This window comes from Ectopseudomonas chengduensis (assembly GCF_900102635.1).
Lineage (GTDB): Bacteria > Pseudomonadota > Gammaproteobacteria > Pseudomonadales > Pseudomonadaceae > Aquipseudomonas > Aquipseudomonas chengduensis.
Window position 1 is genome coordinate 57,672 of record NZ_FMZQ01000007.1, and the last position, 48,799, is coordinate 106,470.

A 48,799-nucleotide genomic window follows, 5' to 3' on the forward strand; every position below is an offset into this window, starting at 1 on the left:
GCACTGCATACCTCGCCCTCCCCATACCTCCCTCGCCTAACGAAGCCCAACATTCATCTTTTCCTTTGATCTGTATCACCCCTTGCAAGCTGTACGTGTATCACCTGTTGCGCGGGAATATTTCCGGCTTAGAATCATGCTCTGTATCACCCCTTGCTTGGTGTAAAAACCGTAGCAAGACTATTAAGGGGTATGTGTTTGGGGTGATACACGCCAAACGCATGCCCCTGGACATCAGCGCTGTATTCAAGCAACCCAAAGCACCTTGGAGCCGCACATGCCACTCGATGATTCAATCAGGTACAGGGCAGAAAACCTGTTGTTGAGGTTTAGAGAAGAGACAGGGGTTGGTTCGGTGGATGCTGATGCTGCCGCTCTGATTGCATGGCTGAACAAGAGGGTTGTAGAGGACAAACTCTCCCCTCTTACAGCGAAGTGCTACAGAAGGTGGATGGCTGCTTACCTGGAGGATATCGAGCACCCGAGTTCCAAGTTCGTACGAAACTGGTTACCACCAGGATCGCGGGAGGCGGCCATCGTTGAAGACGACAAGGAGGCTGGTGATCTGATCCAGCATCTTCAGCTCATGGGCACGGACAACAATTCCATCTATGCCTCGTACATCGATCAGGATGGATTCAAGTCCTTGATGCGTCAGCTTGTAGAAGAAACACCTGCCGGTGCCCAGCGCTATAAGGGTGGGGAAAATATCGTTGCGCTTCTGGTTCTTACTGCTATGACTGGCTTGCGACCTATGGAGTGGCCGCAGGCTCGCCTGCTAGATAGCTACTACTGCCCAAACACAAAACTGACGTTAGGCCCTGTGCTTGAGGTGCATACCCTGAAACAATCTGGCAGGAGGGATGACAATCCTCTTAAACCGAAAAGACATCTCCTGCTTGATGAGTGGCCCAGTGATCAGCTTGATCAGCTGAAGTACTTTATGGGCGAGGTCGTCGGTTCGGGGGATTTCAAGAAGTGGTACAACACCAGTAGGGCTACCTTATCGAGGGCATGGAGGCGGCTGTGCGGGGCCACAGGTGGCGAGCTTGATCACGAGGGCACTGATGTAGACGGCAACCAGGCCGGTTCGTTGAGCGTCACGTTCTATACAGCCAGGCACATATTCGCAGAGGAAGTCAGGCGCAGCCTGAAGTACACCAGGTACGAGTTGGCTGCGATGCTTGGTCATTCGATGCTGACGAACCAGAAGTACTACGGACCGCGAGATAGCACATCTGACAGGGGATTCGCGTTTATCCTTCCAAGGCCTTGGCCTGGGGATGCCGATGAGATCATGACCTGGGATAAGCAGGTGAACCCTGTATCCCATAGGGTTCGCCAGGGTGACTTGTTCTTTAGCGAAAAACCAATGAGTACCGTCCAAGACTCAATTGCTGAGTTTTACATGCGGTAGCCGGTGCTTGCGCCAGACTGATGCGGCAGTGATAATCCAAAGCGTCGACGTGCAACGCGAAGACGCTTATAAAATGGATCGTACGATCCAGTATTGCGAGGGCGAGCGCAGCGAGCCCAACATGTCGTTACCCCTGATCTGTCTTAAACCATTCTTCTCGGCATCGAGAGAAGGTTATCGCTTTCGCCAATTAGTTTCGAGTACGAAACATCGGTCCGAGTGAGGAAGAAGGGCGCGAGGCGAGCGTAGCGAGCCATCATGTCGTCTACTAGGTACTTCTCGGCATCGAAACTATTCGCTTTCGTTCCCGATATAGCCCTTGTCATCCATGCAATGACTCGATAGCGATGGAAATGTCGAGCCGGGGCGAGCGAAGCGAGCCAGCATGTCGTTCACCAGATCAAATCGTCACCGATTTACGATTCGGCAAAGAGATGCAGCCTACGCGCGAGCGATATACGGGGAGCGAAATGCGCTCCCCGCAAAGATAGACGATCCAATCGACCACGGCACGAGATACAGGGAGAGCGAAGCGAGCCGAAATGCACGCCATCAAGGGTGAATCTCGCCAGCCAGATGATTTACATGGTGATCGACAGGTACTTTCGTTGCCGGCCAACACCAAAGGGCATGGACTGCGGCAGACAAGCGAAAGATAGACGATCCAATCGGCCGCGAGCGCGGCATTGTCGGTAGCGATTAGATCGCAGTGCGATCCAGAGTGCATAACCCGCCAACATAGACGAACCAATCGGTCACGAGTGCGCGAAGCGCATGCATGGCGGGGCGAGCGCAGCGAGCCAGCATCTCGACATCCAGGTCAACCTGGCCAGCAGCATTCATCTCGCACACAAGATAGACGAACCAATCGGCACCGATGCTTAGCATCTCGCCAACCATAGCAACGCATGATTGCTGATGCTGGCCGCGCCGGGCCCTATAACCTCGCCAGCGCGCGTGTAAAGGCGATAACGCGCCCTACCCTCGCCCACGACACATAAGCCTCGCTAGCGGCTCACAGGGGCCGCGAGGCGGCCGCTATGGCTCTTGAGGCGAGCGCAGCGAGCCGCCATATCGCCAACGCACGTATGGCGCGAGCTCCAGGCCAAATAGGCAGCGAGCCGCCAACGAGCCATCCCGCCAACCATAGACGAACCAGTCAGCCAGATAACCGAACCAATCGGCAGCGCATAAACCTCGTCAGCGGCACGGCATCAGCGGCTACAAGGATGGAGACGCGCAAACATAAACGAACCAATCGGGCCGGCGATAAGGCCAGCCGCCCAGTACAGGGGGCGCAACACACCAAAGCGGCAGCGAAAGAAACCGAATCACGTTCTCAGGTGATCCAATCGGCAACCATAAACAAACCAGTCGCAAGCACACCCTGATCGCCAACTGATTGATCTATCTCGCCGACTGAATCGACTATCCGCGTCAACGTACTAACGTGCAATGACGTGGACGTACAATCCACATAGCCAACCAATTACCCCTGGCCACCTGGATTCTCGAACGGTTGACCCTATTTGAACTCGGAGTCACGCACCGCCGGGCTTGGTCAATGTTTAGCCGTTTATGTGGTACAGTATTCTTATATCGTGTACTCATTGACTCTATCGATGACGACTACCGTGATCCGGCCAACTGCTGATCTACCTCTCGACATCCCGCAATCCGCTATAAGCGTCGCCGCTGTAGCTGATCTGGATGACGAGGTTCAGCGTGCGTGTCAGTTCGCAGTACGACGCATGTCTGGCTTTGCGAAAAGGCCTGAGCTGCAGCTGGATGATCCACTCTCGGCGTGGATGCAGGCGTGGCATGACGTTGCCACGCTGCACCTGGTAGTAGCAGCATCATCCTTCGACAGATCGCACTGCGATTTGGGTCTGAGCCTGACTGTCGCTGATGCGCGGGCTCTGGTTGAGGAATCACTGGCGTTGAAGCTCGCTGAGCGATATGGCTGCGCTAACGATGAAACAACTGCGGATTCACCGGATCAGATCGCAAGCGCAGGGCGCTGTCTACTGGATGGTGCGGCAGCCGCGCTTCGCGACTGGATGATGACATGGGAAGCCTTGGGCCTCCTCACTACAGTCGTTGAGGCTGCGTGCGGCGTTTCAGCGGGTAGATCGCAATGCGATCTCCCTCATGAAGATTCGTCCGCTGCGCGCGTTTACATGGTTACTCCAGTGATGCTGGGCGGAAAGCCAACATGCATTGCATCAGGAGATGTGTGGCATACCGAAGGCGCATGGCGCTACGCGCATAAGCAGTCTGCTGATGCAGTGATACCAAGACTTCATCCAGACCTGCCAGTGAGCCAGGCTGGAGATGACCTCGAAGAGTCTGATACCGCCCTACCCTTCAGGCTGATGGCCAAAGCCATGGACATAAACGCACCTGAGATGGCGCTTAAGCGGCTGGCCGGAAAGGTCAGCCTTGGACTCTATCTTGATCAGGCGGTTGACTCACTTCCGCCCAGGACGAATCCGGTCTACGACCGATCAGAGGACTGTATCGACGTGCTCGATAGCTTGACCCTCCTCGGTCACTTCGACGATCTGCACCAGTTACCTTCAGGCAGGCGAATGCCAGGAGTTGAGCCAGCAACATGGCTTGTTCATATCGACGCGGCCACAACAGCCAGGCTCATATCGCAGGGCGAGCAGCGGCAGATTGCAGGGCTAGTCCACAGAGAAATAACGCCAGGCCTGTATATGGTCCGTCCATGTGACTCCGTTACAGCCCACGCCAACCTGATGCTCGGTTCTGCGGCATCGACACTTGGGCTACTAACCGAACGGGCGAGCATCATCAATGACCGTGGTGGGAAGCTCGCGCTATTGGCATCCGCTCGCCGATTTGGCGTCGCGTTGCCGCGAGTACCAGGTAGATACACGGCCAGGGCTGGCGCAACGCATGCCTATGTTTCGACCTACCGCATCCCGTTTGGAAGCTACTTGCGGGTAGTTCAACGGGACCAGCGTGGCGGTCTTGGTGGCGCTCTCACTTCAAGAGACATTATCGCCTCGACGATCAGGCTCATGACCAGATCGCACTGCGATCCGATGCGCCAGGTGCAAGAGCTTATCCACGGACTGATCTTCGATTGCCATGCTGGTTCGATAGCCGGGTCACCGTTCCGTTTCCAAATGGTGTTTGTTTACAACGGGATGAATCTCACCCCCCTACCCTTTTGGGAGACGCCGAGATCGCATTGCGATTTAGCCTCGATCTCATTGTTCGGAATCACCTCGAAGGTGCTCGCCACCGAAAAAGAGGCCTTTCTAAGCGATAACAACATTCGTGCGCTGGGTGAAATCTTGGGAATAACCCCTCGCGGACTTTCTCAGTTTTCACGTAGCGCACAAACGGCAATATCCGAAGCTTTGGCTCATTTCGCCTCAAAAAGCTCAAAGCCAATAGCCGAAGAGCTTCACCAACTTTTCCACGAACCTCAGAAAAACGTAGATCGCATTGCGATCTGAAACCACCATGCCTGGAGGCATAACGATGTCTACACAAAAGCCCGAAACCATGGCGCGCCTCAACCGGCTCGAAAACGCGCTCGGCTCCCAAGCCCTGAGCGGTCATGAAATCTCGACCGAGTATGGCAAGAACCTTCTCAGCGAACTGATCGACAGTGCTGGGACCGAAGACTTCGACGGCGAGCAGCTCCGGCAGAAAGTCATTGCCGGCCTGCGTAACTGAAGGGGGGTCACCATGAAAGGACACGCGAACTTCCGCTCAATCCAACTCGACAACCATTTCGGTATCACAGACCAGGCGATCATCCGAGAAGCCGACGCCCTCTTCTCGACCCTGCGAGCAACTGAAGGTTTGCCCAAGGGCGCATTCGACCAAGCGCATCTCAAGTCGATTCACAAGCACCTGCTTGGGGATATGTACCCGTGGGCCGGTGACTTCCGTAAGGACAGCATCCAGGTGGGCGACCACTACGCAGAGTCAGTTGCACCTCCGGCCCTGGTCGAGATGGAAGTCGGTCGTGTACTGAAGGCTCTGGGCAACGAAGACCCCCAGGGCATGACGCTCAGCGAGTTCTCGGCCAAGATGGCCAACTACTATGTGAAGTTGTATGCCATCAGCCCTTTTGCCGACGGCAATGCCCGCGCGATCCGTAGCCTGCTCGATGCCTATTCCGAACAGAATGGCATGCAGATCAAGTGGGGCGAGATGCCGGCCGAGGCGTTCCATGCGGCCACTCGCCAGGCCCTGCAAGGTAACCATGAAGGCATTCGCCAAATGTTCCGGGCGGCGGTCGACTACGAAGACCTTGCAGACAAGTTCGCGATCAGCGCCATCCAGGAAAAGATCGTGCAAATCCGCCAGAAGGTTGGCCTGAACGATCAGCACATGCCGAGCAACATGAGCGCATCGTCTGAGCACGTAAAGCGGTTTGCACACTATGCTGTCCAGGTAGCATCCAAGGACTTGGAGATGTACGCCAAGGGCAGCAAGCAGACGTTGCGGGACTGGGAAAGCACAAGCATCCAGGCTGATGCCGATAACCATCTTAAACGAGGCGCTGATAGTCCGAGCGTGCTCCGCGAGGCTCTGAGCAAGATCGCCCAGGACGAAGCCAAACCTAAACCGAAGTACCCCAGGTTGTAGATATCGTGCACCCCCTTTAGCGCCTTCGGGCGCTTTTTTTTGCCCTCAATAAATCGCACTGCGATCTCAACGACGCCAACCAGATCACATGAGTCCTTTCGCGTCGATGCAGTACGGTGGATCGATGAACCATTCGGCATCAGCAAGACATGGGTGCCGGATTACTCTCATGCTGCCCGTCGCAAAGGACAGAGGCATTCATGTCTCTAGCACAGCACTGTGCTACACCAAGTCTCAAGGTGCTTTTGCTTTTGCTCTTGAACCGAAGGTGAGTAAAGGTTCCCGAGAGGAACTGATTCTTTATTTTCCCTATGACTATGGATGACAGTTTTTCTGGAAAGGTGGTGACAGTAATTTTAAGCCGGCCTGTGGAAAACTGACTTTTTGAGGACGGGTACAATGACTGGCCGCCCTTTAAAGGTTGCTTCAGTGGTCAAATCGCACTGCGATCCACGGATTGGTGCCTAGTGGTACTGGAGTTAGCCCGAAACCACGAATCAAGGGCAGCCGCATTCCCCAGCAGAGCCGGTAAGGACGTTAGGCGTAGAAGGGATGGGGTAGAGTGCTACCCACTTGGTCTTCGTCGCCGAAGCGACAGGGGGAGTGCATCAAGGAAGCGGTTGCCGATTGTCTTTGAGGCTTCGCTTGTTTCGCGTGGCAATGGTTCAGGTGCTGGCGCTGGAGTTATCGCAGGATTCGTTGCAGGTAGATCGCAATGCGATTTACGACCCTTCTGCTGGATCGGCTTAGCACCAGGCTTAACGCCCTTGGTTTTAGCCTGGTCCAGCCCCATGAGCTGCTTCGTCAGCCGCGCCAGCGTTAGAGAAAGATTCAGGTCACGGAACAGCGACAGGCTCAGGAAGAAGCGATGCTTCAGGTCCCTGAACAGGTAGTTCGCCCGCACCAGCGCACCAAGTGCGCGAGTTACAGTGCGATCACACAGCCCAGTTAAGCGAGCTATCTCCGGCACATATAACGTGCGCGTCCGCTTCTTGACCGGGTTCACGTAGACGCACTGGCGGGACCTGATGTCCATTCGCTTGACCAGTATGCTCAACACCTTCGCGCATGACTCACGGAACTGGCTGTGCATCTGATGTGGCTTATGCTTACGTTCACCGAACGGAATATGGCGCAGCGATTTGAATGTCACCCTGCTTGCGCCAGGCTGGCTGAATGGATTGTGTGGTTGCGGTGCATAGAGCGCATGCACAAGCGCCGGCAGGACACGGGGATTCTCCCCGTATCCTGACAGGCGCTCGATTGCGCTATCTATGAATTCGACAACCTTAACCATGCATTCGAGGCTCTGGTTAGGCTGGCCTGATCGGAAGAGGGGAGGGGAAGCGGGGTGGGGGAGGGCCTAAGATCGCAGTGCGATCAAAATAAACGGCAAAACTGCGATCTGAGTCGTTGACTCTAGATCGCAGTCATGGGAGGATTACATCGCACTATGAACCATTGCTAGTTCTAGATAGCGTGGAACCCCCGGTGCGTTTGGATGCAGGCCAGCCGCCTACCTTGCTCACTCTCCCGCCAAGAAGATGATCAGCAAAGGCCAGACGTAACCGGGTTTCTTTTTGAGCCTAACTCCTATAGTGTATTTCCATACAGCCTGTTGTTATGTACAGCTGTTCGGATAGCCAGCAAAAGGCGCACGCCAATGCGCCCCTTTCGATTCAAATGCAGCGACGGTGTGAGAGGTCAACCTCTTCTTGATCACCATCTCGCTTGTAGTCTGCGGGGAGGTTCACCCCGGCTTGCACTATGAACACACGATATAGTGTTATCATACGATAGTGATAACACCTATCCTTTTTCATAGTTACCGAAAAACTGAACCGATGACAAGACTGAAACAAGGTTGGCTGAAGCTGCTCTACGCCGTCTCCGCGAAACTCCCGATGCGCGTCATCCAGCGCTCGACCGGAGATAACGCGAGCGAGCCCTACCTGGAGCAGTACTCACTCCTTCGCTCCAGCAAGCTCAATCTCTCCCTCCAGCGCTATGTCGCTATGGGCACCTGCCCGGACCTGCTCAGCGCCAGCGGATCGGTCAGTCTCGTGTTGGCCGGTCACTTCCATGAACGCCGGATGAACCGCGCCATGCAGATCGTCAACCGCACGGTTCGATTTGCCTGCATCACTTGGGACGGCCGTTGGGGAATGATCGACAACGCTGCTTCGGAGACCTGGGTCCTCCTCGTGCACAAGGTTGACGGGGAACACTTCGGTTTCATCGGCCCGGTGATCGAGGGGCAGGCCAGTTTCAACCCAGCACCAGCAAGCCAGCTCAACTGGCTCAGCTCCAATCAAACGGATCGACCTGAGCGCCTGCCGTTGCGCTTGCTGGTCTAAGCGGTCTGGATCGTACGATCCATCTCGGGGGAGATTGTCATGGTTTCAAAACCTACCCAGCAGGCCTACGCCGAACTGCAAAAGGCGTACGACTTCTTCAACCAAGAACTCTTCGACAACCGGCTGCCGTACTGCCTGATCACGCTTCAGCGCCAGCACGACACCTACGGGTACTTCTCAGCGAATCAGTTCCAGAACCGGACTGACGGCGAGCAAACGCATGAGATTGCGCTCAACCCAAGCTACTTCGCCGTGCGCACCATTCAGGAAACCCTCAGTGTCCTGGTGCGTGAAATGGTCAGCCTCGATCAGCGACTGAACACCAAGCGGGATAAGCTCCCTCGGCGGCGATATCGCAATACCGAGTGGGCCGATATGTGCGAAGCCATAGGCCTCATGCCAACCGATACCGGCCTGCCTGGCGGCAAGCGTGTCGGTGACAACGTGCAGACCTACGTGATCGAGGGTGGTCCGTTCGATCAGGCCTGCTCCAAGCTGGTTGACGATACGTTCACCTTGTCCTGGGTAGACCGGTTCCCGCCAAGGCTTCCGCTGCCAGTTGTGGCCTCTCCGGATATTATCGAAGCTTCGCCGCTTGCCAAGAATCCCCTGTTGGCCAGCGCCAGCGATGACGATGATGTTTCCAGCGCCAGCGATATCGCTCCACTCGCTCGCGTGGCCAACAGCGATGCAGAAGGGGAGGGCGGCACCAGCATGGCCGATCTCGGTATCGAATCCATGCCGGCCGGGAACGAGGCCAATGATGCTGGTGCTGCCCAAGCGCCAGCGCCACAACTGGCTGCCAAACCTGCTGCACCTCCGATGAAGCGCTTCGAGCCGGTGTTGGTCGACACTCTCAAAGAACAGGGTATCGAACCTCGGGACCCAGCAAAGAGCGCCAGCAAGACAACCTTCCAGTGCTCTGTCTGTGGTGCCAAGGCCTGGGGCAAGCCATCGTTGCGGATTGGGTGTTATGGTGCGCCTGACAACCCGCATGAGCCCCAGATGATGGGCGCGCTCCAGAAAGAGCTACCTAAGACAGCATGACCAGCCTGCGTACCGGAATCTACGTCGACAGCGACAACATCTCAATCAATGGCGGCAAGAGAGTCCGCTACGAAACCATCAGGCGCTATTACGAAGCCAGTGGCCTGGTTACCCAGATGCATGCCTACCTGGCATTCGATGAAACGCGAGCTGAAGAAAGCGCTGATTACGCCACCTGGCATAGTCGTCACCTCGCTCGCATCATTGCCGCCGGCTGCAAGGTTCACTGCAAGCCATGCAAGTCATATCGTCAGGATAGCGGCAGTGTCGTGACCAAAGGCAATTGCGATGTCGAACTGACCGTTGACGTGATGCTACACGCCGGCCGCCTTGATCGTGTTGTCCTGGTCACTGGTGATGGCGATTTCGTTCGTCTCGTGCACGCTCTACAAGATCAGGGCATTCGAGTTGAAGTGATGGCGATCTGCAGAATCTCCAGCGAGCTTCGTGAGGCTGCCGATATCTTCGTCCAGGCCATGATCGTTCCCGATATATTGGCTGCTGACGACATTGAGAACTGTAAGCACGTTGTCGAGATAATCCGCGTCAACCGATCAACGATGATGGCCGAGTACCGTTACCTCGACGGCTACCCGACCTCGATATCGGCCGCTGATCCTGCTTGGCGGACCAGCGTGTTCCAACTGTCTGCCGCTATGTTCGAATCCAGGGCATTCGTCCCTGGCTCCCTTGCTGCCTGGAACGGAAAAACCGGTTCAGGCTCAGCCTTCAAGCCACTCACCTGAAAGGAATCACCATGCTGATACTCACCCGTCGCGTTGGCGAAACACTGAACATTGGCGATGACATCATTGTCACCGTGCTTGGCGTCGTGGGCAATCAAGTCCGCATCGGCACAAGCGCGCCGAAGCACGTCGAGGTGCACCGGGAGGAAATCTACCGGCGTATCCAGGATGAGAAGATCGCCCAACAAAAAACCGGCTCTTGAGCCGGTTTTTTTATCAGTCGCCTTAGCGCTGCTGTTTCAGCCTTTCAGTTCCTTCAGGCCAGCAGCCATCTGCTTGCGCAGCCAGGCCACACCGCCAAGCTTCTCCAGGTCAGCCCACTCCTTGCTGGTGAGGTCGATCCCCGAGGCCACAACCTTGCGCAGGAACTTGGTTCCACCCAACTCCATGAACCTGGCGTAGTTCTCATCATCCATGCGAAAGCCGCGTTGCTTGGATGGGCCTGGTCCGATCAGTGGTTTTCCAGCCCCCGGCCGCTTACCGCCATGGCTTGGCAAAGCATCTGCCTTCTTCGAGTCGGCCACCTTGGTCCACTTCTTCCCGTTGGGCCTCATAGCCCATACAGCGCCAGGATCAGACAGCGCCAGCTCCTTCTCCTCGGCATCCTCAGTAGGGCCGCCGTGGGTGTCCAGGTAGTAGCCCTTCACGCCGAGCAGAGTTGCAGCTCTCGATTTGGTAGGAGAGGCCACGATTCGACGTGTGCCATCCCCCTGATTCAGAGCGAATACCTTCAACTCTTTCGCCATGACTTATGTTCCCCTTATGACCAGCGGCTGCGCCACCGGCTTACTTCGGCCAGCGCCAGCACTCATTGCTGGCTTCTGGGCATCGATCTCGGATAGTTCCCGCCGTGTGGCGATTTGCGCAGCAAGATAGCGAGGTTCATGCAATATTGCGAGCCGGCTGTACCTGGCCACCGTCATGCTGCTGCGCACAATGCATGGCGTCCTGCATGCTCTGTAGCCCGGACACCACTTCGCCGGTAGGCAACTCGGCCACCCACTCCGAACCTTGCGCGGCAGCGTGATACACCTGGGCCCCGCTCTCATGCCGGTAACGCCCAGCTCGAACCCGTTGCCACCCAACAATCGCTTTCATCGACACACCTCAAACTTGATTGCCCATGCATCCGGATCAACGTCCCAAGAGAACCCCTTCGCCCCGTGGAGCTGAGTCCAGTCGGCAGAGAACAGGGTCCAATTGGGGTAACCGCAGGCATGGATATCCTCATCGCTGATATCTTCCAGGCGCTGGCGCTCGATCTGCAGCACCAGCACCCGACCCAAGGTAATGACCTTCCCGTACGGGGCAGGCTCTTCAAGCTCGATCACCATGCCAGGCGCTACCGGCGGTTCAGCGCCAGCAGGGGCCGGAACGCGATGCTGGCTCATGCGTCCCGCGCGGAACGCTTCCGCCGCCACGGCGGTCACACGAAACGCCGGCATTACTGCGCCTCTCCAGCCTGGTGCGAGTCATGGGGCAGTGCACCGTTGTGCGCTTTGTCCCAGTCCGTCACCAACTGCTCCAGGGCATGCTCGTTCGGCATGGACTCGCCTTCACCCTGGCCGAGCATGTAATTGCAGAACTCCGTAACTGCATCCAGGCGAGCTTGCTTTTCCCCATCCGCGCCGCGCGCCTCTTGCTGGCGCTGGGGAACTGGGGCCGACTCCACAACCAAGACCTCACGGCCGCCGGCCAGCCAGGGTTCCACGGCGGCATACAGCAGCTTGGCCCATACGCCTGTAGTGGCAGCCTTGAAACCCGGCAGCATTTGCAGGGTTTCGCTGATCTTGCCCTCGATCTGCTGGCGCAGTGGACTGTCCTCATCTGCTGGTGCTGCACCAGCAGCCTGCGCAGGCGTCTCCAGCGCGTTCAGCAATTGGGGCAGGGCATTGATGCCCTCAACGATCAGCGTTGCGTATAGCGCGCCCTCGGCGGTTTCACGCATGCGGCAGACAGGCATGTCGCCCGCCAGGATGCCTGGCTTATCCCCGGCTACCTGGCCGGCGTGTAGCTGGCTGCTCGGAACCTTGCCCAGCAGGGCCTGAAGGTGCGCGGCGAGCGTTGCGATGTCTTTGTGGCTCATGACAGGTCTCCGATCTCTGTTTACAGCGCCAGGCATCCCTGAGCGCCAGCACTCAGGCCAAGCTCGGGAAAGCGGGCTACCACGTCCGGGTACTGCGCCAGCACTTCGGCCGGTGGCAGGGCAGGCTTATTGGCCATGGGCACCGATACGTCGGGCAGGTGAAAGTAGAGCGCGTTGTTCACTGTCGCCCGGTGCACGTCCACGACGGCGGCCTCGGCCGTTGCTTCGTCGGAGAATGCCGAGAAGCGCTCGCCGTAGGTCACCTGCCAGCGGCGGCCGTGATTGGTCAACTTGGTGGCCACCGCAGACGCGACGAACAACTCGGCGGTCAGCAGGTGCGGTTCGGTGAGTGCTTGTGCGTGGATCATCGGGTTTGTCGTCCGTAATGCGTCAGCGGGGCAGGCGGGGCTATTCAGCCTTACGCCGACACCAGCTCGAAGTAGTTGAGCTTGTGGTCATGCAGCTGGTCTTCCAGCTCGCGTACCTTGTTCTTCGCTTCGATCTTCTCGGCCAGCGTCGGGAGGGCCTTCACGTTGTTGCGTGCACGGGTGATGGCACTCTTGAGCCGCGTGGTTTCTTTGGCGTGTTGTTCAGGAGTCATGCTGGCCTCTGCTCGAATGTGTGGGGTTAGGCGCGGGCGGCATGCCAGGCGCGGAAGGCAGTCGCGGTAGAGCAGTCGCCCGCCGGCACCAGGTCAACCTCGAACTTTTCGATATCAACCGGATAATCCGGCTCACCGCTATCGGTGCAGCGGAAAAGGCCGAACTGATTAGGGCCCTGGTGGCGGTCCTGCTGAAGGAAGCAATACAGGCCAGCGGGGCCACGGTAATAAACGCGGGCAAGGCCGTTATCGGTCTTGAGCAGTGCCAGTTGCTTCTTGGGTACAGCAGCCACAACCGTGGCCTGCTGATCCTGGCCGTCAAGCAAGCCAAGCTCCGCCAGAATGGCGTCCTCATCACCAGTTACCACCTCACCTGCCTCTGCAACCGCATAACCTGCGGCGCGAAGCTGGCGAATGGTGTCTTCGGCATGAATGGAGAGAACCTTTCCGGTGCCATCGGTCTTGGCTGCAATCTCGCGCCAGGCGTTCTCACCTGCAGGCGTGTTGGCCAGGAAGGAGGTAAACAACCCCAGGTGGCGATAGGACAGGTCAGCGGTTTCATTGGCGGCGGTCACAGGATCGGCATCCGGGAGCTGCGCAGCGGCTGGAGCCTGTACACCTTTCTGGGCGCGGACAAACTGAAGAACCACACCGGCCAGGGCTTCCTCGACAGCATCCTTCAGCTTCTGAAAGGGAACATCGATGCCCCAGTCGCTGAGCTTCGCGCTAGCGGCATCAACCGCTTCGTCAACGGCTTCACGCTCGGTAACGGTGAGAGCGTCGTAGGCGATGGACATGGTGGGTAACTCCTGGCTGTCATGTATGCTTGATATTGTATATTCGTTATCAAGCAAATGGAAGCGGAGAGTTTGAAGAAATCGCTATTTGAGGTCGGGGGCGTGTATCAGGCTCGCTGGCGCTGTTTCATGCCCCAGCGAGAGAGAAGGGGAGGGCGAGAGTCAGGCAGCGCCTGCCAGGGCAACGGTAGCAAAGCCCGCGATGAGGCCGCCTTGCGCGACCTGTTGGGCGACTGCCTTCTGGTTGAGGTATGGGTAGCGTCCCGTATGGCCAGCGAACAGGCGGTTGCTCTCCACGTCGAGGACTGCCCACCCGCTGTGCAGCACGTGGCCACCCGGCACCAACTCCTTCCAGTTGGTGATCTTGACTGCCTTCAGGTTTGTGATCAGCTCGGGAGCTGGTTGGGCGTTATGCTGCATGGCGATCCTCTCCACGTAATTGGTACAGCGCTGTCAGCGCTTGGCGTCGGGCGTCCAGGGTTCCCATGCACCGTTAATGCCTTCCTGGCGGAACACCTGGCCAACGGTGGCGAGCGCAACCGCCTTGTCCTCATCATTGACCCCGGCATCGTAGGTGCGCATCAGGTAGACGGTAGTGCCGATCAGGTCAGCCGCAGCCTTCAGCGAAGGGGCGGCGACCATGACGTTATGGACACCATCCAGATTGACGGCAAACACCTTCACCTTGGCTTGTAGCGCCTTCTCCCGTTCGCCGGGCTTCTGCGACTCCTTGTAGCGCCGGCCACGTTCGGAGATTTGATCAATCGGGGTCACGGTTACCTTCAGCATGCGCTGAGGGGCTGGAATCTCCCCCTCTACGCTCTGCTCCAGAATGACCAGCGTTTGCACGACACAGCGCTTTTTCGCATGCACTGCCGCCGACTTCGCTCCGGCCGCGATTTTGGCCATGCTCTTCTGAACCTTGCCGTTCTCATCCCTGGCCGGCAGATACAAGCCAAACGCGCCAGGGGCCAACTTGAACAGGTCAGGAATGGAAACTGACTCGAAGGCGATGTACTTACTTGTGGATGGCTTCATGGGCCTGGGCTCACACCGGATTGGGTTTGTAGTCGACGCTACGGGCATCGATCATGCAGTGGCTGACACCGTGGCCGGTATCTACCTCGGCGAAGATCACGCCGTTGCTGAAACGCTCTGCTGGCATGCCCGCCTGGGCCAGCTCGAAGCTATTGCCGCCACGCAACAGGCGCGGCTGGCTGCCGTCGGCCTTCGGGAGGATGACTCCTTTCGACTCCAGGCGTGGAATGGTGATCATCTCGGACATATGGGGCTCCTACCTCGGTAACCCGAGGTTCTGCTGGATGCTGGCGGGGTTCAGCGCGGGAGGCGAACGGACATCTCGTGCGCCTGGTTGAAATTGCCACCGGGTTGGCCGCTTGCATCTACCAGACCGAGCTGGATGGCAACGGCCTTCGAGGCCTCTTTGTCATGAGGCACGTCGCCAAGGCAGCACACACGGAACGTGCGCGGCGGGAAAGCCCGCACACGCACCTTGATACCCGCTTCAGCGAATGCAGCCTTGATCGTGCGAGAGTCCATTGTCATGACCTCCGAGGTCCAGGCGCGGGGTTAGAAAGGGATGTCGAAGGTGAAGTAAAAGCGCTCCAGGTTCGCGCTGTAGCCCTGGCGCTTGTTGGGCATTTTGCGGAACAGGCGAAGGGTAGCCAGCTCGGAGCCGAACACGTAGATCGCGCTGCCGATCTGCTGCGCTTCAACGGGCTCACCTGCAATGCGGGAGTACTCGACCTGGGTGCGCTTGACCAGCTGCTCGATTTGTTCGGTGCTCATCGGGGTGTTCCTCGAAAATACGGCTCTGAATGCTTGATATTGTATATTCGTTATCAAGCATGAGCAACCGTAATTTTCAGCACCCGCAGGGCATAGCAACTGCCTACAGCCCGGTCGGCTCCAGCACCGCCGGCAGAGTCTCCTGAGTCATCCCAGACAGCGGCCCCAACTGCTCCAGGTCCTTGCGGAGCTGCTCGTAACGGGCGTGGTAGTCGCTGGCGCTGACCTCCCATTGGAGGCCGATGAATCCGTATTCTGCGTCGAGGACGTTTGGCTGGAGCCAATGCGTGGCCAGGGGATTGGTCGAAAATACTGTGCCGGGGAATACCGCGTGCGAGAGATGGATGTCGCCCACCTGGCACTGCCGGTATAGGTGGTCAGCTCTGAGCGCCAGCGTAATGAACATCAGACCCTCGTAATCGGGGTCCTCATGCGGCCAGGCACACTGGCAGCTAATCCATACGGATGCCGTGTTGAGCGGGTAGGGCAGTTCCTTGATGCCTGCATAGAAGGTGTTCACGCCAATTTGCTCCGCATGGTTTTCGACCTGACGCGGTATCGGCAGGGTGGACAAGATCGGCGCGGATATCGAATAGGGCTGCTGCATCATGGCTCGTTCATCGAAGGTTGGGGTACGGTCCAGCTCAATGTCGCTGAGCCGATATCGGCGGGCGATGGCTGAGGCCTGGGTGTTGGTCCGCTCTCACTCTCGGCAGCGCGCCACCCTGGACGCGCTCTCGAAAGGCCCCGCATCTGCAGGGCTTGTCGGTGGTTACTGCTGGAGCTGCTGCCTGGCCACGAACTCATCCAGCAACTGCTGGCGCTCACGGTCGGCCTGTTTCTGGTCGATGTCGAAGAAGCCGGCGATCAGGTCGGTGTGCGACTGCATGCAGGGCACATAGAAACGGAGTGCGTTCGGGCCGGCGGTTTCATCAGCCACCGCCAGGTTGATGCCCTGGCCTTCAAGCCAGTCGAGGAAGTTACCGATCACCTGGCTGCCGGCGGCTTTTGCCTCCAGCTCCTTGGCCAGCATCGGGAAACGCGGCTCGCAGGTTTCGTAGTGCGTGACGCCTGCCCAACTCACGGCACTCGCCGGGCAAGGCCCGGCCCCTTGATCTCCGCCCGAGGCCTTTACCACCTCATCAGGCTCGACCGGGCACACGTCGCTACCGTTGTGCTCGTGACGGGTCCACACCATCTCTTCCCGCGCCAGCAGGGTGTAGCGTGCTTGTTTCATACGGGGCTCCTTGGCCTTACCGGGTAGGCTGGCCGGTCAGTTTAAGGGGCGGCCGAAGCCGCCAGGAACAGAATGAGTTAGGCGTCGAACTCTTCACCGAAGCGCCAAGCCAGGTAGCAGCGCATGGCGGCCGGAATGGGCTTACCCATAAATCCGATGTTGCCCCACTGGGGAACCGTGATAGCTGCACCAACACTGTCCATGCTGAGGATGCCGGCACTTGCCATCTCCTCAATCAGCGCCAGCACCGGCTTACCGTCGCCGAACTTCAGCGCCAGCACGGTCGCCTGATCATCGGTCAACTCAGTTACTCGCACACGCTGGGGCTCCTGAGACGGAGTGCTGGCGCTGAAGTAGCTGGGACCATACTCCGTGTTGATAGCGGCCAAGGTGGCAGAGATGATCCGGCGCTCGCTGTCGTGTTGAGTGGTGTCGGCGATGCTGTCGCTCCACTCCACCGCGTCATCCAGGCGGCGGGCGCGTTCGCGCAGCTCGCTGACAGTACCTGCAATGTACTTGCGCTCGAACATCAGGGTTTGCTGTTGAGATTCCATATCCTGCTCCTTGTCCCGTCAGATGGACTTGTAGTTGCCAGCATCATACGCAGCCATAACGGCCGCCTGGGTGAACTGCTCGATCTTCACGCGGCCGGTGATCTGGCGCGAGGTGTCATTGAAGTCGACCACGTACAGGTCAACACCGAAGAGGGTGCACACTTCCACGTCGACCAGTTTCGCCTCGATCTTCTGACCCTCGGCGGTGTACTGACGGCCAGTATTGAAGCTGATTGCGCGCGGGGCTCGGATAACCATAGCCACCTCGCTCAGGTTAATGTGGTCCAGGCTTTCAGCTTGACCGGTCATGTAGCGGCGGCAGGTGTCACGCAAGCGCTTCGGCATCGCCTCTACGCACATAGCCTGGCGCAGGGCGGCCTCGTCGTAGGTCCAGCCTGCGGCAATCTCATCCACGCGCGCAGCAAGCTGCTCCTGGGTGTAAGGCTCGAAGTCGATGCCGGCCAGCAGTCCGCGCAGGCGCTCAGCGGCACCAATGGCGGACATCGGGTGCGGGCCGCAGCCCTTCAGCCCAACAATCGCGACGGTATCGATCACCTGGCGACCTTCAGTCGCTGCTTGATGGTCATAGCCGATATCGACGATGGCACCGCGAGCTTCAGCGCGGCGAATCAGGGCCTTGAGTTCTTCGTTACCAACCATGGGGACAAGCTCCGTTGTGATCTATTTAAGCGACTTGCTTCTCAAGGGTTTCCGCAAGCAACGCATAGCCTGCCGCATCGTTATTTACGCGAACGATGAGATAGCTACTATTGCGCTTGCTGGTTTGGTTCACGCTGCGCCAAAGCTCAACAACCTTGGTGTTCCCGAGCAGGTAAAAAGGCCCACCGTGTGGCAGGTCACTGCACAGAGCCCAATAGGCGTAAGAACGATTTCTTGTGTTGTCCGAAGCCACACCTGAAGAGAACTCGTGGAAAGCGTCCCGAATCTTCTTGTCGTATACCTGCATTTGACTGACCTCAAGCGTTGTCTGGCTTGCCGCTGCGCTGCAACGGGTCGCCTTGATGCTTGATATTGTATATTCGTAATCAAGAAAATGGAAGAGAGATGTTGCGCCAGGATCGAGCGCACCTGGCGCGCCTCCGTGCGAAGCACGCCATTGCCTGCCTGTCCTGCTTCGCTCAGTTACGAGCGATCACGAACGCTGCTTCGGCGTGCCTTGGCCCGCCTTGCCTCTCCAGCTGAATCAGCCTGGTCACGGTACTGGCTTTGATCTGGCCGGCGCGCACCAGCTGCTTGACCGACTCATCGGCTTCAGCGAGCAGTAGCATCTCGCTGACGTGCTCGACGGTGCGCTCTACGCCATCAGCCTTGCTGAAGCGAATGGCGATCTGTTGGTCGGTGAAGTTCTGATTGCTGAGCTTCAGGTAGGTCTCCGCGCGCTCTACCGGGTCGTCGCCGGCTGCTGGTGCTGTGGCCACCTGGTGGTCAAGCGTAAGCGCCAGCTGCTGCTCAGTCGGAGCAGACGTGGTGATAGCTGGGCCCAGCTCTGACAGCCTTGCGATCAAGGCATCGGGGTCGTTGAGGATTTCCCGCAACCCGTGGCGATGGAGCTGATTGCCGATCCTGAGCATATTGTCCCAGGACGAATGCCCGCCCTTCTTGAACGACACCACACCGAAGCGCGCCAGGTAGTGCACCACCTCAGACGGGGCAACGTCGCTATGGGGGCCGTAGTACTCCAGCGCGCGATCCAGCTCGAACTCGTAGAACAGCGCAACGCTCTCTGCGTCGATATCGAACTCATTGGTCTCGTTCACGTGGGTGTAGTAGATACCACCCTTGTTGATCACACTTTCGGCATTGGCGGCCGCAGAGCTGGCGGAGCGCAGGCCCTCGTAGAAGCCGTGGAAGTGCTCATCGACGAAAGGAACCTCTACCTCGCGACGCATGTCGAGGTCGTCGGCAGAGAACTCCTGGTACTGCTCGGGCATGTAGTAGCGCATGCCGCGCTCGAATATCTCGCGGTACTCGTTCAGCGCGGTGAAAGGCCGCTGATAGGCATAGCGCCCCCAGTACAGGTCAATCGTCAGGATTTCCTTCATGCCGAGCAGCTGGAACCGTGGTTCCTCGCCAGCTCGGTGAGCGCGATGGGCCTCATCTGCATCGATGGTCAAGGCGTAGCGCAGCAGCTCCAGGCACAGGTCCGGCGAGTAGGCATTCGCTGCGATCTTGATACGGCCGGTTTCCTCGTTGAAGGACCGCGCAATCCAGTTGCGGCCTTTCGGGTCGTAGTGGCGCGCCTTGAGGTAATTGCGGAAGTCGTTCAGCGGCTTCATCCAGGCATGCTTGCCGGTTTCCTCGGCCAGCATGTTCTCCATGCTCCGGTCTGAAGCCACGCGCAGGCACAACCAGCAACCGTGCCTCGCCCCGCAGCCGGTCTTGCGCTCTACACCGTTGTCCCGAACGAAGGCGTTCACCATGCATTCACCGGCCGCATCGCGGTAAACCTCGGTCAGCGCTTTGAAATCGCTGTAGGTCTTGATCCGGTCATTGGTCACCATGGCCAGGAAGGTGAATATGTCGTCGGTCGTGAAGTCGGCGATGGGACTCAGAACCCAAGCGGGTTTCTTGTTCGGCTTGGCGGTGTTCACCGGCTCGATTGCGCTCTCGCCGCGCGCTTCCATGTTGCGCTCACGAACGGCCGACTCATCTCGGCGGGTGCCGATCAGGACAACCACGTTATCCTCGCTGTAGGCCGCGCCCATCTCTTTCTTCAGAACAGCCTTGATCTGCCGCTTGGTGCGGTCGAGCGGGTCCTTCTTGAGCTGCTGCTGGCACTTGGCGGAGTTGCCCGGTAGGGACGCAATGGTACGGCCGCCGATGATGGATACAAGCCAGTTCTCTGTCAGGTTGGGCGAGCAGACCCAGACGCGAACGGGGAGGCCGTTTTCCAGGGCGAAGGCCTTCAGGGCGCGAATCTCGCCCTGGCTGTACGCTTCCACCACCGGGTTCTCCACGCGGGTATTGCTGGTCATGACGTGGAACTCAGGAACGGCAAAGCCGGATTCCTTGAGCTGTTGCATCGCCATAAGAGTAAGCGCGACCATGACGCTGCTGTCCTTGCCGAAGGACGAGGCCCCGATAAACCGCTTGCCATCCAGGATGTGGCGCTTGATCACCGCGACAGCGTTGGCCACCTTTTCGTCGAAGCTAAGCTCAACGATAGGACCGGATACCGGGGCGGCGTCTTCGAAAAGAGAGGTGGCGATCAGTTGCATCTGGGCAGCTCCGGCCTGCTTCGTATTCTTGATATTGTATATTCATAATCAAGAAAACAAAAGCAGAGAATGAGCCTTTAGGTATGCGCAAGCGCGCCGCGCCCCTCCGTGCGCAGCACGCGCTATGAGCTACGCATGTTTGCCCTGCGCCTCCTGCGCTCGGCGACGCTCCCAGTTATCAAAGTCTGCTTGCGTGGCACCGCAAGAGCCCACGGAACAGCCATGCTCGTGGCATTCCGTGCTATTGCAAATTGCGCGGTAACCGGTCCCACCACAAAAATCGCATCCACCACTAGATTGGCAGTGCGTGCAACGAAATACCTCGCCAACCCGGCCCACTCTGGACCCTCCAGCATCTTGAACGCCTACGTTGAGACGCTGCGAGGCGGGCTTGGCACTGAACTGAGACATAGCGTTCTCCTTGTCGAATGGTTGGGCAGGGGCTTGATAGCGACGCACGCGCAGCGCCTTTATAGCGAAACGCTGGCTTAGTCGAATGGATCGGCAACTGCCAAGCAATCACTTGGGCTTGATCAGATATTTGCGATGGCAATCGACACCGATACCCCATACACCCATGTATCCAGGGTCCTCGACATCCGCTGCCTCTTCTTCGGTCGACGCCCAGTCACCTCCACCGACTACAACCGCCTGGTGCTTGAACGGCTCTTTCACAGCTTTACCGCAGATAGCGCAAGGGGTCTCACCCTCACGCAGCTTCTTCTCGTTCTCGGAGTATCGATCCCCACTGAAAGGGGAAACGGTGTAGCGATTCAGCTCTGCCATGATCCACGTTCCATTGAGATTCAAGTGGGGTGCTAGAGATGGGTGTCCAGGCCGGTTACGCTGGTGAAGATGGCCTGAAGGTTGTCGGCGTAAACCAGCTCTTCGACGGAGTGCTCCTTGTACTGGGGCATCCCCTTGGAACTGAACACCTTGCCGAAGGTTACGGTGTAGGTGTCGCTAGGGGCCAGCTCGATCTTGACGTAGTTGATCCCGTCCTTGGCGAAGCGCGACGGCAGCTTGAGCTGCAGGCCAGTCTCGATGGCGAAAATGTCGCGAGCGCCAGTCATCGTGATGAAGCGATTACCGCCGAGCTGGCGCAGGATGGTGTTGGCGGTCTGCATCTTTTCGTTCTGCTGAGCGGGAGCGGTCATGGGCTTTCTCCTGGGTGGGCGTTCCTGTTGCTTGATATTGTATATTCGTTATCAAGCAAGTGGAAGCCCTTTCTTCTCAGCGACAGTCAAACGGTATCTCTTCCAACCGCATATGCCACGGGTTGAAGAAGTCCTGCTGGGTGCGCGTGTGGTGCACCAGGGCAGCATCAAGCGGGGCCAGGGTCTTCTCGAAGCGGCTGGCACTGGTGCCGTCTACCGAGTGCGCCCCGGCCGCAGCGCACAGCGCGATCCGCTTGGCACTGTTGACCCGACCGACATGCATGTAGCAGTTGCGGCGGCGCGCCAGCTGGCCCCACATATTCACCGTGGCCAGCTTCCATTCCGTGTCGCCACCAACGAACAGGCCAACGGCTGGCGACAGCAGGTCGCGCACGTCGTCCGGCTCCATCCCGTTTTGCACCGCCAGCAGCAACCTGGTGGGAATACCCTCAAGACGCTGCAACCAACGTAGCGAGAACTCCAGCGAGGCCATGCCGCCCGCCACGATGTCAGGTAGGACTATCCAGTCGGCCGACTCACCCAGCAGCTCGACCGCCCGGCCAAACGCCAGCTCGTCAAAGGCTTCACCCTGCTGAAATGCAGTCCATGCGCCGTTATCCAGCGCGTAGCGCATCCCTTCCGTGCGCAGCACGCCCTTGGCTGACACCAGCAAGCGCCAGCCGGCCGCGCGCATAGCTGCCAGGTTACGACGGGTGCCTGTGCGGCTTGCGTAGGAAACCATGGGCAGCGGCATGGGCGGCATGCGCTCCTCGATCTCGGGGTCCACGTCGGCGCTGCCATCAACACCGTAGTAGTCGGCATAGGCCATGACCGCCTGCGCGTATCCGATCCGGCTCCCCGACTGGTAGGGCTTCATCCAGGCAGGCTGCTGATACTGGTCCGCTTGGGGCTGCTGGTGCATGGCGCTCATGCCTGCAGCACGTCGCTGTAGAAGAACGCATACAGCCAGCCTGCCTCCCAGGAAGAGGCGAGCGGCGAAAGAAGAGCGGGGCGGTCTTCCAGCTCATGGCCAGCCTCGTACGCTTCCATGCCAAGCGCATAGGCGTTCACGCGCGCTTCGGCGATGGCTGGCGTATCGCTCTGAAGCTGTGCTTTCTCGAAGTCAACGCGCAGGTTGAGGGATTGGTCAAAGGTGGTCATGGCGTGATCCTCGCGTTAGAAACCGAAAGCCATCTGGTCGCGCTGCATAGCGCCGATCAGTTGCACCGGCACGGCCGGCGTCTTGGCGAACTTCTGCGCCAGCAGTTCGTCATAGCGATCAAGAATGGAATGGTGATCGAGATAGCTGGCGCTGAGGCCAACTGCGCCAGCCACTGTCTGCCGCACGTCAGCAATGATTGCTGCCTCGTCCAGGGTCGGGCGACGGGTCGGCCAGCCTTGCTGGTACTCCAGGCCTTCAGGGATTCGCGCCTCGGCCATCTCGCGAACGCGCGCTGCTTCTTTGGCCAGCGCCAGGCGGTCAGCCAGCTCGCTACCGAGCAGGTGCGGGGCGACATCGCCAAGCCAGTTGTTCGACTGGAAGGCAAAGGTTGAGGTCGCTTCCAACTCAACCATGGTGCGGTAGATATCCTGGTTGTCCGGGCAGGTGGTCGAGGCGATCAGGTCACCGGCTGACGACATGATGCAGAACACGCACGAGACGCGGGTCATCAGGTACTTGGTATACGCCTCGTGCAGCTCGATACCACGGCGCGCGATGGCCGCCTTCACTTCGCCGATGGTCCACTCAATGACCGGGTTCCAGGTGATGCCTGCGGCGTTCTTCTGTGCCAGGCGCGGGTCATCCTTGGCCACGGCAGCCTTCTTGCGACCGGCGCTCTCTTCGCGGCGGATGCCCGTGACGTTGATGATCTCCTGGCCCTTGAAGCGCTTCTTCAGCTCGCTGGCGATCACGGCCGATTTCAGCTCGGACGTGCAGAAACGCATGCTCGGCGTGCTCCAGGGGAGGATCAGCTTCACGCAAGACAGACTCTCGTAGCGCGCGACGTTGTTGTCCCAGCGGGTCTGCCAACGCTCCATCATGCCGCCTGCTTTGCGACGCACGGTTACCAGCTCCAGACCGAGGGTGGCCGCCAGCCCTTCACATTTGCTCTGGCTCTGCCGCCACTCAACCGAGCCCAAGTCAGCATGCACCAGCAGGCGCGGGCCTGTGTGGCCAATGCCTACGGGTTTATAGGCTTTACAAAAAGTTCGTTGTTTATACCTTACCGCCGCTTACGCCGATAGCGACCACGGCATTGCGCGCCAGCATCTCGTCGACCTGGGGAGTGGTGGCTACTTCGGGTTGTTGGCTCATGCTCTGCGTCCTCTATCCTGCGCCAGCGCCGGCAAGCGGCGTTTCGTGTGCTTGATATTGTATATTCGTTATCAAGGCAATGGAAGCGCGCAGGCACAAAAAAGCGCCCCTCAAGGCGCTTGTTTTGCTATCCGGCGGGGCAGGGCGATCAGCTTGCAGCGTCACCCCAGGCCTCGATCTTCAGGTGAGTTACGTCGGTGCTCTTCACCCCCTTGTATTCGTCGTGCTTCTTCACCTTGAAGCGTGCCTTGAACTGCTGGCCGATAGCGCCGGCCTCAGTCACGTAATCCGGGGCGGAGCCGGTTTTCCAGCTCAGCTTGTTACCGTCGGCGTCACGGAAATTCAGGCGAATCTGTGGCCCGAAGCGGCCATTGAAGTGCACCACCCGCTCGACAGTGAACTCGCCGACGATCTTCTCTCCGGGCTTGCCAACGTAGCTCGATGGGATTGCGGCCTGTGCACTCTCGGCCAGGTGACGCAGGTAGGCGGGCACAGCGCCAGCAGCGAACGCCAGGTGCTTGTTATCCATCAGCAGATCATCAGACGACAGCAGGACCTTCACATTGCGGTCAAAGGAGGAACTGCACTCCATGGCGGCATACCACTCCACGATCTTCTCCGCCGTGTCGTGCAGGCGCGAGGCGGCATCGGAATATGCGTCCATCAGTGCTTTGTCGTTGCGCAGCGCGTGAGGCAGGCTGCATGCGAGACGGTAGGTAGGCTCCTCCGACAGGTCGCGCGCTTTCGCGGCCGACATAAAGCCGTAGCGCTCGCTCACGAACAGCACGCGCATGAGGTAGTCGATGGTGCCGTAGGAGGTCGGGCCGCCGCCGTACCCTGCGTCAGGGTCGCTGTAGTCCACCAGTTTGTGGAAGCTGTAGAGCTGGGCCAGGAACAGCGCAGCGGCGGGGTTGATGCCGGTGAAGTCCTCCAGGCAAGTGCTACCGACCTCTTTGTACTCGCCTGTGGCTTCATCCTTGAGGATGTAGCTCAGCTTGCGAGCGCGGCGAGTGTTGCAGTGCTGGCAGGACACACTGCCCGAGCGGTGCTGCTCTGCGTGGTCGTGGTCTTCCTGATCTGTGGATACCACGAACAGCAGATTGTCACCCTGGCGGCTGTGCTTCTCTACCTGGGCTACCACACGCCAGTTGCCGAGCTTGATGATCGGGTAGTCGAGGTCGATGCGAAGCATGCGTACCAGTTGCGGCGCGCGCGTGGGATCGTTCAACTCGCTGGTCTTGGCACGCACCAGCATTGTGACGATAGCCTCGCCGTCGTTGGCTTCCTCGGTCTTGATGGTGTACAGCTCGGCAACTGGCTCGCCCGCAACGATAGGCTCCAGCCCGAACTTCGTGGCCTTGGCGTTGAGCGCGGCCAGGCGCTTCTTGAAGTCCTCGTGCTGATTCAACGGCACCAGTACCTGGGAAGAGTTGCGCTCGGTGTTGGCCATGCTGAGGTCTCCTGTAGGGCATGCCTTGCGATGTTTGATATTGTATATTCGTTATCAAGATATGGCAAGGGCCGTGCGGTTAGCGCTACAGGAGCTTCTCCCGCTCCGCCGCCATGCGGCGCGCCTGAATGCTTGAACTATAGGTTAAATTTACGTTGCTAATGCTTGAAGTATAGAACATACTAAAAGCGTATCTACAGACCCCTCGCTCTTTTACGCGACATAGACGGACGCACCACCATGACCTTTGCAGCATTCGAGATTACCCAGGAAGATGTCGAGAACGTATTGCGCAATCACCTGGAAAATGTCGTTAATCCTGAAGGGGAGCCCCTAGAAGCCGTCGCGAAAGCCTTGTTTGATCAAGGCGCGATTGACTTCGCCCGCGTTGAAAAAGCCGCTCTTGATTCTTCTTGTGACCTTGATGAGCAAACTCAGGGCGCATACGACGAGATCAAAGACATCCTTGTCGAGATCGGCGCACTCGCCTTCTGAACGACTGGCTGAACATCAATCTGAGGAAATTCACCGATGAGCACGAAGCCGGAAATGAAGCTGGCCGACCTTTTCTGGAAGCTGGACGCGCTTGCAGATAGCACTGTACTCAGTGACGAAGCCAGCACAGCTGCTCGTGATGCAGCACGTGCTCTGCGTGAGGTAGCCCGTACGCTGGGCGTCGATACGACACAAGGGGCTGACAGCATTAGCGCCGCTGTTGAAGCGCTTCAAGAGCGTTTCCGCCAGGCCCGTGAACAAGTTACCAGTCGAGGATAAGCAGATCATGGCAAATCACTGGCCCCGTGGTGGGCAAGCGAAGACTTCTGTTGTGGCCAACACAATGGCTGAGTTCGTCAAGAAGCAAGAGCAAGCGAACCGCATTGAAGGTCAGTTCGACGCCCTACGTGATCGTGTCGTCGCTGCCGGCTATGGCAACAAGTACAGCGATGAGGAAGTGGCTGAGATGCGCACCGAAATGGCGGTGCTGTCGAGCCAGTACTTCGACCTTACAGGCCTCACGCTGAAGTAACGAGGAACCCCCACATGGCCAAAGTCACGCTTAACATGGGTAAGAGCAGAAGCCCGCGCCAGCTCAAGAAACTGTGCGCAAAGGCAAAGGGACTACTACTGACGCTGGGCCACAAGAACGGCGAGTTCCAGAAGGATATGGAGCAGTTGACTGTCAAAGGTCGCGAACACCTTGTGATGATCGACTGGCATGTCACCGGCTGTAGCTACACCGGAAACGTCGACGACTGCACAGCGTGGGAGAAGCTGGTTCGCCTCGTGCAGTCGGATACTGCCGACTTTTCCGGCCGGTCAGATAATCCGCTCCGCACAAGCTTGACCAAGACGCACGACATCTGCCGCTTTGCCCGCGCCCTCGTGGCGCAACAGCGCGCACGCGCCCTGGCTGCATAGGCCAATCACGATGAGTCGCCTTGAGTTTTGGGCTTACAAACATGGCTACTGCGGAAAAATCATCCCAAGGTCAGTTCGGAAACTCTGTGCTAAGACGGCACTTCACCGCGCTTGGTTGTCCGGTCGTAACTATTGCAAATGGGGTTGGAAGGAATCATGAAAACCAGCAACTACAAGGGTTTTGAGCTGGATTGGGTAGAGGAAAAGCAGGTGTTCGCCATTTCCTTGGAAGGTGATCATGTTAGCCATGTTCCGACTATCGAAATCGGTGAGAAGTGCATTGACTTCTACCATGAGGCATCCGACGTTTCTTTCAATCTCCATCGCAAGCGTGCTGAGGCTGCTCGGCAAGCAGAGCGCGACAACGCTGGCCCCGAGCCGGAGCTAGCAACGGAAGGCAAACCAAACGTGGCCTGGGTGAAGTGGTATCGGGCAATTAGCGGTTGTGGGCTACGTGAAGCATACGAAGCCGCCGTGCTGCGTATTTCGCAGGCATGATCAAGGTAACCACGAAGGAACCTTCACTTCCATGATTCTCAACAAGAACGAATGCCAGGCCGCCGGCCTTGACCCTGCCGAGGTAGCCAAGATTGCGCGTGGCATATCACGCTACGCCAAGCAGGCACAGGCGCTTGGGGTGCAAGTTTTCGGCGGCGGCACGGGCGGGCAGTTGCGGTTCTCTGACGGCGGCAGTGGCGATCTTATCCTGGCGCACCTTGACGGTAATTTCGACGGTGGCGACGGGGCGAATGCCCTGGACGCTGACGGACTGCTGCGCGGCGAATACGCATAACGACCTGAAAGGAACCCTCCCCATGCCCAAGCGCCGCACCTTCGCAGCCGCCGAGCACCAAGCCGTTTACGACCAGCTACGAACGATGACCCCGCGCCCAGACCCCGAGAAGCTTCGCGGCATGGGTGGTGGTGGCAACGCTTACGCTGTCGGCTACACCCAGCCGGACGCGCCTAACAGGTTGTTTCCGCGCGGCTCGCGAGCCTATGCCCACTGGGCGGCCGGCGTGGACAACGCCCGCGATGATTCCAAGGCAGCAGGCAATCCAGCGTCTAACTCTTAAGGAATCCAGTCATGCAGTCTGAAGGCACCTGGCAGCAAGTGGAACCATGCACCAAATGCGGAAACCACGAAGGGTGGTACGAGAAGCGGGTTTGCAAGTACATCCAGTTTTTCGACGCAAATGGGGATGCCTTTGATGCCGGCAACATGGAGCGCGTGCGCGGTGGTGAGCGCCGGTTCTGCATGGGGTGCCACAAGGATATAACCGACCAAATCAAGAAGGTTCCACGTTAGAGCGAACCACCCGCCTGTACAGTGTCAGCCGGCGGCTTCGGCTACAAGCCGATCAGCTGGATATTGCCGCATGAACTCGGCGCTTTGCTCTGCTGGCGCATGCAGCCAGTCGCCGTATGCGCCAGCCGGAAGAATCACGACCATCCGCCTTTCGTCGCCTGGCCGGTGAAAGTTGCGCATCAGCGGATGATCGTCGGCGCTCACTGTGAGCATCGTGAAGCTCAGTACCTCGCGACCGTCAGGATTCCGCCAGCGATCCCATAGGCCGGCGATGCCGAGCAACTGCCCGTCTGCCCGTTCGATTCGTGTCGGTATCGGCTTGCCAGTGCGCCAGTCAGGTTCGTAGATCGCGCGGGCAGGGATGATGCAGTGACGCGCCAGCTTCCAGGCGTCCCGGTAGGATGGCTTCGACGCAACAGTTTCCGACCGGGCGTTGTACGTCCTTCGCGCCAGCTTGGTGTCTTTTGCCCAGAACGGCAGCAGGCCGAATACCCCAGCGCCAGCAACCAGCGCTGGCGCTGCCGCATCACTGGTATCCGCCAGACCGGATGCCCGGATGAATGGGCCGATGTACCCCGGCCACAGTTCGCGCTGCACTGGTTCATCGAGCGTGACGCCAAAGGCGCTGGCCAGATCGGCGACGCTCGGAGCCTCGTATCGGCTGCACATAAACCCTCCTGCTGGTGCTGGTTTAGCTGGCTCGCTATGCTATATGTATAAACATACAGTATTCACGAGCAATACCCATGACCCTGACTCAAGTGCTTGGGCGCGTTCGGCCGTCCCGAATCCGCGTCCCATTCTATGCCTGCCGCGTAAGTGCCGGGTTTCCAAGCCCTGCTGATGACTTCGCGGAAGCGGCGTTGTCCCTGGACGAACTGACCGAAGTTCGCGCGCCCAGTACCTACCTGGTGCGCGTTGGCGGCGATAGCATGATCGAACGGGGCATCTTCAACGGGGACGTGCTGGTGGTGAATCGGGCCCTGGATGCCGTCTCCGGTGACGTTGTGATCGCCTGCATCGGCGGTGAGTTCACAGTCAAGGAGGTTTCCTTCAGACAGGGCCATCCGCCCATGCTGGTGCCAGCCAACTCCAAGTATCAACCGATCTACCTGCGTGATGGCGAGGAGAATGATCTGTTCGGCGTGGCCACCTACTGTCTCCACAAGTTGCGGCGCTGAAGCATGTTCGCCCTGGTTGACTGCAAAAACTTCTACGTCAGCGTCGAGCGCCTATTTCAGCCGGCGTTACGCGGGCGTCCCGTTGTCGTGCTCAGCAGCAACGACGGCTGTGTCGTCAGTCGTAGCGACGAAGCCAAAAGCCTCGGTATCAAGATGAGTCAGCCGTTCTTTCAACTTCGCGACCTGGTGCGCTCGCACGGCCTGGTGATGTGCAGCTCGAACTTTGCGCTTTACGCTGATCTGTCCCAGCGTGTTGCCACCGTGTTGCGCGAGATGGCACCTCGCTGCGAACAGTACTCCGTCGACGAGTGTTTCCTGGCGCTCGATGGCGTCATGGGCGACCTCGATGCCCTGGGCCGGGAGATTCGCCGTCGAGTGCTGAAGGAAGTCGGCATTCCGGTCGGCGTTGGCATCGCGCCAACCAAAACGCTGTCCAAGCTGGCGAGCTTCGCCTCGAAGAAGTGGCCGAAAACAGAGGGGGTTGTCGATCTGCGAGACCCTGCGCGCCAGCGGCGATTACTCAGCCTGCCAGTGATGACTGTCGATGAGGTCTGGGGAATTGGTCGCCGCCATACAGAGCGCCTGAACGCCATGGGCATCACTCACGCTATCCAGCTCGCAGAGTTTGATCGTAAAACCCTACGGCGGCTCTTCAACGTCAACGTTGAACGGACAGCGAGAGAGCTTGCAGGGGAGCGCTGCTTTGATCTTGAAGACAGCCCGGTGCCAAAGCAAATGATCGCTTGCACTCGATCCTTCGGTGAACGGGTTTACGAGCTGGCGCTGCTGGAGCAGGCGGTGGCCACCTATGGCTGCCGCGCCAGCGAGAAACTGCGCGGCCAGCACCAGCTATGCCGGATGGTGCAGGTGTTCGTCAGCACCGGGACGTTCACCGAGGGTGATGCGAGATATAGCCGTAGCGCCAGCGTGCCGATGCCATACCCGAGCGCCGACTCCCGCGATATTGTCGAGGCGGCGCAGGCTGGACTGCGCGCTATCTACGTCAGCGGGCCCGCGTACGCCAAAGCTGGTGTGATCCTCATGGATTTCGTTGGAGATGGCCACTTCACCGATGATCTGTTTGCCCCGGCACCTCGCCCGAATAGTCACCGCGTCATGAGCGTGATGGATGAAATCAACCGCCGGCAGGGGCGCAATACGTTACGCCTGGCGCGCACGCTCAGTGACACAGGCTGGAGCATGAAGCGTGAACGCATGAGCAAGCGCTTCACCACGTCCTGGTCGGAACTGCCGATTGCGTATTGAGCGAACCATTTGATAGGAGAACGTTGATGCTCGATCCCGTAGTAATCACACGCGCTATGCGCACGTTGACCATCCCGCTCAAGGGCATCTACTTCGACCAGATTGCCGCCGGCATCAAACCCGAGGAGTTCAGGCTGGTTACGCCGTTCTGGCGGCGACGCCTGGTAGGGCAGGACTACGATCTGATTGAGCTGACGCGGGGCTACCCCAAGCGGGGCGATACCTCGCGGCGGCTGGTGCTGCCCTGGAAGGGATACAGGATCATCACGATCTGTCATCCGCACTTCGGACCCGATCATGTCGAAGTGTTCGCCATTGATGTTGCCAGGCCTGCGCCAGCAGAGATGAAGATTGGCGATTGGATCGAATACGACCTCGTGACCCCGCGTCGGCATACCCGCGCCAGGCTGATAGCGAATCAGGATGATCTCGTGACGGCCGGCAGTCTTCTGGCCGATCCAACCAGCGGCTGGCGTGCGGCGACTCGTGACTGGGGCCAAGCGGCTTGAAGCGCTAACGACAGGCCCGCTGTACCTGAGCCTTCGTTATCTCCAGCATTGTGGCCGCCGAGGGCAGGCTGGCCCCGGTATGGAGCGCCAGCTCAGCACCGAAATCGCGACAGGCTGTACAGCAGCGAATCTATCGAAGGGTTAGGTACAGCCGATGTACCCCACTCTTCGGTCCGTCGATCATGTCCTAGGCCCCGCTTCAGGGAGCCCCACCCTCTGAGGCGATGCATACCACGCCCACTGCGACCTATCGAAGGGTCAGGTACGGTGACCAGCTGAGTGCACCCTGTACCTGACCCTTCGATTCATCACCAGCGCCTGCAGCACTGCCACTTCCCCCCGTACCTGAGTCTTCGTTCAGGTTTGCTCAGGCTGCACTGCAGCGCCAGCACCGAGTACCAAGCCCCCCCCACGAGATCGAAGAGTCAGGTACGCCCCAGGTACGCTGGCGCTGGAACCGCTGCGTCTGGATCGAAGAGTAAGGTACGTTCCAGGCTGAGAGGAAGGAAAACGCCCACCACACGCGCGACAGCGCCATCTGGACGCTCATTTAAGGAGCACAAAACGAAGAGTCAGGTACAGGAAAGCATCAGCAATCGGTCGTTTCTTAGGTGATGCGAGAAAAAACCAATGGAATCAGGCGATTGCGAGATAACTGGAAAAATAGAACACAGCTTGCGCACAGGATGCACACAGCTTGTCAACAGAAAATAGGGGGGTTACACACAGAGAATCGAAGACCTAGGTACGGCCTCGAAGGGTGAGGTACGCAGAACGTAGGGCAGAGTACACGAAACGAAGCTTGAGGTGCGAGCAACGTAGTCCTGGGTACGTGAAACGTCGAGCTGGGTACGGGATATCGAAGGGCCAGGTACAGGCATTATGAGCGCAAACCAGGCAGGACGTGGCCTCCGCGCCGGTTAAAAGCACCTCTAACCTGTTCCCTAACCGGGTCTCTAACCCGCTTTTGCTTCACCTGCTTTAAAACCAGAAAAAAATAACCTGTTTGCTACCGACTTAACCCGCGCATCGCGAGAGCCGGCGGGACATGATGCGGTGGATAACTCAGAATCACCAGGCCTGGCGAGCAATACAGCCATATCGTACCCCAACCTTCGATGCCTGCACCTGAGCCTTCGATGACCGTACCTTGAACTTCGCTGATCCAGCCTATCGGTATGGAGCACATCGTTTATCTAGAAGAATAAGTTCCTAAACTTCCATTGAACGCGGTGGTATGGACATATAACCTTTGTGGTCAGGAATTGATCAACCTTCTGAGACGACATCATGACAGCCACCGCAGAGATGAGCGAAGAAGGAGAAAGGAAGCTACGTACCCAGAAAGACCTGGCACAGCTTCAGGTCCAGGGCGTTCTACCGTACTTCAATCCGACCATCTACGAGATGGCCAATCCCATTGTGCGTTCCGCACTCTTCGGTCTATCCAAGCACAAGCAGTACTACCAGGACTGGGTAACCACGTTCTCTGTCGGTGGCGGGACCTTGGAGCAGCGCGGGCCATCTCTCAATACCGATCACGAGGAGTTGTGGGGTAGGCTGCTTACTTACGCCAGGGGCACATCGCTGACGAAAGGCATCCACGTCCGTATCGTTGACCTGATACGCGATCTGAACTACAGCACAGGTGGCCCTAACTTCGTTCGCGTTTCCAAGATGCTCAGCGATCTTGAATCAGCCAGCGTGCGCATCTCTCACAAGCCAGCTCTCAAGCGCCTATATGAGCTGCTGACGGACAAAAACCTGGGCAAGCGCGCTGACGGCAAATTTCTGGTTGAGCTAATCCGCAACCGCTACAGCGAGCACCTGAAGGCCATCCAGGCAGCGCTGGCCAGCGACAGCAATGAACCTGTTTTCGTTACCCTTCGCTTCATCGAGAGGTTGACGACGCACCCTGTCTCCGGCCGCGAAGTTATCAGCCTCGATCCGATGACATGTCTGTTCTTCGATGGCGTCAATACAACGCTCATCCCGTACAAGGTTCGCGAGAAGCTCAATCCGATTTCGAAGCGGCTGCTGACCTTCATAGGCTCTCACCGTGATGGCGTGTACCGCATGCGCTTGCACTATTACTTCATGCTGGTTGGCTACAAAGGCGACTACACGAAGCTGGAGCGCAAGTTCAAATCTGAGTTCATCAAGACCTGTACCGCCCTCGAAGAAAACGATTACATCAAGCCCGGCTGGGGTGTGGCACGCAATGACGATCACGAGTGGATGGTCTTCGGGCTCCAGATTGGAGATGCCGCTCGCGTGAAGGAAGCGATGGAAGAGTACGCTGCCGCTGACGATGGTGATGATCGAACTCCCTTTGATCTCGATGCCGAGGACATCACCGATGTCGCTGTCGAGAACGGAGACTTATTCGACAACGTTGTACCTGAGTCTTCGATCTAGGGCATCAGGGCATTTTTTCAGCGCCAGCACCTGGTAAATTCGGTAACGAGAAGGTAGCGCGTTACCGAGCTGGTGGTCGTCACCCAGCACGCTCAGGCCAGATCGTTCTGGCCAACACCAGTGCTGTCGTTATCAGGCTGTACCTGTGTCTTCGATGAACGTGACCAATCGATGTCGACAGGGCAAGAACTCATCGAAAACCCTATCGCCATTCCGCCTTTGGATTGTCTAGTGATTTTCGGTGACCTTTGGCGATTGACCGCCAAGGGACTCTATGCGAAGTTAGAAAATCGCTGTGTGGCCAGCGCGCACCCAGTTACTTTGCCCCTTCACCGGGGGCTGCGAAGTGGATTCAGCCACCAACTTTCGGGTTGACTTGCTTTACAGGGGAAGCTACCTGGGGCCTCAGAAAACGGCTATCAGTTTGACTGGTAGCCGTTTTTTTATGCCTGAGCTTCGGCGACCTCTCGCGTTGCAAAAGCGTTTGGAGCCGCCGCGTAATCGACATCCCGTGAATATCGAATGAGTACTGGTGATCAGCTTTAGAATTCCTCGATAGGCACTTCCAAAGGTCAGCACAACTGACCATAATGCAGAGTGATATCACAGGTCTGGAGTTTGGCCGAATGGTTGATGATTCAAAATCCCAGTTCCCCCGAGGGGATGTGCGCCGCCTGCTTCGTCTAGCCCTCGCAATGGCTGACCTTGAGCGCCCGACGCTTAACGCCCTGGCCGCCGAGACAGGCCATCATAAGCAGACCATCCTTGATGATGTGCCTCGGCTGCGCGAGCAGCTAGGTGTCCAGGTCGAGAAAGAGGGGGCCGAGTACAGGCTTGTGGATTGGGGCCCGGTGGTCAAAAGGGCAGGGATAAAAAAGCTGTTGAAAGGTCAGATGACCTGACCTAATATTGCATCAAGAGCAACCCCTCACGGAACACCATCAGATGGCAGCTAATGGAAGCCGTTTCATCCTTGGACACTTGCGTATGACCGACTACGCACGTCTTGAGGATGGTCAAGAGGCTGTAATCGTGCTTAATCCTGCCGAGCCAAATGCTCGGGCCGAAGCTTCAAAAGGGCTCAAGGCGATATACGCCAAGGCTGGGCGGCACTGTGTGATCAGCACCCAGTCGATCTTGGTTGAAGAAGAGCCTGGTGTCTGGAAGCAAAGCCACTTTTTGAAAGTGAAACCAGTGCCTTTGAATCACGTCGAGAAGTAAGAGGTTGAGCCTGAGCTATGCGCCTTAGAGAGCTTTTCAAGATTGCCCAGAAAGCTGGTAACGCCCCGGAAGGTGTGATGCCAGACAAACGCGAGGCGTTCGTCTACATGGACGTTACGTCGTCTGAGTACCGCAAGCAGGCGGCAAAGCTTGCCCGCCATTCACGCTAGGAAAGCTGACATGAGAAAGACTCGTCTGGTCGAAATCGAAGAAACCTTCTGCGATGTGTGCGGCGAACTGTGTGGCAACCACGCGATCCGCACTGACGCCGAGGGCAATGAACAGCATGCCTGCCTGGATTACAACGAGCAGCACGGTAAGCAGTGTGCTGCTGTGCTTGATGAGCGTCTGCTGGCGGCTGCGATTGCCAAGCGGCAGTTGGCCTAAGTTCGAGGAAATCACATCCCATGCCACGCGATGACTGGGAGAACTGGAGCCCCATTGAGACAGCTCCGAAAGATGGTACGGCTATACGAGCGGCTCATTTCGCAAATCGGTACTTCTGCGACTGGGTGTCTGTTGCTTCGTTCAGGCTGTCGAGGAATGGGGTCAAGCCGAACTGGCTAGAAGTCGATGAGTCACGCGGCGAAGTGTTCCTGATTCCGAGCCACTGGCAACCTCTCAACTGATCAAGGATACCGACGATGAAGACCGAGCAGACACCGGAACAGCCAGCCCGCGACCGCTTCGATTGCCTGTGTGATTGCGTGCTGATCGAGCTGACTCGTGATGACGAGCGCCGGTTCTTCGCGCCAGGCCGCAACCCCGAAGACTACCAACTGTTCAAGCGCAAAATGGTTAATGCTGGCCGGCGTGAAATTGTCAGCGCTGATGGCGACTGCCAGGTGTGCAAAGGCTCTGGCTGGATTCACCTGCCGCCAGAGCTACCTGCCAACTGCGCGTAACGAGGAATTCAACGCATGCCGACTGAGCAAACACCCGAGTCGCTGAGCGAGTTGCTTGTCAGTTCGATGCCTGGCGGTGACGACCGACGCATGTGGCGGGACTACATGGCTAGTGCATTTGAACAGGTAGCCGCGACCGACGACCTTTCCCTGCTCCGTGCGGCAAAGGCCGCAGATGCTTTTGAGGTGGAATTCATCGAGTTCGTCTCCAACTTCCCAGGCGTCGAGGTTGTGCCAGCCCCCGAGGGCGGCTACTACGGATTCATGCTGGGGCTCGTGAAGCGTGATCGCGATGCTCGTGGCGAGGTACTACGCGCCTTGGCTGCTGAACTACGAAGGAGTTAAGGGAAAACCTATGGAACGACCCGAAGGCCTCTGGCCCTTTACCGTGATGGTGCTCGACCAGATTGAGCTGATCGGCAGCGCAGCCCTCAAGATCGAGGCGCACGACGAAGGCGACCTGGAGGGAGCCGACTTCCTATGGGGTGAACTGACGCCTCACCTGGAGCTGTCGGAAGGGGAATACATGCGAATCGACCAAGAGGCGGGCGAATTCAGCACAGCCTTTGGTCAGCGCGGCTGCTGCGGAGGCGACCCTACCTGGGGTGACGGTCTTCGCTTTCTCCAGCCAACGACCGAGAACGCAGCATTGGTAGCTCGCGCATTTTGCGACTACTTCACCCAGCATGCCGACGCATAGGAAAACCGTCTTGAGTGACTTTCCCAATAACAAGCTGTTTACCATCCAGGTGAATCCGACGCGAAAAAAGGCGTTTTACCTGCATGTCGGAATCCTTGTCGGCCTGTACCTGCTAACGACTGCCGGTCAGGAACCCATCAAGGAGTATTTTAAGTCTGTGCGCGAGTCTCGCGAAATTGACCAAATTCGCCCACTCATGAAGACGCTAGCAGAGTCGGGGAAGCCAGATGCAATCGTATGGATGATCAAGCACGAATATGAGGCTGCGAAGGAATCTGGATTCGCTGCCCTTACCGATGCCGCACTAGGAGGCGATTCGGAAAGCATGTGGCTCTATGGCGTCATGCAAATGGACAAAGGGCACCCCGAGGTCGCGAAAGTCTGGATCGAAAAGGCTGCGAAGGAGGGGTTCCCTCAGGCCGTAGCTTACATGCAGTCAGAGACCCAGGATGACTAGTTCGAGGAAATCAATGAGCAACACAGATATTTTGAGCGAAGCCCAAATCGAAGCAATTTTTCAACATGCAGATGAGGATGGTTGGTGTATGCACTACCTGTCCGAAGATGCGCTGAAGGCTATTTTTCGCCGCGCAGCTAGTGCTGGGTGGGTCGTGACCAAGGATGTCACGGATAGGCAGCTGTTAACGATTTTTGAGAGTGATCGGGAGGACGGCTGGTGCAAGCACGATATTGAGTGGGACGCACTGAAGGCGATTTTCAAGCGTGCCGCTATTTGTGAGGGGGGCGCGCATAACCGCGCTCGGCCACAAGGCCCACGATTAGGTTAAGTTCACATCGACGCCGGCAGCCACCGAGGAAACCATCTATGAACAATCGAACGCTTCAATCGCTCATCGTCCACACCTTTCTGTTCGGAGCTACAACCGTAGCTCTGGCATGGTCAGGTCTGGCTTATTTCTACGGCGATGGTTCGATGTGGGCTCCAATCGTCAATGCGGTTATCTGGCTGGCATCGCTGTGTGGTGCTGGCTTGTGCTATCGCGAACTCCGGGTCATTGGCGCAACCCCCGATCAAAGCGCTGAAGAGCAGCCGGTGAACGGCCTCAAGCCGAGCTGTTAAGGAAACCACAGCATGACCGAGCTTGAACAAACCATCATCGATCTTGCCCAGCAGGAACTGGCTGCTGTCCTTGCCTTTTACCGGAACAAGTCGAATGGGATTCCACCTGAAGGTTTAGATGCAGCCTGGCAAGGCTACTTGGGCCACTTCCATGGCATGAATGCTCTGATTGCAATTGCCCATCAGGCCAACAGCGGCCTGAGCGAGGATGGACGCAAGGCGCTGCTGACGGTTGAAACAGATCACCTCACTGCCTATCGAGCATTAGCAAACTGATCGAGGGAATCCTTTAAATGAAGAATGCACGTTATGCACTGGCCGTTGCCTTCTCAGCGTTAGTGACAGGCTGTGCTGCACAGCCTGAGAAGGAGTTAGCAAGTCTTTCCCCAGCGAGTGATGTGCATGAAGGGACCCAGCGCATCCTCCAGTTCGCAGCGGGTTATTGCAAAGGAATGGCCGACAAGCACGGTGCCGACTTTGCGACCTGTTTCAAGCAACAGACTGACCTTGCTATCGCGCAGATCGAGGCGCAGGCGGCGAATCAAGCCGAACAGTCCAACTAAGCAGGAAACAGTGGGATGACAAAGACCACCCTTTACGCCCTAGCGCTGCTTACCTCCGTGGCTGTCGTTGGCAGTCCCTCCGTCTATGCAGACAGCATGACACTGCCCGAGTGCGCAGTGAATGCAGCTCAGGCGAGTGATGTTGAAATGGCGCTCTATCAATCCCTCATGCGCAACGAGCTGGGTGATCCTCCAAGGGCAGCTCCATGCACGTTCTACGAGCGATCAGCTGCTGTAATCGCATCATCGCTTGAGAGCCAAAACGGTGATCGCTGGGCGGCAGTGAGCCTGTATCTCCATGGTCAGGTTTTGCCTGACGATCCAGTAGTGAAGCGCGTTCGCGCGTTCTACGAGAGCAAGTAGGAAGGCGACTGTCAGGTGTGCAAAGGCTCTGGCTGGATTCACATGCCGCCGGAGCTACCTGCCAACTCCGCGTAACGAGGAATTCATGCATGGCACACAAATTCACGAAGGTACTTTTTGCCGTCGAGCACGATGGCCAGGCGTACGGCGTTCACCTTCCCGCCGAGGCGCTGGAAAAGCTGTTAGCTGAAGCTGCTCGCCTGTCTCCAAGTGGCGTGTTGGAAATGCACCCGATGCCCAACCAGAACCTTTTCAGAGTTGCCTTCGAGAAATCCGAGTTTCTTGAATTGGCGAGGTCTCATGCAGTCGTGACCACTACAAATCAGTATGCGCGATTCGATGAGATAAAGCCCACTGGCGATACCGACTGACCTGGCAATTAATGAGTAGCGGCAATTGGCCGTTCAAACTGAAATGAGCAGTTGAGGCAAGCATGGACATAAAATTTCGCACCACATCCGGCGCTATCGTCAATGCCAACCCCTTTGCAGAGTCGTATACCCATGTGAGCCTGGCTGTTCCTGCTGCAGAGCGTGGTGCAGGCCATGTGGAGCCCTCGCATCTGCTGCGCAAGCACATTGAGCGCGTGAATCGTGAGATACCAACAGCGGACACGACCTGCCTGCTTCCAAAGATTCAAACGATAGATATCGGACCTGGTTCACTCGGGCTTCTCGACCTGCCTGTTGGGCATGGAGCGGTGACCAAACTGGGGTATGCAGACGACGTAAGCGCAGCCTATGTTCGCCTGGTAGCCTTCGTGGAAATGAAAAGGCGTGGCGTGCGCTTCTTGCCCGCGCAGGTCATCAAGCGCGCCGTGCGCAAGGACAAGGGGATTAGCGGCTACAGCGCCGATATTCGTTAGAACGTGATGGCTGTTGAAGACGGCAAGGCCAAAATGCAGCACTACGCTCGCGGCCAGCTCGGGAGCAAAACCACCGTCACGATCCGGTGCATGCACAAGCACAGCACAGGCTGGGAACTGGTAAACGAATAGCTTGAGGAACCCTTCATGCGATATGCGCGTCACGGTCGTGGAATGTACTTGTCGGTTGATGATCGGGGTGATCAGGCTGTACGGACGAAACACAGCCATCCGTACAGTTACGACCCTATTACCCTGTACATCAACTCAGTAGTGAAGCCAACCGGCACGATCTATACCGACAGGCTACTCCAATGGGATCGCTCTAAGCACGACTCTCTGTGCGAGAAGCATTTTGGTGACAGTGGCCAGCTCTGGGATGCTCGACGCCCGGAAAAGATCGAGTCTTTCCTTCGTGACTGGTGTGAAGACCAGGGATTGCAGCTTTGTGCTGTGATCGAGTATTGCAACGCGGCGAGCGGCTATCCGACCTGGCGGCTGGATTACTATCAGGAGCAAAGCGACAGGAATCCAAGCGGCCCTAACGCTGTCGAGCTGGCCGGCGAGCTGCCCGAGTAACGGAAAAGTCTATGAGCAGTAAAGAGTTGGAGTGGGGGCAGACACCGTTCGATGAATGCACTCGCGAAGAGTTGATCCAGCACTGTGCTCGTCTGTACAGCGCCACGTCCGCTTTATCGTCGGTAGCCCAGATGATTCAGGACAAAAGCTTCTTCTGGACTAAAGGCAGCGGGGCTGAAGCGTTGGAAAAAGGGCGGCAAGCCCTTCAGATAGCCCGCAATGGCTTCGAAGCCGAGAACATCCATCGCGCGTATCTGAGATATGCCGGCGATCTTCTGTTCGCAGATGCTCCTGGCCTTGAGGTAAGAACCGGTTGGGTGGTTTGTCCTGTCTGCGAACAGATGGCTTCCACCACTGACTCGGCCAGCAATGTGGGGAAGGCGTGCAGTGAACTGCTTCCGGGCGAGTGCTCTGGTTTGCTGCGCGAGTTGTCTTGGGTTGACCTTAAGCCCGTGACTGCAAAGTCATAACCACAAAGCAATCGACCACGCGCCCAAGCTGCCATCGTTTCCAAAGGATGTTGCATGAATGTAGTTACAAACCCGATTGCGCTAGCCGCGTTGAACCGAGCGCTTAGCGCAGCTCGTACTGGCCCGGCTCCACGCCCAAGGTACAGCAGCCGAACCGCTGACAAGTTTGTCATCAGGGGCTACTCGGAACTGTTTGAGGAGTTAGGTGGAATCGGGCAGCACCAAGGGCGCAGCAAAAATTCAGAGATGGTTGCCGCAATCCTTGAGGCTTTGAGCGGCAATATGCGCATGAAATCCGTGATTATGGCTCTCAGGGCATACCTGGGTCATGATTTGGCCGACAAGGTACTTGCGGAGGTGCCTGACTTCATTCTCGCAGAGTGCAAAGTTACCGACCAATTCGTGATCAGGCTTCCGCCTTCAGTACGTGACACCATTCGAGAGGGTGTAAGCAGCGCTATCTCCGCAAAGGGGGCAAGTGTCAGGACAATGAATCAATGGGTACTGAATGCGCTTGAACAGTGGGTCAACCTGCAGCGTCAGCAATATGCACTGACTACCGCTGCAATAGCGATTGACCAAACAGTGTTTATAACCGCTGAAAACCACTAGCTCTTTTATCACGGATGCATAAATGATTTTAGTCAGGATCATCAAACGTGAGCGCGTTGAGGCGCTCAGTGATCGAGTAGTGATTTGCCTTGTGGTCTGCTTGGTCATGGGGTGCATTGCATTAGCTTGGGCGACAACTTGCGCTCTGGTTAATGCCGGGCATCCGTTGTTGGCACTTCTTACTTTTGCGCCACTTGGAACAGGGCTAGGTATGTATTGCGTTGAGGCTACCCGCTACTGTCGACCGAAGTGGTTCAAGCCATCGCCGTCTGGTGATGCTGCATAGGTGATATGACCGTGGGCGACTGTGTTCCTTACGCCATTCACATTGCTACCGGCCAAGCACTGTCGACTGTGAAGGAAATGGCAGAGCAGCGGGGTTGGGAGATCAATAGTGGCATGAATGAAGTAGCAGCCTGGTGCATGCTTCGTGACATGGGGGTGCGGGTATCGCCCATGATCCGGCCTCATCAGAGGACAACCGTCAAGCAATTCTTGTCGACCATCGATGTGTCAAAAACCTACATCATCAGCGTTCGTGACCACTGGTTTGCAGTGCGTAAAGGGCATCGTTTTGATAAGGCGAGAACGCATCCCAGGACTGTCGTTTCGGCTTTCATTGAAGTTCAGGATCAACAGCCGCTTCCGCAAGCGCTCTAAAGCCATTCACCAGTAGCGCCAGCATTCACCCTCTGCATGAAAGCGTGGCCCTGTTCAGGGGTAAGGCGCTGAGCAACTACCAAACCGTTGAGGAAGCCACGCAACTGGTCGAAGGCAGGACGGTCGCCGGCATGCGCCATCAGCTCCTCGAAGTAATCGGCCATACACGTTCTGATCATCGGCAGGTAGCCTGCGGCCTTGTCAGCATCTTCAGCTTCAGCTGCCGCGATCAGTTCGTTGCAGAAAGTCATCATGCTTTCACGGGCGGCAGGGTTCTTCGGGTATCCGGTCACCGGCAGGCTCCTCGTGTGGTGTGAAGGTTGGATGATATGCCCGAGGAATGAGCCCCGGTAGGGGCGAGCAGGCTAACCGCCGGGCTTAGGCGAAGAAAGGGCCCGAAGGCCCTTTCCGTAGTTGGAACGAACTATTTCTGCTCCTGCGCTTGCTCTGTACGGCGTACGCGAGGCCTGCGGCGGGAGGCTGGCCTGCTCGATGCAATCACGTTCGACTTCGGCGCTGTAACAGCCTGGATTGTGCCGTTTACGGTTTCCAAGGCTTCACGAGTAGCGATCTCGGCGGCCTTCGTTGAGGTAGTACGGATGACAGTTTCGACGCCGCCAGCCTGGCGGAGGCGAAACTCGCGTGCAGCTGCACCATAGAGGAACTGGGTTCCATCCCAGACCTTTGCACACCATGAGTCCTGCATAGGGTTTTTCTCCCTGTAGCGACCAGAGCCGGATTGCCTGATCACACCAAGGTGAATACCACGTAGGAGATACGAAAAACCAGTGGATTTCGACGGTGGGTTACTCCGCCAGCGCCAGCTAGGGGCAAGCGGATGCCTGATGGCGCTGGCGCTCATAGATGGTTTCGCCCAGCGGGGTAAAGGTCATTTCCGGAACCTGCCGGCCGTGCTCATCGCGGACGCGAATCGTGACCAGACCCTTGCGCTCCATTCCACGTGCCGGCCGCATCTCTCCAGCCTCGATTGGCAACGTGCTGCCTGCTTTCGGGTCCGGGTAGATGTGTTCGATGATCGAGGCGATCAGATGGCGTTCGCCAGGTGACAGCTTGACTGGTTCCATGGCGCGGCGCTCCTAGTCACCGTTCGGGTGCATGCGGTCGTATGCGGCCTTTGGATCGGTCGCGGCCAACTCAGCCAGTTCGGGGGCGAGCGTATCCAGAACATTCCAGGCCTGGGCAACCGCTTTGTGGGTTTGCTTCAAGTACTGCATGGTCACCAGCTGCTTCAGCGCTTCATTCAGACGATCATCCGTAAGCTCCGGTATGTCGGCGCGCGGAACATAGGGGATGCCGTCAATCACTACCGTAGGCATGATCAGCGCGGCTTTTTCTGAACAGAGAAGAGGCGGGTAGGGGCCTTGAGCTTGAGCTGGCGCGCTTCTTCCTTGGCGGCACGCTCAGGCTTCCAGGAACACCCTATGTCCGTTTCAACACGCCCACTGGCATCCCAGGATGCCTCCACCACACGATAAAGCTGCTGTGCCATAGCCGGATGCCTGTTCTATAGATACCGTTGATGTGAAGAGGGAGGGTGGTCAAGACATCCGTAAAGCCTTCGTTACCGTTTGAGCAGGTACTGGCTTAGCAAGGTGTCTCTCGATGTCCCTTTTGAAAATCGGTAAATCGAAGGGGGAGGCCACGCCTTCGGGCGATTCAGAGTCGTAGTGCAGATACCCATTGGTTACCCAAACGTGATAGGCGAAGTAGACCTTATCGAGGTCATCCTGGCTCATGTCCGATGGGGGAGAAATTCCATAGCCTTCGAGTAAGGACCAGTTGAGGTGGCCCTGATCGTGAACCTCGTACTCATCCATGACGACACCCGACCTGATAGCCCAGCTATCCATGATGAAAAAGCCATCGTTAGCCACTGCTGGGTACTTCAGCAGGAAATCGGCGAAGTCCATGCAGTAGCCATTGTTGATGGCTTCAGCGGTGTTGGCCACTCGCCAAACTTCGACATACTTGCGAACAAGGTCTTCGATGCACTGGCTGATATTCATAGACAACTCGTCGTCAATGAGCGCTTGAGGTACTGGCCGTCGCATCCGCAAAGCCACACGACAAAAGCTGTGCGCGAAGCATAGGAGGAGTCAAAGCCTCGATGGCCATTGCCATACTGGAGATGAGGTCGTTACATCCTGCCAAGGCCCGCCAGGCGTCATCGAGAACAACCAACTCACTGCTGCCGGAAGGTGAGTGCTTTGGCCAATGGACGGAGAACTGAGCCGACCAGTTCGTGTCTTCGACGATAATATCGAAGCGCTCGGTATCGTCGCCAAGGGCAGAGCCGGCATACCAAGCTTTCGACACCTGGATAAAGCTACGAGTGGTGCTCATGCGAACTTCCTGGGTGCGTCGTACTGCTTGCGCAGTTCGTGTCCGGTCGCCTGGTGAACGATCCTGCCGCCGTACAGCTCTGCGTACTGGCGCGCGGTGCGGTAATAGAAGCGCTGAGACCGCTTCCCATCGGGGTAACGGACGTAGAAGCGGCCAAAGGTTGCTTGAACCATATACTGGCCGCCACGAAAGGTATCCAGCCAGACCATCATGAGCATCAGTGCGGCGCGAAAGCGTTGCATGAGCAGTCTCCCTGAGTCGCCCGGCCTATTCGCGCGTGGCGTTGAATATTCTGCTGGCGCTTGGTCTGGAAGAGAATCCCTCCAGAGTGCGTTAGCCCATCCGCATGCCTTTGCTGAATTTGGAAGAGGCCGCAGCCTCACGGTATTGGTCAGCCATGCCGATAGCGCCGTCCCGTGTTGTTTCGACCAGCGAATAGCCTTCAGCATCGGTGTAGCGGTCAATGACCCCTTGCTGCACCAGCGCGCTACCCTGCGAGTCAATCGCCAGTATCAGCATCACGTGCTGGTGTCCGGCCAGGCTGTTCTCGCCTTTCGAGGGGTCTTCATCAATCGGACCCTTGATGAAGCCACGGTATTCAGCCGGCACTGTCTCTTCCCAGCCACCGAAGAAATAGCGCTCCACCATATCCAGCGTGTCCAGCTTCCACTGCGCAGCGAAGTCCTTGATGCTGTCAATCGAGACACCATCCCACTTCCACGTATAAATCTCGTCTTCAGGGCCCATAATCAGTACTCGCTATTCTGTGGGCGGATATTAGAGCCGGGGCCTTCAGGCCTCGGCTTGCTCGCGCGAAGTGTTGAACATGTCATGCTGATCGTCGTTGCCAGCGCCAGTGCCGTTTTCCTCGGGCTGCTCAGGCGCTTCGGTCTTTTCCAGCAGGGCAACCAGTTCTGCCAGTTTGCTCGCCGGGATGCTGACTTGCAGCTCAACATCAGGCGTGTCTTCGCCTTCCTTGGCTTCGGTTGCGGTGAAGCTGTTCATCGCATGCTCATCGAGCGCAGCACGCAGACTCGGGGTGAGCGAGGAGAGCGAGGCCAAGTGTGTGCGAACCTCCTTGATCTTCAGCTTCGGTGCAGCAGGGGTGCTGGTGCGAGCAGCAGGCTTATCCTTCGGCATGGCGCGCTGACGGCCCTGTGCCTCCGCTTGCGCAATCATTGCCAGTGCGGCTTCCACATGCTGCGGGCCGCCTTTCTTCTCGTCACGGATCAGCTCGATCACCGTGGTGGCCATGATCTTGCCGTCGCGCACCAACTGCTTGGCAGCTTCTTCGGCCTGAGCAAGCAGCAGCATTTGCGCCACATGCTCAGCGGTACGCTTGCCAGAACCGTCCGGCTTGCCGCAGCGGTCGGCGATCTGTTTGTTGGTGAAGTTCTGATTGTGCAGCTTCAGGTAGGCCTCCGCGCGCGACACGGCGTCGACGGCGAGAGAGTTCTCCGAGTTCAGCATCAGGTAGATAGCGTCAGCGCTGTTACCTTTGAAGTCCTCGATCTTCAGACCGGCCATCTCGTGGCCTTCCTTCACCGCCAGCTTGGCAGCCAGGGCACGGTGGTAACCGTGAACAACCACGATGCGATTGCCTTCGACCTTCACCTGGATGGCGGGGAAGCTATCGCCACGCTTCATGGCGTCGGCGTATTCGCGCACGGTATTGTGATCGATTGGGCGAATGTTGCGCTCAGGGTAGACATCGATCAGCTCAACCGGGCAAACGTGGGCGCGGTCACGCTGAATAGTGATTACGTTGTCACCTTCCTTGGCTTTGGCGGCCAGCAGTTCTTGGAGCTGACGCACAGAGGTAGCTTGCTTTTCCATGATGCCCTCCTGGGGCCGCGATTACTGGCTGGTCAGGCAAATGTGCCTGTTTACGCTTGATATTGTATATGCGTAATCAAGAAAATGGAAGAGGGGAGAGCGGAAAAACAAGCTATTTTTCTGGCTCACCTTCCTGGCGACCTTCGCGCCACCAGGTGATCTCTTCAAACGGATTGGCGTGCAGCACAATATCACCAGAGGGAAGCTGAGCAACCGAGAATCCACGAGAGATGCCCAGGCCAAAGCGCTCTGGTCGGGTGTCCGAAACGCTCGTTGCGACCCTGACCCCTTCAACCTTCGGACTGTAGGCGAATTTCGGTGCTGCGATAAAGGGGCAGACGCGCAAGGCGTACTCGGCGCAGGTCCGGTGCATGGGCAGATCAGTGAACAAGCGGTTTGCCATAGACAGAGGACCGCCAACGAAAGCCATGCGGCCACCAAGGGGCTCACCGCAGATACCGCAGCGTTTGGTGTTCACTGCGTGCACCCACTTCTGCATATCCAGGGCCCGGAAGTCAGGAATCCCTTGATCGTCGAACTCCACTACGAAGGGGATAGGGTAGCCACGCACGTCCCGCGCAAGGCGCGCTATTCGCTCGGGTTGCTCAATCAGGGAAAGGTCTGTCCAGGTGCGTGCCATCGTCATCTTGTCGTGTGGTTCAGTGGTAGCCAGGCGCCTTGTACGCGCTGGATCATGGAAAACAAATCACTTGTTTTAGGAGGCCTGGTGCCCAACTCGTGCAGCGGTGATGACTGCCGCGATGAAGCCGGGAGACACATCGTCGAAGGATGCGGCGTTAGGCGCGGGATAACTCGGCAACTGCGCCATCTCCTGCAGAGAGAGGATGCGACCAGCAACATGGTCCTGGTAGCCGCAATGCGGGCAACCACGGTTGTCGCGCGCCAGCTCCTCGGCGCATGCGGGGCAGATGACAGACTGCAAGGTAATTGCCATACATCCTCCTGGATCAGTTGCTCGCGGCGACAGTGCGCTGCTGTATGCGTTGAATGTCGGCTTCTCGGCGCGCGTCGCGCTCTTCCTTCAGCCGGCGGTCTATCTCGGCCTGGCAACCTTTTAGGAACGTGTGCCCGGCACCCTCTGCCAGCCAAGCGACAACCGACTCGACGGTCTCGTAATCGCTGGCGCTGAGAGGCGTACGCTTGGTGTCACGGCCGTTCTCGGTTATCTCATGAGCCGGGGCGAGAACCATCTCGATAGTGCGTAGACCGAAGTCACGAAAGTTCAGGCGCTGGTTTTCGTTGGCCCAGGCCATAACGAAGGCTGAGGTACGGCAGAACAGCGATCCAGCAAGACGCTCGGCGAGGCCTTCAGCCTGAGCCAGGAACGCACGGCCGTTGTTGGTTCCCAGCCAACGGATGACGCTTGCGGAGACGCTCGCATGGCGCTGTGTGAGCCGACCAGACACGCGCGCCAGCACGGCATGGAGCTGAGCATTTGGGCCTTCGCTATCCCAGATGGACGGCGGCTCCTTGGACATCAACGCCTGCCACGCCTCGACGAACACCTGCTCGCCAATCACGTCGCTCCGCACCGGGCGGATAGGGGTATGGTCAAACGCGGCTTCGACAGTGGACATGGTGATCTCCGATCAGGACAACAGGTTACTTCCGCCTTCAGCCAGCCGGCGGGCCACCTTGTTGCGGCGGCTCCAATCAAGGTCAGGCGACTGGAGGAGGGGAATGACACGAGAATAATCCGGTTTGCGCTTGCTCTGCCGTTTTGCTTCGCTGCGCGCCATCTCGCAGATGGTCAGCAGATCGTTGATGCTGGTGAGGTGCGTCAGCATCAACTCGGCCGCTTTGGCGAACCACTGCTCGCGAGTCAACGACTCGCCCCCTGTTGCGCGCTGCTTGACCGACGCACGGGAGCGAAGGATGCGGTACTCAAACCCGAGAGGGTTGAGATTGTGCGGGTCAGTTTTCTCTACGATCTCGACAGCATGTTCAGGGCCGGCGACACACACGTACATAGTTGGCTGCCGAGGAGTGCGGTGGACGATGAAGCGCGGGTAAGTCTCTTCTTCGGTCATGGTCGTGTCCTAGGCAACTTTGGAGACAGCTTGGGCTTGGGCCCAGGCTGGGAGAGTGGCGGTAACTGTCAGTCCATGCGCCAGCGGATCGAGGAGAACCTTGCCGGCGCTCAGGGTATCAGCCAGTGCTTTCAGCTCGCACGTGGTCAAGGAGCGCCAGCTATTACCGACAAGCATCTCGGCGGCGATAAGTCGCTTACCTGCATTGCAGGCGACGAGGCGGATGCTCTGCATTCCCTGTGCTGCATCAAAGGTGTGCCCCCAGCAGCCGGCGATAAAGCCAAGCTGGTGCTGCTGTTGCAGCTTCAGCACCAGCAGCTTGTCCAGCACGTCCTGGTGGTAATCGCGCATTAACGCGCGCTGACCGGCTTGCTCGGCGATAGGGCGCTTGAGGCCGTCCACGTAGGCGAAAGGCTCGGTGTGGTAGTTCTCCTGCATTGCTGCGCCCAAAGATTCCTCGGCGATAGCTTTCTCCAGGTCGGTTACCGGGAGGACGTTGCCAAACATATCGGTGACGGTAAGGTGCTGCATGGATACCTCAGTTGCTCGAATGGGTCAGCAGGGTGCGGATGTCGTTAGCGCTGAAGCCTGGGGTGGCGAGAATGGCTGCGTAGCGCTCGCGCTCTTCAACTGTGGCCACCGACTCCCAAAGCTCTTTGACCGAAAGCTTCTTGTTGGCCCACTTCGCCTTGCTATGCGGGGCATGGGTGACAGCAATAGCCACGAAGAGGCCAGCTGCATCCACAATGTGGAATTCCTGATCCATCTCGCTGCTGACCAGCTTGAAGCGCGGGTGAGCGCTCTGCTCAAGGCCGTTGACGTGAGCGTTGAACTGATCGAGGTCAGCCAGGAAATACTCGGTGGAGTCGTCATCACAGCGGACTGCGAACGCTTGCCCGTTGAAGCCCACGAACTCGCGGTCAAGACAGTCCACCTGGGCCGACTCTTCCTCGCTGGCGCTCTCCGGTGCAACCCGGC

The 48,799-nt window shown here is 57.8% G+C and carries 79 protein-coding genes (1 of these 79 running past the window's edge); 38 read left to right on the plus strand and 41 right to left on the minus strand.

The genetic code is table 11. From position 1 onward, the window contains the following. Positions 1-277 precede the first annotated feature (277 nt). From BLS08_RS12385 to BLS08_RS12405, 4 genes are all read left to right on the plus strand, one after another. On the plus strand, positions 278-1,417 hold the full coding sequence (locus BLS08_RS12385) for a site-specific integrase (RefSeq protein ID WP_017362204.1): 1,140 nt from the start codon (positions 278-280) through the stop codon (positions 1,415-1,417). A 1,622-nt stretch (positions 1,418-3,039) separates the two neighbouring features. Further along, entirely contained in the window at positions 3,040-4,908 is a 1,869-nt protein-coding gene (locus BLS08_RS12400; RefSeq protein WP_017362207.1) for a hypothetical protein, read from the plus strand. Positions 4,909-4,933: 25 nt separating this feature from the next. Next, positions 4,934-5,131, plus strand: coding sequence for a hypothetical protein (locus BLS08_RS26055; RefSeq protein WP_026042062.1), 198 nt, complete (start codon positions 4,934-4,936; stop codon positions 5,129-5,131). Between the two features lie 12 nt (positions 5,132-5,143). Then, a complete protein-coding gene (locus tag BLS08_RS12405) occupies positions 5,144-6,052 on the plus strand; it encodes a Fic/DOC family protein (protein WP_017362209.1) in 909 nt (302 codons plus the stop codon). Positions 6,053-6,617: 565 nt separating this feature from the next. Here BLS08_RS12405 and BLS08_RS12410 read toward each other — a convergent pair. Next, positions 6,618-7,349 carry a hypothetical protein gene (locus tag BLS08_RS12410; RefSeq protein WP_017362210.1) on the minus strand — a complete coding sequence of 244 codons (732 nt, stop codon included), beginning with the start codon at positions 7,347-7,349 and terminating at the stop codon, positions 6,618-6,620. Positions 7,350-7,896: 547 nt separating this feature from the next. On the opposite strand from BLS08_RS12410, the gene BLS08_RS12415 reads away from it, so the two are divergent. The 4 genes from BLS08_RS12415 to csrA are packed head-to-tail and all read left to right on the plus strand — an operon-like array spanning position 7,897 to position 10,405. After that, a complete protein-coding gene (locus BLS08_RS12415) occupies positions 7,897-8,409 on the plus strand; it encodes a hypothetical protein (protein WP_017362211.1) in 513 nt (170 codons plus the stop codon). 39 nt (positions 8,410-8,448) lie between these two features. After that, positions 8,449-9,456, plus strand: coding sequence for a hypothetical protein (locus tag BLS08_RS12420; protein WP_017362212.1), 1,008 nt, complete (start codon positions 8,449-8,451; stop codon positions 9,454-9,456). After that, on the plus strand, positions 9,453-10,202 hold the full coding sequence (locus BLS08_RS12425; protein WP_017362213.1) for a LabA-like NYN domain-containing protein: 750 nt from the start codon (positions 9,453-9,455) through the stop codon (positions 10,200-10,202). The genes BLS08_RS12420 and BLS08_RS12425 overlap by 4 nt, the downstream gene beginning before the upstream one ends. Positions 10,203-10,213: 11 nt before the next feature. Further along, positions 10,214-10,405 carry a carbon storage regulator CsrA gene (gene csrA, locus BLS08_RS12430; RefSeq protein ID WP_017362214.1) on the plus strand — a complete coding sequence of 64 codons (192 nt, stop codon included), beginning with the start codon at positions 10,214-10,216 and terminating at the stop codon, positions 10,403-10,405. Between the two features lie 36 nt (positions 10,406-10,441). Here the strand turns inward: csrA and BLS08_RS12435 are convergent, their stop codons facing one another. The 24 genes from BLS08_RS12435 to BLS08_RS12555 all read right to left on the minus strand — a co-directional run bounded on the left by BLS08_RS12435 (position 10,442) and on the right by BLS08_RS12555 (position 25,449). After that, positions 10,442-10,948, minus strand: coding sequence for a hypothetical protein (locus BLS08_RS12435; protein WP_017362215.1), 507 nt, complete (start codon positions 10,946-10,948; stop codon positions 10,442-10,444). A 136-nt stretch (positions 10,949-11,084) separates the two neighbouring features. Continuing rightward, the gene (locus BLS08_RS12440; protein ID WP_017362216.1) at positions 11,085-11,300 is read right to left on the minus strand and encodes a hypothetical protein; all 216 of its coding nucleotides are present in this window, start codon (positions 11,298-11,300) and stop codon (positions 11,085-11,087) included. Beyond that, complete coding sequence (locus BLS08_RS12445; protein ID WP_017362217.1) at positions 11,297-11,647, minus strand: ASCH domain-containing protein; 351 nt, start codon at positions 11,645-11,647, stop codon at positions 11,297-11,299. Before BLS08_RS12445 ends, BLS08_RS12440 begins: the two co-directional genes overlap by 4 nt. Beyond that, positions 11,647-12,288: a hypothetical protein gene (locus tag BLS08_RS12450; protein WP_017362218.1), complete on the minus strand. Its 642-nt coding sequence runs from the start codon at positions 12,286-12,288 to the stop codon at positions 11,647-11,649. The genes BLS08_RS12445 and BLS08_RS12450 overlap by 1 nt, the downstream gene beginning before the upstream one ends. Before the next feature lie 20 nt (positions 12,289-12,308). After that, the gene (locus BLS08_RS12455) at positions 12,309-12,656 is read right to left on the minus strand and encodes a hypothetical protein (RefSeq protein ID WP_017362219.1); all 348 of its coding nucleotides are present in this window, start codon (positions 12,654-12,656) and stop codon (positions 12,309-12,311) included. 50 nt (positions 12,657-12,706) lie between these two features. After that, on the minus strand, positions 12,707-12,889 hold the full coding sequence (locus tag BLS08_RS12460) for a hypothetical protein (protein WP_017362220.1): 183 nt from the start codon (positions 12,887-12,889) through the stop codon (positions 12,707-12,709). 26 nt (positions 12,890-12,915) lie between these two features. Further along, complete coding sequence (locus BLS08_RS12465) at positions 12,916-13,686, minus strand: hypothetical protein (RefSeq protein WP_017362221.1); 771 nt, start codon at positions 13,684-13,686, stop codon at positions 12,916-12,918. 162 nt (positions 13,687-13,848) lie between these two features. Continuing rightward, the gene (locus BLS08_RS12470) at positions 13,849-14,106 is read right to left on the minus strand and encodes a hypothetical protein (protein ID WP_017362222.1); all 258 of its coding nucleotides are present in this window, start codon (positions 14,104-14,106) and stop codon (positions 13,849-13,851) included. A gap of 33 nt (positions 14,107-14,139) precedes the next feature. After that, positions 14,140-14,724: a hypothetical protein gene (locus BLS08_RS12475; protein WP_017362223.1), complete on the minus strand. Its 585-nt coding sequence runs from the start codon at positions 14,722-14,724 to the stop codon at positions 14,140-14,142. Positions 14,725-14,734: 10 nt separating this feature from the next. Next, entirely contained in the window at positions 14,735-14,971 is a 237-nt protein-coding gene (locus BLS08_RS12480; RefSeq protein WP_017362224.1) for a hypothetical protein, read from the minus strand. Positions 14,972-15,021: 50 nt separating this feature from the next. Next, positions 15,022-15,246 (minus strand): hypothetical protein, encoded by a 225-nt coding sequence (locus tag BLS08_RS12485; RefSeq protein ID WP_017362225.1) that lies wholly within the window; start codon positions 15,244-15,246, stop codon positions 15,022-15,024. A gap of 30 nt (positions 15,247-15,276) precedes the next feature. Further along, complete coding sequence (locus BLS08_RS12490) at positions 15,277-15,495, minus strand: hypothetical protein (RefSeq protein WP_017362226.1); 219 nt, start codon at positions 15,493-15,495, stop codon at positions 15,277-15,279. A gap of 103 nt (positions 15,496-15,598) precedes the next feature. Continuing rightward, entirely contained in the window at positions 15,599-16,105 is a 507-nt protein-coding gene (locus BLS08_RS12495) for a hypothetical protein (protein WP_061363599.1), read from the minus strand. 162 nt (positions 16,106-16,267) lie between these two features. After that, positions 16,268-16,732 carry a hypothetical protein gene (locus BLS08_RS12500; protein WP_017362228.1) on the minus strand — a complete coding sequence of 155 codons (465 nt, stop codon included), beginning with the start codon at positions 16,730-16,732 and terminating at the stop codon, positions 16,268-16,270. Positions 16,733-16,809: 77 nt separating this feature from the next. Further along, positions 16,810-17,286: a hypothetical protein gene (locus BLS08_RS12505; protein ID WP_017362229.1), complete on the minus strand. Its 477-nt coding sequence runs from the start codon at positions 17,284-17,286 to the stop codon at positions 16,810-16,812. 18 nt (positions 17,287-17,304) lie between these two features. Further along, positions 17,305-17,946: a hypothetical protein gene (locus BLS08_RS12510; RefSeq protein WP_017362230.1), complete on the minus strand. Its 642-nt coding sequence runs from the start codon at positions 17,944-17,946 to the stop codon at positions 17,305-17,307. 25 nt (positions 17,947-17,971) lie between these two features. Beyond that, on the minus strand, positions 17,972-18,253 hold the full coding sequence (locus BLS08_RS12515; RefSeq protein WP_017362231.1) for a hypothetical protein: 282 nt from the start codon (positions 18,251-18,253) through the stop codon (positions 17,972-17,974). Between the two features lie 172 nt (positions 18,254-18,425). Next, positions 18,426-20,525 (minus strand): adenine nucleotide alpha hydrolase family protein, encoded by a 2,100-nt coding sequence (locus BLS08_RS12520; protein WP_017362232.1) that lies wholly within the window; start codon positions 20,523-20,525, stop codon positions 18,426-18,428. A 519-nt stretch (positions 20,526-21,044) separates the two neighbouring features. Further along, entirely contained in the window at positions 21,045-21,311 is a 267-nt protein-coding gene (locus BLS08_RS12530) for a hypothetical protein (protein ID WP_017362234.1), read from the minus strand. Between the two features lie 32 nt (positions 21,312-21,343). After that, entirely contained in the window at positions 21,344-21,682 is a 339-nt protein-coding gene (locus BLS08_RS12535) for a hypothetical protein (RefSeq protein ID WP_017362235.1), read from the minus strand. 76 nt (positions 21,683-21,758) lie between these two features. Further along, complete coding sequence (locus tag BLS08_RS12540) at positions 21,759-22,613, minus strand: hypothetical protein (RefSeq protein ID WP_231118703.1); 855 nt, start codon at positions 22,611-22,613, stop codon at positions 21,759-21,761. After that, positions 22,610-22,843: a hypothetical protein gene (locus BLS08_RS12545; protein ID WP_017362237.1), complete on the minus strand. Its 234-nt coding sequence runs from the start codon at positions 22,841-22,843 to the stop codon at positions 22,610-22,612. The genes BLS08_RS12540 and BLS08_RS12545 overlap by 4 nt, the downstream gene beginning before the upstream one ends. A gap of 15 nt (positions 22,844-22,858) precedes the next feature. Continuing rightward, on the minus strand, positions 22,859-23,746 hold the full coding sequence (locus BLS08_RS12550) for a phosphoadenosine phosphosulfate reductase domain-containing protein (RefSeq protein ID WP_244155379.1): 888 nt from the start codon (positions 23,744-23,746) through the stop codon (positions 22,859-22,861). Positions 23,747-24,147: 401 nt separating this feature from the next. Beyond that, positions 24,148-25,449 carry a hypothetical protein gene (locus BLS08_RS12555; RefSeq protein ID WP_017362239.1) on the minus strand — a complete coding sequence of 434 codons (1,302 nt, stop codon included), beginning with the start codon at positions 25,447-25,449 and terminating at the stop codon, positions 24,148-24,150. 240 nt (positions 25,450-25,689) lie between these two features. On the opposite strand from BLS08_RS12555, the gene BLS08_RS12560 reads away from it, so the two are divergent. The 8 genes from BLS08_RS12560 (at position 25,690) to BLS08_RS12595 (ending at position 28,177) form a co-directional block, all read left to right on the plus strand. Further along, on the plus strand, positions 25,690-25,944 hold the full coding sequence (locus BLS08_RS12560) for a hypothetical protein (RefSeq protein WP_017362240.1): 255 nt from the start codon (positions 25,690-25,692) through the stop codon (positions 25,942-25,944). A 36-nt stretch (positions 25,945-25,980) separates the two neighbouring features. After that, complete coding sequence (locus BLS08_RS12565) at positions 25,981-26,223, plus strand: hypothetical protein (protein ID WP_017362241.1); 243 nt, start codon at positions 25,981-25,983, stop codon at positions 26,221-26,223. 7 nt (positions 26,224-26,230) lie between these two features. Next, complete coding sequence (locus tag BLS08_RS12570; protein ID WP_050413063.1) at positions 26,231-26,476, plus strand: hypothetical protein; 246 nt, start codon at positions 26,231-26,233, stop codon at positions 26,474-26,476. 14 nt (positions 26,477-26,490) lie between these two features. Next, the gene (locus BLS08_RS12575) at positions 26,491-26,868 is read left to right on the plus strand and encodes a hypothetical protein (protein WP_017362243.1); all 378 of its coding nucleotides are present in this window, start codon (positions 26,491-26,493) and stop codon (positions 26,866-26,868) included. A 156-nt stretch (positions 26,869-27,024) separates the two neighbouring features. After that, entirely contained in the window at positions 27,025-27,366 is a 342-nt protein-coding gene (locus BLS08_RS12580; protein WP_017362244.1) for a hypothetical protein, read from the plus strand. 31 nt (positions 27,367-27,397) lie between these two features. Then, complete coding sequence (locus BLS08_RS12585) at positions 27,398-27,661, plus strand: hypothetical protein (protein ID WP_017362245.1); 264 nt, start codon at positions 27,398-27,400, stop codon at positions 27,659-27,661. A 22-nt stretch (positions 27,662-27,683) separates the two neighbouring features. After that, on the plus strand, positions 27,684-27,944 hold the full coding sequence (locus BLS08_RS12590; RefSeq protein WP_017362246.1) for a hypothetical protein: 261 nt from the start codon (positions 27,684-27,686) through the stop codon (positions 27,942-27,944). Positions 27,945-27,955: 11 nt separating this feature from the next. After that, positions 27,956-28,177: a hypothetical protein gene (locus BLS08_RS12595; protein ID WP_017362247.1), complete on the plus strand. Its 222-nt coding sequence runs from the start codon at positions 27,956-27,958 to the stop codon at positions 28,175-28,177. A 24-nt stretch (positions 28,178-28,201) separates the two neighbouring features. Here BLS08_RS12595 and BLS08_RS12600 read toward each other — a convergent pair whose 3' ends face one another. After that, a complete protein-coding gene (locus tag BLS08_RS12600) occupies positions 28,202-28,846 on the minus strand; it encodes an SOS response-associated peptidase (RefSeq protein WP_017362248.1) in 645 nt (214 codons plus the stop codon). Positions 28,847-28,923: 77 nt separating this feature from the next. On the opposite strand from BLS08_RS12600, the gene umuD reads away from it, so the two are divergent. The 22 genes from umuD (at position 28,924) to BLS08_RS12710 (ending at position 41,570) form a co-directional block, all read left to right on the plus strand. Next, positions 28,924-29,358 (plus strand): translesion error-prone DNA polymerase V autoproteolytic subunit, encoded by a 435-nt coding sequence (umuD, locus tag BLS08_RS12605; protein WP_017362249.1) that lies wholly within the window; start codon positions 28,924-28,926, stop codon positions 29,356-29,358. A 3-nt stretch (positions 29,359-29,361) separates the two neighbouring features. Next, positions 29,362-30,624: a translesion error-prone DNA polymerase V subunit UmuC gene (umuC, locus tag BLS08_RS12610; RefSeq protein WP_090336783.1), complete on the plus strand. Its 1,263-nt coding sequence runs from the start codon at positions 29,362-29,364 to the stop codon at positions 30,622-30,624. A gap of 26 nt (positions 30,625-30,650) precedes the next feature. After that, entirely contained in the window at positions 30,651-31,133 is a 483-nt protein-coding gene (locus BLS08_RS26810) for a hypothetical protein (protein WP_017362254.1), read from the plus strand. Between the two features lie 1,290 nt (positions 31,134-32,423). Further along, a complete protein-coding gene (trfA, locus tag BLS08_RS12620; RefSeq protein ID WP_017362255.1) occupies positions 32,424-33,551 on the plus strand; it encodes a plasmid replication initiator TrfA in 1,128 nt (375 codons plus the stop codon). Between the two features lie 626 nt (positions 33,552-34,177). Further along, complete coding sequence (locus BLS08_RS12625) at positions 34,178-34,453, plus strand: winged helix-turn-helix domain-containing protein (protein WP_017362256.1); 276 nt, start codon at positions 34,178-34,180, stop codon at positions 34,451-34,453. 85 nt (positions 34,454-34,538) lie between these two features. Next, positions 34,539-34,772, plus strand: a complete 234-nt coding sequence (locus tag BLS08_RS12630; protein ID WP_090336784.1) for a hypothetical protein — start codon at positions 34,539-34,541, stop codon at positions 34,770-34,772. A gap of 180 nt (positions 34,773-34,952) precedes the next feature. Beyond that, positions 34,953-35,159, plus strand: coding sequence for a hypothetical protein (locus BLS08_RS12635; protein ID WP_017362259.1), 207 nt, complete (start codon positions 34,953-34,955; stop codon positions 35,157-35,159). Positions 35,160-35,416: 257 nt separating this feature from the next. Further along, positions 35,417-35,677 (plus strand): hypothetical protein, encoded by a 261-nt coding sequence (locus BLS08_RS12640; protein WP_017362260.1) that lies wholly within the window; start codon positions 35,417-35,419, stop codon positions 35,675-35,677. A 15-nt stretch (positions 35,678-35,692) separates the two neighbouring features. Beyond that, a complete protein-coding gene (locus tag BLS08_RS12645; RefSeq protein WP_017362261.1) occupies positions 35,693-36,022 on the plus strand; it encodes a hypothetical protein in 330 nt (109 codons plus the stop codon). A gap of 10 nt (positions 36,023-36,032) precedes the next feature. Next, positions 36,033-36,377, plus strand: a complete 345-nt coding sequence (locus tag BLS08_RS12650) for a hypothetical protein (RefSeq protein WP_017362262.1) — start codon at positions 36,033-36,035, stop codon at positions 36,375-36,377. A 10-nt stretch (positions 36,378-36,387) separates the two neighbouring features. Next, on the plus strand, positions 36,388-36,834 hold the full coding sequence (locus BLS08_RS12655) for a hypothetical protein (protein WP_017362263.1): 447 nt from the start codon (positions 36,388-36,390) through the stop codon (positions 36,832-36,834). A 13-nt stretch (positions 36,835-36,847) separates the two neighbouring features. Continuing rightward, complete coding sequence (locus BLS08_RS12660; RefSeq protein WP_017362264.1) at positions 36,848-37,165, plus strand: hypothetical protein; 318 nt, start codon at positions 36,848-36,850, stop codon at positions 37,163-37,165. A gap of 38 nt (positions 37,166-37,203) precedes the next feature. Further along, on the plus strand, positions 37,204-37,458 hold the full coding sequence (locus BLS08_RS12665; protein ID WP_017362265.1) for a hypothetical protein: 255 nt from the start codon (positions 37,204-37,206) through the stop codon (positions 37,456-37,458). Positions 37,459-37,470: 12 nt separating this feature from the next. After that, positions 37,471-37,734: a hypothetical protein gene (locus tag BLS08_RS12670; RefSeq protein ID WP_017362266.1), complete on the plus strand. Its 264-nt coding sequence runs from the start codon at positions 37,471-37,473 to the stop codon at positions 37,732-37,734. Between the two features lie 17 nt (positions 37,735-37,751). Further along, positions 37,752-38,021, plus strand: coding sequence for a hypothetical protein (locus BLS08_RS12675; protein WP_017362267.1), 270 nt, complete (start codon positions 37,752-37,754; stop codon positions 38,019-38,021). Between the two features lie 15 nt (positions 38,022-38,036). Beyond that, a complete protein-coding gene (locus BLS08_RS12680) occupies positions 38,037-38,384 on the plus strand; it encodes a hypothetical protein (RefSeq protein WP_017362268.1) in 348 nt (115 codons plus the stop codon). Positions 38,385-38,473: 89 nt separating this feature from the next. Further along, the gene (locus tag BLS08_RS12685; RefSeq protein WP_017362269.1) at positions 38,474-38,755 is read left to right on the plus strand and encodes a hypothetical protein; all 282 of its coding nucleotides are present in this window, start codon (positions 38,474-38,476) and stop codon (positions 38,753-38,755) included. Positions 38,756-38,817: 62 nt separating this feature from the next. Then, complete coding sequence (locus BLS08_RS12690) at positions 38,818-39,249, plus strand: hypothetical protein (RefSeq protein ID WP_017362270.1); 432 nt, start codon at positions 38,818-38,820, stop codon at positions 39,247-39,249. Between the two features lie 147 nt (positions 39,250-39,396). After that, entirely contained in the window at positions 39,397-39,828 is a 432-nt protein-coding gene (locus tag BLS08_RS12695; protein ID WP_186351462.1) for a hypothetical protein, read from the plus strand. A gap of 11 nt (positions 39,829-39,839) precedes the next feature. After that, positions 39,840-40,298, plus strand: a complete 459-nt coding sequence (locus tag BLS08_RS12700) for a hypothetical protein (protein ID WP_017362273.1) — start codon at positions 39,840-39,842, stop codon at positions 40,296-40,298. Positions 40,299-40,352: 54 nt separating this feature from the next. Beyond that, positions 40,353-40,910, plus strand: coding sequence for an Arc family DNA-binding protein (locus BLS08_RS12705; RefSeq protein WP_017362274.1), 558 nt, complete (start codon positions 40,353-40,355; stop codon positions 40,908-40,910). A 291-nt stretch (positions 40,911-41,201) separates the two neighbouring features. Then, positions 41,202-41,570 (plus strand): hypothetical protein, encoded by a 369-nt coding sequence (locus BLS08_RS12710; protein WP_017362275.1) that lies wholly within the window; start codon positions 41,202-41,204, stop codon positions 41,568-41,570. On the opposite strand, the gene BLS08_RS12715 is transcribed toward BLS08_RS12710, so the two are convergent. From BLS08_RS12715 to BLS08_RS12785, 15 genes are all read right to left on the minus strand, one after another. Next, a complete protein-coding gene (locus tag BLS08_RS12715) occupies positions 41,567-41,863 on the minus strand; it encodes a hypothetical protein (protein ID WP_017362276.1) in 297 nt (98 codons plus the stop codon). The two genes, BLS08_RS12710 and BLS08_RS12715, sit on opposite strands and share 4 nt — an antisense overlap. Positions 41,864-42,394: 531 nt before the next feature. Further along, positions 42,395-42,655 (minus strand): hypothetical protein, encoded by a 261-nt coding sequence (locus tag BLS08_RS12725; RefSeq protein WP_090336786.1) that lies wholly within the window; start codon positions 42,653-42,655, stop codon positions 42,395-42,397. Between the two features lie 12 nt (positions 42,656-42,667). Beyond that, a complete protein-coding gene (locus BLS08_RS12730; RefSeq protein ID WP_017362279.1) occupies positions 42,668-42,907 on the minus strand; it encodes a hypothetical protein in 240 nt (79 codons plus the stop codon). 2 nt (positions 42,908-42,909) lie between these two features. Beyond that, positions 42,910-43,080 (minus strand): hypothetical protein, encoded by a 171-nt coding sequence (locus BLS08_RS26335; RefSeq protein ID WP_017362280.1) that lies wholly within the window; start codon positions 43,078-43,080, stop codon positions 42,910-42,912. 49 nt (positions 43,081-43,129) lie between these two features. Then, the gene (locus BLS08_RS12735; RefSeq protein ID WP_017362281.1) at positions 43,130-43,597 is read right to left on the minus strand and encodes a hypothetical protein; all 468 of its coding nucleotides are present in this window, start codon (positions 43,595-43,597) and stop codon (positions 43,130-43,132) included. A 13-nt stretch (positions 43,598-43,610) separates the two neighbouring features. Next, the gene (locus BLS08_RS12740) at positions 43,611-43,934 is read right to left on the minus strand and encodes a hypothetical protein (RefSeq protein ID WP_017362282.1); all 324 of its coding nucleotides are present in this window, start codon (positions 43,932-43,934) and stop codon (positions 43,611-43,613) included. Beyond that, positions 43,931-44,176, minus strand: coding sequence for a hypothetical protein (locus BLS08_RS12745; protein ID WP_017362283.1), 246 nt, complete (start codon positions 44,174-44,176; stop codon positions 43,931-43,933). The genes BLS08_RS12740 and BLS08_RS12745 overlap by 4 nt, the downstream gene beginning before the upstream one ends. A gap of 91 nt (positions 44,177-44,267) precedes the next feature. Beyond that, the gene (locus BLS08_RS12750) at positions 44,268-44,681 is read right to left on the minus strand and encodes a hypothetical protein (protein WP_090336788.1); all 414 of its coding nucleotides are present in this window, start codon (positions 44,679-44,681) and stop codon (positions 44,268-44,270) included. 45 nt (positions 44,682-44,726) lie between these two features. Next, complete coding sequence (locus BLS08_RS12755; RefSeq protein WP_017362285.1) at positions 44,727-45,770, minus strand: ParB N-terminal domain-containing protein; 1,044 nt, start codon at positions 45,768-45,770, stop codon at positions 44,727-44,729. A 112-nt stretch (positions 45,771-45,882) separates the two neighbouring features. Beyond that, positions 45,883-46,410: a hypothetical protein gene (locus tag BLS08_RS12760; protein ID WP_196770203.1), complete on the minus strand. Its 528-nt coding sequence runs from the start codon at positions 46,408-46,410 to the stop codon at positions 45,883-45,885. A gap of 75 nt (positions 46,411-46,485) precedes the next feature. Next, complete coding sequence (locus BLS08_RS12765; protein ID WP_017362287.1) at positions 46,486-46,725, minus strand: hypothetical protein; 240 nt, start codon at positions 46,723-46,725, stop codon at positions 46,486-46,488. A gap of 13 nt (positions 46,726-46,738) precedes the next feature. Beyond that, a complete protein-coding gene (locus tag BLS08_RS12770; RefSeq protein ID WP_017362288.1) occupies positions 46,739-47,368 on the minus strand; it encodes a hypothetical protein in 630 nt (209 codons plus the stop codon). Between the two features lie 12 nt (positions 47,369-47,380). After that, positions 47,381-47,821 (minus strand): hypothetical protein, encoded by a 441-nt coding sequence (locus BLS08_RS12775; protein ID WP_017362289.1) that lies wholly within the window; start codon positions 47,819-47,821, stop codon positions 47,381-47,383. Positions 47,822-47,830: 9 nt separating this feature from the next. Further along, positions 47,831-48,352, minus strand: a complete 522-nt coding sequence (locus tag BLS08_RS12780; protein ID WP_017362290.1) for a hypothetical protein — start codon at positions 48,350-48,352, stop codon at positions 47,831-47,833. Positions 48,353-48,359: 7 nt separating this feature from the next. Further along, on the minus strand, positions 48,360-48,799 hold the 3' portion of the coding sequence (locus BLS08_RS12785; RefSeq protein WP_017362291.1) for a hypothetical protein. The gene runs 94 nt beyond the window's last position; only the last 440 of its 534 coding nucleotides appear in the window; its start codon lies beyond the right edge, outside the window; its stop codon occupies positions 48,360-48,362.

What these genes read in the sequence shown, in the direction of transcription:
- BLS08_RS12385 (WP_017362204.1), top strand. Translation starts at nt 278, where the DNA reads ATGCCACTCGATGATTCAATCAGGTACAGGGCAGAAAACCTGTTGTTG.
- BLS08_RS12400 (WP_017362207.1), top strand. Translation starts at nt 3,040, where the DNA reads ATGACGACTACCGTGATCCGGCCAACTGCTGATCTACCTCTCGACATC.
- BLS08_RS26055 (WP_026042062.1), top strand. Translation starts at nt 4,934, where the DNA reads ATGTCTACACAAAAGCCCGAAACCATGGCGCGCCTCAACCGGCTCGAA.
- BLS08_RS12405 (WP_017362209.1), top strand. Translation starts at nt 5,144, where the DNA reads ATGAAAGGACACGCGAACTTCCGCTCAATCCAACTCGACAACCATTTC.
- BLS08_RS12410 (WP_017362210.1), bottom strand. Translation starts at nt 7,349, where the DNA reads ATGGTTAAGGTTGTCGAATTCATAGATAGCGCAATCGAGCGCCTGTCA.
- BLS08_RS12415 (WP_017362211.1), top strand. Translation starts at nt 7,897, where the DNA reads ATGACAAGACTGAAACAAGGTTGGCTGAAGCTGCTCTACGCCGTCTCC.
- BLS08_RS12420 (WP_017362212.1), top strand. Translation starts at nt 8,449, where the DNA reads ATGGTTTCAAAACCTACCCAGCAGGCCTACGCCGAACTGCAAAAGGCG.
- BLS08_RS12425 (WP_017362213.1), top strand. Translation starts at nt 9,453, where the DNA reads ATGACCAGCCTGCGTACCGGAATCTACGTCGACAGCGACAACATCTCA.
- csrA (WP_017362214.1), top strand. Translation starts at nt 10,214, where the DNA reads ATGCTGATACTCACCCGTCGCGTTGGCGAAACACTGAACATTGGCGAT.
- BLS08_RS12435 (WP_017362215.1), bottom strand. Translation starts at nt 10,948, where the DNA reads ATGGCGAAAGAGTTGAAGGTATTCGCTCTGAATCAGGGGGATGGCACA.
- BLS08_RS12440 (WP_017362216.1), bottom strand. Translation starts at nt 11,300, where the DNA reads ATGAAAGCGATTGTTGGGTGGCAACGGGTTCGAGCTGGGCGTTACCGG.
- BLS08_RS12445 (WP_017362217.1), bottom strand. Translation starts at nt 11,647, where the DNA reads ATGCCGGCGTTTCGTGTGACCGCCGTGGCGGCGGAAGCGTTCCGCGCG.
- BLS08_RS12450 (WP_017362218.1), bottom strand. Translation starts at nt 12,288, where the DNA reads ATGAGCCACAAAGACATCGCAACGCTCGCCGCGCACCTTCAGGCCCTG.
- BLS08_RS12455 (WP_017362219.1), bottom strand. Translation starts at nt 12,656, where the DNA reads ATGATCCACGCACAAGCACTCACCGAACCGCACCTGCTGACCGCCGAG.
- BLS08_RS12460 (WP_017362220.1), bottom strand. Translation starts at nt 12,889, where the DNA reads ATGACTCCTGAACAACACGCCAAAGAAACCACGCGGCTCAAGAGTGCC.
- BLS08_RS12465 (WP_017362221.1), bottom strand. Translation starts at nt 13,686, where the DNA reads ATGTCCATCGCCTACGACGCTCTCACCGTTACCGAGCGTGAAGCCGTT.
- BLS08_RS12470 (WP_017362222.1), bottom strand. Translation starts at nt 14,106, where the DNA reads ATGCAGCATAACGCCCAACCAGCTCCCGAGCTGATCACAAACCTGAAG.
- BLS08_RS12475 (WP_017362223.1), bottom strand. Translation starts at nt 14,724, where the DNA reads ATGAAGCCATCCACAAGTAAGTACATCGCCTTCGAGTCAGTTTCCATT.
- BLS08_RS12480 (WP_017362224.1), bottom strand. Translation starts at nt 14,971, where the DNA reads ATGTCCGAGATGATCACCATTCCACGCCTGGAGTCGAAAGGAGTCATC.
- BLS08_RS12485 (WP_017362225.1), bottom strand. Translation starts at nt 15,246, where the DNA reads ATGGACTCTCGCACGATCAAGGCTGCATTCGCTGAAGCGGGTATCAAG.
- BLS08_RS12490 (WP_017362226.1), bottom strand. Translation starts at nt 15,495, where the DNA reads ATGAGCACCGAACAAATCGAGCAGCTGGTCAAGCGCACCCAGGTCGAG.
- BLS08_RS12495 (WP_061363599.1), bottom strand. Translation starts at nt 16,105, where the DNA reads ATGATGCAGCAGCCCTATTCGATATCCGCGCCGATCTTGTCCACCCTG.
- BLS08_RS12500 (WP_017362228.1), bottom strand. Translation starts at nt 16,732, where the DNA reads ATGAAACAAGCACGCTACACCCTGCTGGCGCGGGAAGAGATGGTGTGG.
- BLS08_RS12505 (WP_017362229.1), bottom strand. Translation starts at nt 17,286, where the DNA reads ATGGAATCTCAACAGCAAACCCTGATGTTCGAGCGCAAGTACATTGCA.
- BLS08_RS12510 (WP_017362230.1), bottom strand. Translation starts at nt 17,946, where the DNA reads ATGGTTGGTAACGAAGAACTCAAGGCCCTGATTCGCCGCGCTGAAGCT.
- BLS08_RS12515 (WP_017362231.1), bottom strand. Translation starts at nt 18,253, where the DNA reads ATGCAGGTATACGACAAGAAGATTCGGGACGCTTTCCACGAGTTCTCT.
- BLS08_RS12520 (WP_017362232.1), bottom strand. Translation starts at nt 20,525, where the DNA reads ATGCAACTGATCGCCACCTCTCTTTTCGAAGACGCCGCCCCGGTATCC.
- BLS08_RS12530 (WP_017362234.1), bottom strand. Translation starts at nt 21,311, where the DNA reads ATGGCAGAGCTGAATCGCTACACCGTTTCCCCTTTCAGTGGGGATCGA.
- BLS08_RS12535 (WP_017362235.1), bottom strand. Translation starts at nt 21,682, where the DNA reads ATGACCGCTCCCGCTCAGCAGAACGAAAAGATGCAGACCGCCAACACC.
- BLS08_RS12540 (WP_231118703.1), bottom strand. Translation starts at nt 22,613, where the DNA reads ATGAGCGCCATGCACCAGCAGCCCCAAGCGGACCAGTATCAGCAGCCT.
- BLS08_RS12545 (WP_017362237.1), bottom strand. Translation starts at nt 22,843, where the DNA reads ATGACCACCTTTGACCAATCCCTCAACCTGCGCGTTGACTTCGAGAAA.
- BLS08_RS12555 (WP_017362239.1), bottom strand. Translation starts at nt 25,449, where the DNA reads ATGGCCAACACCGAGCGCAACTCTTCCCAGGTACTGGTGCCGTTGAAT.
- BLS08_RS12560 (WP_017362240.1), top strand. Translation starts at nt 25,690, where the DNA reads ATGACCTTTGCAGCATTCGAGATTACCCAGGAAGATGTCGAGAACGTA.
- BLS08_RS12565 (WP_017362241.1), top strand. Translation starts at nt 25,981, where the DNA reads ATGAGCACGAAGCCGGAAATGAAGCTGGCCGACCTTTTCTGGAAGCTG.
- BLS08_RS12570 (WP_050413063.1), top strand. Translation starts at nt 26,231, where the DNA reads ATGGCAAATCACTGGCCCCGTGGTGGGCAAGCGAAGACTTCTGTTGTG.
- BLS08_RS12575 (WP_017362243.1), top strand. Translation starts at nt 26,491, where the DNA reads ATGGCCAAAGTCACGCTTAACATGGGTAAGAGCAGAAGCCCGCGCCAG.
- BLS08_RS12580 (WP_017362244.1), top strand. Translation starts at nt 27,025, where the DNA reads ATGAAAACCAGCAACTACAAGGGTTTTGAGCTGGATTGGGTAGAGGAA.
- BLS08_RS12585 (WP_017362245.1), top strand. Translation starts at nt 27,398, where the DNA reads ATGATTCTCAACAAGAACGAATGCCAGGCCGCCGGCCTTGACCCTGCC.
- BLS08_RS12590 (WP_017362246.1), top strand. Translation starts at nt 27,684, where the DNA reads ATGCCCAAGCGCCGCACCTTCGCAGCCGCCGAGCACCAAGCCGTTTAC.
- BLS08_RS12595 (WP_017362247.1), top strand. Translation starts at nt 27,956, where the DNA reads ATGCAGTCTGAAGGCACCTGGCAGCAAGTGGAACCATGCACCAAATGC.
- BLS08_RS12600 (WP_017362248.1), bottom strand. Translation starts at nt 28,846, where the DNA reads ATGTGCAGCCGATACGAGGCTCCGAGCGTCGCCGATCTGGCCAGCGCC.
- umuD (WP_017362249.1), top strand. Translation starts at nt 28,924, where the DNA reads ATGACCCTGACTCAAGTGCTTGGGCGCGTTCGGCCGTCCCGAATCCGC.
- umuC (WP_090336783.1), top strand. Translation starts at nt 29,362, where the DNA reads ATGTTCGCCCTGGTTGACTGCAAAAACTTCTACGTCAGCGTCGAGCGC.
- BLS08_RS26810 (WP_017362254.1), top strand. Translation starts at nt 30,651, where the DNA reads ATGCTCGATCCCGTAGTAATCACACGCGCTATGCGCACGTTGACCATC.
- trfA (WP_017362255.1), top strand. Translation starts at nt 32,424, where the DNA reads ATGACAGCCACCGCAGAGATGAGCGAAGAAGGAGAAAGGAAGCTACGT.
- BLS08_RS12625 (WP_017362256.1), top strand. Translation starts at nt 34,178, where the DNA reads ATGGTTGATGATTCAAAATCCCAGTTCCCCCGAGGGGATGTGCGCCGC.
- BLS08_RS12630 (WP_090336784.1), top strand. Translation starts at nt 34,539, where the DNA reads ATGACCGACTACGCACGTCTTGAGGATGGTCAAGAGGCTGTAATCGTG.
- BLS08_RS12635 (WP_017362259.1), top strand. Translation starts at nt 34,953, where the DNA reads ATGAGAAAGACTCGTCTGGTCGAAATCGAAGAAACCTTCTGCGATGTG.
- BLS08_RS12640 (WP_017362260.1), top strand. Translation starts at nt 35,417, where the DNA reads ATGAAGACCGAGCAGACACCGGAACAGCCAGCCCGCGACCGCTTCGAT.
- BLS08_RS12645 (WP_017362261.1), top strand. Translation starts at nt 35,693, where the DNA reads ATGCCGACTGAGCAAACACCCGAGTCGCTGAGCGAGTTGCTTGTCAGT.
- BLS08_RS12650 (WP_017362262.1), top strand. Translation starts at nt 36,033, where the DNA reads ATGGAACGACCCGAAGGCCTCTGGCCCTTTACCGTGATGGTGCTCGAC.
- BLS08_RS12660 (WP_017362264.1), top strand. Translation starts at nt 36,848, where the DNA reads ATGAGCAACACAGATATTTTGAGCGAAGCCCAAATCGAAGCAATTTTT.
- BLS08_RS12665 (WP_017362265.1), top strand. Translation starts at nt 37,204, where the DNA reads ATGAACAATCGAACGCTTCAATCGCTCATCGTCCACACCTTTCTGTTC.
- BLS08_RS12670 (WP_017362266.1), top strand. Translation starts at nt 37,471, where the DNA reads ATGACCGAGCTTGAACAAACCATCATCGATCTTGCCCAGCAGGAACTG.
- BLS08_RS12675 (WP_017362267.1), top strand. Translation starts at nt 37,752, where the DNA reads ATGAAGAATGCACGTTATGCACTGGCCGTTGCCTTCTCAGCGTTAGTG.
- BLS08_RS12680 (WP_017362268.1), top strand. Translation starts at nt 38,037, where the DNA reads ATGACAAAGACCACCCTTTACGCCCTAGCGCTGCTTACCTCCGTGGCT.
- BLS08_RS12685 (WP_017362269.1), top strand. Translation starts at nt 38,474, where the DNA reads ATGGCACACAAATTCACGAAGGTACTTTTTGCCGTCGAGCACGATGGC.
- BLS08_RS12690 (WP_017362270.1), top strand. Translation starts at nt 38,818, where the DNA reads ATGGACATAAAATTTCGCACCACATCCGGCGCTATCGTCAATGCCAAC.
- BLS08_RS12695 (WP_186351462.1), top strand. Translation starts at nt 39,397, where the DNA reads ATGCGATATGCGCGTCACGGTCGTGGAATGTACTTGTCGGTTGATGAT.
- BLS08_RS12700 (WP_017362273.1), top strand. Translation starts at nt 39,840, where the DNA reads ATGAGCAGTAAAGAGTTGGAGTGGGGGCAGACACCGTTCGATGAATGC.
- BLS08_RS12705 (WP_017362274.1), top strand. Translation starts at nt 40,353, where the DNA reads ATGAATGTAGTTACAAACCCGATTGCGCTAGCCGCGTTGAACCGAGCG.
- BLS08_RS12710 (WP_017362275.1), top strand. Translation starts at nt 41,202, where the DNA reads ATGACCGTGGGCGACTGTGTTCCTTACGCCATTCACATTGCTACCGGC.
- BLS08_RS12725 (WP_090336786.1), bottom strand. Translation starts at nt 42,655, where the DNA reads ATGGAACCAGTCAAGCTGTCACCTGGCGAACGCCATCTGATCGCCTCG.
- BLS08_RS12730 (WP_017362279.1), bottom strand. Translation starts at nt 42,907, where the DNA reads ATGCCTACGGTAGTGATTGACGGCATCCCCTATGTTCCGCGCGCCGAC.
- BLS08_RS26335 (WP_017362280.1), bottom strand. Translation starts at nt 43,080, where the DNA reads ATGGCACAGCAGCTTTATCGTGTGGTGGAGGCATCCTGGGATGCCAGT.
- BLS08_RS12735 (WP_017362281.1), bottom strand. Translation starts at nt 43,597, where the DNA reads ATGAATATCAGCCAGTGCATCGAAGACCTTGTTCGCAAGTATGTCGAA.
- BLS08_RS12740 (WP_017362282.1), bottom strand. Translation starts at nt 43,934, where the DNA reads ATGAGCACCACTCGTAGCTTTATCCAGGTGTCGAAAGCTTGGTATGCC.
- BLS08_RS12745 (WP_017362283.1), bottom strand. Translation starts at nt 44,176, where the DNA reads ATGCAACGCTTTCGCGCCGCACTGATGCTCATGATGGTCTGGCTGGAT.
- BLS08_RS12750 (WP_090336788.1), bottom strand. Translation starts at nt 44,681, where the DNA reads ATGGGCCCTGAAGACGAGATTTATACGTGGAAGTGGGATGGTGTCTCG.
- BLS08_RS12755 (WP_017362285.1), bottom strand. Translation starts at nt 45,770, where the DNA reads ATGGAAAAGCAAGCTACCTCTGTGCGTCAGCTCCAAGAACTGCTGGCC.
- BLS08_RS12760 (WP_196770203.1), bottom strand. Translation starts at nt 46,410, where the DNA reads ATGGCACGCACCTGGACAGACCTTTCCCTGATTGAGCAACCCGAGCGA.
- BLS08_RS12765 (WP_017362287.1), bottom strand. Translation starts at nt 46,725, where the DNA reads ATGGCAATTACCTTGCAGTCTGTCATCTGCCCCGCATGCGCCGAGGAG.
- BLS08_RS12770 (WP_017362288.1), bottom strand. Translation starts at nt 47,368, where the DNA reads ATGTCCACTGTCGAAGCCGCGTTTGACCATACCCCTATCCGCCCGGTG.
- BLS08_RS12775 (WP_017362289.1), bottom strand. Translation starts at nt 47,821, where the DNA reads ATGACCGAAGAAGAGACTTACCCGCGCTTCATCGTCCACCGCACTCCT.
- BLS08_RS12780 (WP_017362290.1), bottom strand. Translation starts at nt 48,352, where the DNA reads ATGCAGCACCTTACCGTCACCGATATGTTTGGCAACGTCCTCCCGGTA.